This is a genomic window from Alteromonas sp. OM2203, from assembly GCF_048517045.1.
GTDB lineage: Bacteria > Pseudomonadota > Gammaproteobacteria > Enterobacterales > Alteromonadaceae > Alteromonas > Alteromonas gracilis.
The window spans coordinates 3,631,334-3,689,004 of the sequence record NZ_CP183209.1 but is presented as its reverse complement, the minus strand read 5'-3'; the positions used below and the strand labels follow the sequence as shown (position 1 = coordinate 3,689,004).

The 57,671-nt window shown below is 43.6% G+C and carries 39 protein-coding genes, 2 tRNA genes and 3 rRNA genes (2 of these 44 running past the window's edge); 20 read left to right on the top strand and 24 right to left on the bottom strand.

Annotation, left to right across the window (positions count from 1 at the left end; all coding sequences use genetic code 11):
• Positions 1–1,241: the 3' portion of an EAL domain-containing protein gene (locus ACM0P2_RS16235; RefSeq protein WP_419226813.1), read on the top strand. The gene continues 985 nt to the left of window position 1, outside the view; 1,241 of the gene's 2,226 nt are visible here — the last part of the coding sequence; the start codon falls outside the window, past its left edge; the stop codon is at positions 1,239–1,241.
• Here the strand turns inward: ACM0P2_RS16235 and ACM0P2_RS16230 are convergent.
• Complete coding sequence (locus tag ACM0P2_RS16230) at positions 1,238–1,825, bottom strand: uracil-DNA glycosylase family protein (RefSeq protein WP_159120422.1); 588 nt, start codon at positions 1,823–1,825, stop codon at positions 1,238–1,240. The two genes, ACM0P2_RS16235 and ACM0P2_RS16230, sit on opposite strands and share 4 nt — an antisense overlap.
• Positions 1,826–1,939: 114 nt before the next feature.
• On the opposite strand from ACM0P2_RS16230, the gene ACM0P2_RS16225 reads away from it, so the two are divergent.
• Positions 1,940–2,245 (top strand): pyridine nucleotide transhydrogenase, encoded by a 306-nt coding sequence (locus ACM0P2_RS16225; RefSeq protein ID WP_105930319.1) that lies wholly within the window; start codon positions 1,940–1,942, stop codon positions 2,243–2,245.
• 54 nt (positions 2,246–2,299) lie between these two features.
• Here ACM0P2_RS16225 and sthA read toward each other — a convergent pair whose 3' ends face one another.
• Positions 2,300–3,721 (bottom strand): Si-specific NAD(P)(+) transhydrogenase, encoded by a 1,422-nt coding sequence (sthA, locus tag ACM0P2_RS16220; RefSeq protein WP_159120423.1) that lies wholly within the window; start codon positions 3,719–3,721, stop codon positions 2,300–2,302.
• A gap of 230 nt (positions 3,722–3,951) precedes the next feature.
• On the bottom strand, positions 3,952–5,079 hold the full coding sequence (locus tag ACM0P2_RS16215; RefSeq protein WP_419226812.1) for an acyl-CoA desaturase: 1,128 nt from the start codon (positions 5,077–5,079) through the stop codon (positions 3,952–3,954).
• A gap of 339 nt (positions 5,080–5,418) precedes the next feature.
• On the opposite strand from ACM0P2_RS16215, the gene fabR reads away from it, so the two are divergent.
• Entirely contained in the window at positions 5,419–6,012 is a 594-nt protein-coding gene (gene fabR, locus ACM0P2_RS16210; RefSeq protein ID WP_120963578.1) for an HTH-type transcriptional repressor FabR, read from the top strand.
• 63 nt (positions 6,013–6,075) lie between these two features.
• Here the strand turns inward: fabR and trmA are convergent, their stop codons facing one another.
• Entirely contained in the window at positions 6,076–7,173 is a 1,098-nt protein-coding gene (gene trmA, locus ACM0P2_RS16205; protein WP_419226811.1) for a tRNA (uridine(54)-C5)-methyltransferase TrmA, read from the bottom strand.
• 164 nt (positions 7,174–7,337) lie between these two features.
• On the opposite strand from trmA, the gene ACM0P2_RS16200 reads away from it, so the two are divergent.
• A complete protein-coding gene (locus ACM0P2_RS16200) occupies positions 7,338–8,657 on the top strand; it encodes a DUF5610 domain-containing protein (RefSeq protein WP_419226810.1) in 1,320 nt (439 codons plus the stop codon).
• Positions 8,658–8,721: 64 nt separating this feature from the next.
• Here the strand turns inward: ACM0P2_RS16200 and ACM0P2_RS16195 are convergent, their stop codons facing one another.
• A complete protein-coding gene (locus tag ACM0P2_RS16195; protein WP_159120427.1) occupies positions 8,722–9,186 on the bottom strand; it encodes an RNA recognition motif domain-containing protein in 465 nt (154 codons plus the stop codon).
• A gap of 492 nt (positions 9,187–9,678) precedes the next feature.
• Here ACM0P2_RS16195 and ACM0P2_RS16190 point away from each other — a divergent pair.
• The 5 genes from ACM0P2_RS16190 (at position 9,679) to rrf (ending at position 15,161) form a co-directional block, all read left to right on the top strand.
• Positions 9,679–11,211: ribosomal RNA gene (locus tag ACM0P2_RS16190) — 16S ribosomal RNA — on the top strand.
• Positions 11,212–11,290: 79 nt separating this feature from the next.
• Positions 11,291–11,366, top strand: a tRNA-Ala gene (locus tag ACM0P2_RS16185).
• 43 nt (positions 11,367–11,409) lie between these two features.
• Positions 11,410–11,486: transfer RNA gene (locus ACM0P2_RS16180), tRNA-Ile, on the top strand.
• 449 nt (positions 11,487–11,935) lie between these two features.
• Positions 11,936–14,816, top strand: a 23S ribosomal RNA gene (locus ACM0P2_RS16175).
• 229 nt (positions 14,817–15,045) lie between these two features.
• Positions 15,046–15,161 (top strand): 5S ribosomal RNA (gene rrf, locus ACM0P2_RS16170).
• The 16S, 23S and 5S rRNA genes sit together here with 2 tRNA genes alongside, the layout of an rRNA operon.
• A gap of 227 nt (positions 15,162–15,388) precedes the next feature.
• Here rrf and ACM0P2_RS16165 read toward each other — a convergent pair.
• The 4 genes from ACM0P2_RS16165 to ACM0P2_RS16150 all read right to left on the bottom strand — a co-directional run bounded on the left by ACM0P2_RS16165 (position 15,389) and on the right by ACM0P2_RS16150 (position 22,029).
• Complete coding sequence (locus ACM0P2_RS16165; RefSeq protein WP_419226809.1) at positions 15,389–16,591, bottom strand: IS4 family transposase; 1,203 nt, start codon at positions 16,589–16,591, stop codon at positions 15,389–15,391.
• Between the two features lie 138 nt (positions 16,592–16,729).
• Positions 16,730–18,460, bottom strand: a complete 1,731-nt coding sequence (locus ACM0P2_RS16160) for an AMP-binding protein (protein ID WP_419226808.1) — start codon at positions 18,458–18,460, stop codon at positions 16,730–16,732.
• A gap of 351 nt (positions 18,461–18,811) precedes the next feature.
• Entirely contained in the window at positions 18,812–19,390 is a 579-nt protein-coding gene (locus tag ACM0P2_RS16155; protein ID WP_419226807.1) for an EF-hand domain-containing protein, read from the bottom strand.
• Positions 19,391–19,644: 254 nt separating this feature from the next.
• Positions 19,645–22,029 (bottom strand): DNA polymerase II, encoded by a 2,385-nt coding sequence (locus tag ACM0P2_RS16150; protein ID WP_419227712.1) that lies wholly within the window; start codon positions 22,027–22,029, stop codon positions 19,645–19,647.
• 254 nt (positions 22,030–22,283) lie between these two features.
• Here ACM0P2_RS16150 and ACM0P2_RS16145 point away from each other — a divergent pair, with 254 nt between their 5' ends.
• The gene (locus ACM0P2_RS16145) at positions 22,284–23,303 is read left to right on the top strand and encodes an MBL fold metallo-hydrolase (protein WP_159120016.1); all 1,020 of its coding nucleotides are present in this window, start codon (positions 22,284–22,286) and stop codon (positions 23,301–23,303) included.
• A gap of 9 nt (positions 23,304–23,312) precedes the next feature.
• On the opposite strand, the gene ACM0P2_RS16140 is transcribed toward ACM0P2_RS16145, so the two are convergent.
• The 6 genes from ACM0P2_RS16140 to ACM0P2_RS16115 form a co-directional block, all read right to left on the bottom strand.
• Positions 23,313–24,635 (bottom strand): sensor histidine kinase, encoded by a 1,323-nt coding sequence (locus ACM0P2_RS16140; protein ID WP_159120017.1) that lies wholly within the window; start codon positions 24,633–24,635, stop codon positions 23,313–23,315.
• Positions 24,635–25,219: a chemotaxis protein CheX gene (locus ACM0P2_RS16135; RefSeq protein WP_120962149.1), complete on the bottom strand. Its 585-nt coding sequence runs from the start codon at positions 25,217–25,219 to the stop codon at positions 24,635–24,637. Before ACM0P2_RS16135 ends, ACM0P2_RS16140 begins: the two co-directional genes overlap by 1 nt.
• The gene (locus ACM0P2_RS16130; protein ID WP_105932065.1) at positions 25,216–25,581 is read right to left on the bottom strand and encodes a response regulator; all 366 of its coding nucleotides are present in this window, start codon (positions 25,579–25,581) and stop codon (positions 25,216–25,218) included. The genes ACM0P2_RS16135 and ACM0P2_RS16130 overlap by 4 nt, the downstream gene beginning before the upstream one ends.
• 234 nt (positions 25,582–25,815) lie before the next feature.
• The gene (locus tag ACM0P2_RS16125) at positions 25,816–26,994 is read right to left on the bottom strand and encodes a pyridoxal phosphate-dependent aminotransferase (protein WP_419226806.1); all 1,179 of its coding nucleotides are present in this window, start codon (positions 26,992–26,994) and stop codon (positions 25,816–25,818) included.
• 21 nt (positions 26,995–27,015) lie between these two features.
• Positions 27,016–27,837, bottom strand: coding sequence for a sulfite exporter TauE/SafE family protein (locus tag ACM0P2_RS16120; protein ID WP_105932146.1), 822 nt, complete (start codon positions 27,835–27,837; stop codon positions 27,016–27,018).
• A gap of 118 nt (positions 27,838–27,955) precedes the next feature.
• Positions 27,956–30,556, bottom strand: coding sequence for a TonB-dependent receptor plug domain-containing protein (locus tag ACM0P2_RS16115; RefSeq protein ID WP_159120019.1), 2,601 nt, complete (start codon positions 30,554–30,556; stop codon positions 27,956–27,958).
• Between the two features lie 418 nt (positions 30,557–30,974).
• Here ACM0P2_RS16115 and ACM0P2_RS16110 point away from each other — a divergent pair, with 418 nt between their 5' ends.
• Complete coding sequence (locus tag ACM0P2_RS16110; RefSeq protein WP_105932068.1) at positions 30,975–31,955, top strand: LysR family transcriptional regulator; 981 nt, start codon at positions 30,975–30,977, stop codon at positions 31,953–31,955.
• A gap of 39 nt (positions 31,956–31,994) precedes the next feature.
• Here ACM0P2_RS16110 and ACM0P2_RS16105 read toward each other — a convergent pair whose 3' ends face one another.
• On the bottom strand, positions 31,995–32,708 hold the full coding sequence (locus ACM0P2_RS16105) for an endonuclease/exonuclease/phosphatase family protein (RefSeq protein WP_419226805.1): 714 nt from the start codon (positions 32,706–32,708) through the stop codon (positions 31,995–31,997).
• Entirely contained in the window at positions 32,696–34,912 is a 2,217-nt protein-coding gene (locus ACM0P2_RS16100; protein ID WP_419226804.1) for a VTT domain-containing protein, read from the bottom strand. The genes ACM0P2_RS16105 and ACM0P2_RS16100 overlap by 13 nt, the downstream gene beginning before the upstream one ends.
• Positions 34,913–35,164: 252 nt before the next feature.
• Here ACM0P2_RS16100 and ACM0P2_RS16095 point away from each other — a divergent pair, with 252 nt between their 5' ends.
• Entirely contained in the window at positions 35,165–36,907 is a 1,743-nt protein-coding gene (locus ACM0P2_RS16095) for a PAS domain S-box protein (protein ID WP_159120022.1), read from the top strand.
• A gap of 95 nt (positions 36,908–37,002) precedes the next feature.
• Here ACM0P2_RS16095 and ACM0P2_RS16090 read toward each other — a convergent pair whose 3' ends face one another.
• Positions 37,003–37,599 (bottom strand): porin family protein, encoded by a 597-nt coding sequence (locus ACM0P2_RS16090; RefSeq protein ID WP_105932148.1) that lies wholly within the window; start codon positions 37,597–37,599, stop codon positions 37,003–37,005.
• 509 nt (positions 37,600–38,108) lie between these two features.
• Between ACM0P2_RS16090 and katG the strand changes: the two genes are divergently transcribed.
• Complete coding sequence (gene katG, locus ACM0P2_RS16085; RefSeq protein ID WP_419226803.1) at positions 38,109–40,409, top strand: catalase/peroxidase HPI; 2,301 nt, start codon at positions 38,109–38,111, stop codon at positions 40,407–40,409.
• 279 nt (positions 40,410–40,688) lie between these two features.
• Positions 40,689–41,174 carry a hypothetical protein gene (locus tag ACM0P2_RS16080; protein ID WP_120962135.1) on the top strand — a complete coding sequence of 162 codons (486 nt, stop codon included), beginning with the start codon at positions 40,689–40,691 and terminating at the stop codon, positions 41,172–41,174.
• 28 nt (positions 41,175–41,202) lie between these two features.
• On the opposite strand, the gene ACM0P2_RS16075 is transcribed toward ACM0P2_RS16080, so the two are convergent.
• Positions 41,203–42,528: a mechanosensitive ion channel family protein gene (locus ACM0P2_RS16075; RefSeq protein ID WP_419227711.1), complete on the bottom strand. Its 1,326-nt coding sequence runs from the start codon at positions 42,526–42,528 to the stop codon at positions 41,203–41,205.
• Between the two features lie 429 nt (positions 42,529–42,957).
• Between ACM0P2_RS16075 and ACM0P2_RS16070 the strand changes: the two genes are divergently transcribed.
• Both ACM0P2_RS16070 and ACM0P2_RS16065 read left to right on the top strand, forming a co-directional pair.
• On the top strand, positions 42,958–44,280 hold the full coding sequence (locus tag ACM0P2_RS16070) for a hypothetical protein (RefSeq protein ID WP_236547195.1): 1,323 nt from the start codon (positions 42,958–42,960) through the stop codon (positions 44,278–44,280).
• Between the two features lie 134 nt (positions 44,281–44,414).
• Complete coding sequence (locus ACM0P2_RS16065; RefSeq protein ID WP_236547196.1) at positions 44,415–44,699, top strand: hypothetical protein; 285 nt, start codon at positions 44,415–44,417, stop codon at positions 44,697–44,699.
• Between the two features lie 50 nt (positions 44,700–44,749).
• Here the strand turns inward: ACM0P2_RS16065 and ACM0P2_RS16060 are convergent, their stop codons facing one another.
• Positions 44,750–46,873 carry an EAL domain-containing protein gene (locus ACM0P2_RS16060; protein ID WP_419226802.1) on the bottom strand — a complete coding sequence of 708 codons (2,124 nt, stop codon included), beginning with the start codon at positions 46,871–46,873 and terminating at the stop codon, positions 44,750–44,752.
• Positions 46,874–47,390: 517 nt separating this feature from the next.
• Between ACM0P2_RS16060 and ACM0P2_RS16055 the strand changes: the two genes are divergently transcribed.
• Positions 47,391–48,830 (top strand): DEAD/DEAH box helicase, encoded by a 1,440-nt coding sequence (locus tag ACM0P2_RS16055; RefSeq protein WP_173359193.1) that lies wholly within the window; start codon positions 47,391–47,393, stop codon positions 48,828–48,830.
• A gap of 37 nt (positions 48,831–48,867) precedes the next feature.
• Here ACM0P2_RS16055 and ACM0P2_RS16050 read toward each other — a convergent pair whose 3' ends face one another.
• From ACM0P2_RS16050 to ACM0P2_RS16035, 4 genes are all read right to left on the bottom strand, one after another.
• Positions 48,868–49,590, bottom strand: coding sequence for a thioredoxin family protein (locus ACM0P2_RS16050; RefSeq protein WP_236547197.1), 723 nt, complete (start codon positions 49,588–49,590; stop codon positions 48,868–48,870).
• A 269-nt stretch (positions 49,591–49,859) separates the two neighbouring features.
• On the bottom strand, positions 49,860–51,455 hold the full coding sequence (locus tag ACM0P2_RS16045) for an ATP-binding protein (RefSeq protein WP_159120027.1): 1,596 nt from the start codon (positions 51,453–51,455) through the stop codon (positions 49,860–49,862).
• Complete coding sequence (locus ACM0P2_RS16040) at positions 51,455–52,111, bottom strand: response regulator transcription factor (RefSeq protein WP_159120028.1); 657 nt, start codon at positions 52,109–52,111, stop codon at positions 51,455–51,457. The genes ACM0P2_RS16045 and ACM0P2_RS16040 overlap by 1 nt, the downstream gene beginning before the upstream one ends.
• Positions 52,112–52,306: 195 nt before the next feature.
• A complete protein-coding gene (locus ACM0P2_RS16035) occupies positions 52,307–54,829 on the bottom strand; it encodes a S8 family serine peptidase (RefSeq protein WP_173359192.1) in 2,523 nt (840 codons plus the stop codon).
• Between the two features lie 477 nt (positions 54,830–55,306).
• Between ACM0P2_RS16035 and ACM0P2_RS16030 the strand changes: the two genes are divergently transcribed.
• The 3 genes in view from ACM0P2_RS16030 to ACM0P2_RS16020 are tightly spaced (at most 54 nt apart) and all read left to right on the top strand, a layout consistent with a single transcriptional unit that may run on beyond the window.
• Positions 55,307–55,819, top strand: coding sequence for a curlin subunit CsgB (locus ACM0P2_RS16030; RefSeq protein WP_159120030.1), 513 nt, complete (start codon positions 55,307–55,309; stop codon positions 55,817–55,819).
• Positions 55,820–55,849: 30 nt separating this feature from the next.
• A complete protein-coding gene (locus tag ACM0P2_RS16025) occupies positions 55,850–57,295 on the top strand; it encodes a curlin (protein WP_159120031.1) in 1,446 nt (481 codons plus the stop codon).
• 54 nt (positions 57,296–57,349) lie between these two features.
• Positions 57,350–57,671, top strand: partial view of a CsgE family curli-type amyloid fiber assembly protein gene (locus ACM0P2_RS16020; RefSeq protein ID WP_159120032.1) — the 5' portion only. The gene runs 71 nt beyond the window's last position; the window shows 322 of its 393 coding nt (coding positions 1–322); the start codon lies at positions 57,350–57,352; its stop codon lies beyond the right edge, outside the window.

The window sequence follows — 57,671 nt, the reverse complement described above, 5'->3', positions numbered from 1 at the left end:
GGTTGACCCGTCTTCCTAACCGCAACGAATTTATCAATATGTTGGATAAACCGCATTTGTTTGCTGGCGAAAACTGCAGTGTTGCACTTGTTGACGTAAATCACTTCTCCGATATTAATGATGGATTGGGACAGGAAGTAGGTAACGAGTTACTTCGTGCAATTAGCGATCGTTTCCAAACAGCATTTGACGGAATCGTCAAGAAAGGCCGAATAGGCGCCGACGTTTTTGGCCTTATTGGGCCTAGCGAATATGTGTGCCCTGACGCTATTAACGCTATTTTCCAATCTTCGTTTAAAGTTGGCGATCACACTTTGCCTGTTAACGTGACGGTTGGCTTTTGCAAGTTAGATAATAAGCGAAACATTGGGCTTGAAATTTTAAAGCGCACAAATATTGCGCTTAATCGTGCGAAAAAGAATCTGACTGACAACTTTGAATACTACGCCAAAGATATTGAAGACCAGACAACCTGGCGCCTTGATATGATACGAAGATTGCGTAGTGACTTCGCGGCGAAAAAACTGGAGTTATGGTTCCAGCCTCAGGTTGATTTGCTTAATGAAAAAGTAGTGGGCATGGAAGGTCTGCTTCGATGGCCAGATGGTGAGGGGGGATATATCTCTCCCGCAGTTTTCGTTCCTCTTGCTGAATATTCTGGACTTATTGTTGATATTGGCGAATGGGTATTAGAAGAGTCGTGTAATCGTCTGTTAGAACTAAGAGAAAAAGGTTATGGACACCTTCGTGTTGCAGTTAACATTTCAATACCCCAGTTTCGCGATAGGTTTTTCGTAGAAAAAGTTAAACAGGCGCTTTCTAAGCCCAACATTGATCCAAGACTTTTAGAACTAGAGATCACCGAAAGCGTTGTAATGGATGAGCCTCAAATAGTGATTGATGCGCTACGCTCCCTTAAGGAGTTCGGCGTTAAAATTGCTATCGACGATTTTGGAACAGGTTTTTCTTCCATGAGCTATCTTCAACAGCTTCCTCTCGATAGGCTGAAAGTAGACCGGTCATTTGTTAAGGATATTGAGCCTGGTGCCAGTGCGGTACTTGCAGAAACCATTGTTACGTTAGGTAATAAATTGGGTTTATTAACGATAGCGGAAGGTGTGGAAAAAAGAGAGCAGGCTAGCTACATGATCAAGCTTGGGTGTGACGAAGCTCAAGGTTATTTATACGCTAAGCCGATGCCGTTTGATGCGCTATTGGCGTTTTTAGCATCGCACGATTAGCTATGTAATGCTGTAAAAACTTCATTCTGCAGAATAGGCAGGCTCTTAGTTTCAAACCATGTGTTCTTGGCTAACCATCGATTATTTCTGCCTGACGGATGAGGTAGAACAAAGTACTGCTCGGGCGAAGTAAAAGTAGTTTTCACTGCGTCTGTGAGGGTTTTATGGTTTGGTAAATAAAACTGTTGCGCGTAACGGCCCACATAAATCGTAATAGAAGGTTGCAAGTAGTTGATAAACCTATGATGCCACGCAGGGGCGCACTCTTTTCTTGGAGGCGCATCAGCGCCATGCTTATAGCCTGGAAAGCAGAAACCCATAGGCAAAATTGAAATACATTTTGGATTATAAAAAACCGCCTTACTTACTGATAGCCAGCTACGTAATCTGTCACCGCTAGCATCATCAAAAGCGACTCCGCTTTCGTGTGCTTTTAAACCAGGTGCCTGCCCTATGATGAGAATTTTCGTTAAAGGAGCGGTACTAAAAATGGGATTGGGTTTATGAGGTAGCGCGTGAGCACAGAGTGAGCATTTTAGTGCCTCTGCTACCAACTCATCATGCCCTTTCAAAATTTTCTCCAAATATTTCTCACTGTCATACTTCTGTAATATTAGTGTGATCTAAAGTTGACTATCGAATGTATATACAGTATCTTTATTGATAACAGTATTAGACTGTAACACAGGAGAAGAAACATGCGTAAAGTAGTACTAACATTAGCTCTATCAGCAGCCTTTGGTATTGCGCATGCGGAATCTGGTGATAACCAGCTTTTCGATTGCATGGATGCAAAAACATTCGAAATGAATAACCAATGTATGTCAGATCAAATTGGCAATAACATTCGTTTCCGTGATGCACAAGCAAAGCTGATCGACATTGCAAGCGAGAGTCAGGGTGACTACGCCATTGCAACAATGACGTTCGATCAAGAAAATATGCACATCGATATCGTAGCTCACAAAGACTCGCTTAATGCGCTTGCTGCGAACCGTAACTAATTTTTAGTTAACGCATATAAGCCGGCGACAATTTCGCCGGCTTTTTTGTGCCCGTTAGAAAATCCTATTTAATCCGTTTATGGCGGCAACACGATAAGCCTCAGCCATTGTTGGGTAGTTAAAGGTGGTATTAACGAAGTAATCAATTGTATTGCCTTCGCCTTTTTGCTGCATAATAGCTTGCCCGATGTGAACAATTTCAGACGCACGTTCGCCAAAACAGTGAATTCCTAAAATCTCTTTCGTCTCTCGATGAAATAATATCTTCAGGCTACCTGTTTGGGTTGACGCAATTTGGGCTCTGGCCAAATGTTTAAATTGGGCTCTTCCTACCTCGTAAGGGACTTTAGCAGCAGTAAGTTCTTGCTCTGTTTTACCTACCGAGCTAATTTCTGGAATGGTGTAAATACCAGACGGTATATCTTCTACCAGCGCAGAGTGAGTTTTTATACCTAGCATCGCCTCGGCTGCAAAGCGCCCTTGGTTATAAGCTGCGGATGCTAAGCTGGGATAACCAATTACATCACCTACGGCAAAGATATTTTCTACGTCAGTTTGATAATTCTCATTTACTCGCAGCTGGCCTCTGCCATCGGCTTTTAGGCCAATATTTTCGAGTTTAAGCGTATCGGTATTACCCGTGCGACCATTAGCAAATAATAAGCAATCTGCCCGCATACGCTTGCCTGACTCTAGGTTTAAAATCACCGAGTCATCGGTGGCCTCAACTGATGAATAGGTTTCGTTGTGACGAATAAGCACGCCGTTATTCCATAAATGATAGCTTAGCGCGTCAGATATTTCGTCGTCGAGAAATGAAAGCAATCGATCGCGCATGTTAACGAGATCAACTTTTACCCCTAAACCTCTAAATATACTGGCATATTCTGACCCAATTACCCCAGCACCATAGATGATGATGGACTTGGGATCGTGATCTAAAGATAAGATGGTGTCTGAGTTATAAATTCGTGGATGGTTGAAGTCGATATCTTTCGGGCAGTAAGGGCGTGAACCGGTTGCTATAGCAATTTGACCGGCAGTGACGGTATCTTTTGAGCCATCTTTACGGGTGATCTCTAACGTGTGAGCATCCACGAAACTGGCTTCACCGTGAAAAAGGGTAACGCGGTTTCTATCATAAAAAGAAGAACGAAGTCGCGTTTGGCTTTTAACAACACCGCTAGCGTGACGCATAATGTCTGAAAAAGTAAGGCTTTTACTCAAGTGATTGTCGGCAAATAGGGGCGATGAATTGTATTCAATAAGACGACTGACGGAGTGACGAAGGGCTTTTGATGGAATAGTGCCCCAATGGGTACAACCACCTCCTACTGCTTCGTAGCGTTCTACTACAGCAACTTTCTTTCCTGCTTTAGCAAGCTGCATTGCAACACCTTCTCCACCAGGACCTGTGCCAATAACTATTGCGTCATAGTGATACAATGGAGCCTTTGTTTTTTGCTTCGTTGCCATGTTACTTTCCCGTATTGTTACTTCTATGATGTGGCGTTTGAAATCGCAATCACCGCCATGATAATTCAATGATGTAGTTTGAATATTTAACCTTAAAATGAAGTCAAGTCTTACAACAAACTCTAGTATAACGACCTTACTTGATGTGTCATTCCAACTATAGATCAAAAAAAACCACATAAGCATAGACTTATGTGGTTTTTTACAAATAATAAAGATAAAGAAGGTGTTTACGCCATTTGAAGTGACAAGCTCTGCAATTGCGTCCATTTTTCTTTTTGAACCGCAAACGCATGCTTTAACTCTTTGTATTTATACGCAAGTTCTAGCCCTTCTATACTGCGTTTTAACGTGCGCTGTTTAACACGCATCACGCGTTTTTTAGTGGCGTAGTAATCACTCATTCGCTGCATCAATAAGTCGTATTCTTCTTGAATAGTGTTCATCATCTCTTCAGCGTTGGGCAGTAGCGATACTTTTTCACTCGCTCTTTGCAACTGCATCGCAGCAAGTGCTTTTTCAATACGCTCTTCTGGCACCTTGCGAAGGTTCGACGTTAGACCTACAAAAGACAGGCCTCTTATGAGCCATTTAGTCGGGTCAAACTGATACCAACGAATGCCGTTACGGTAATCGTACTCAAATATATGGTGATAGTTGTGATAACCCTCGCCAAAAGTAAAGAATGCTAGAACGCCATTATCACGTGCCGTATTCTTATCGGTATAAGGCTGACTACCCCAAAAATGCGCAAGAGAATTGATGAAAAACGTAACATGATGCACAAGCACGAGACGAAGCACACCTGCTACTAAAATCATGCCAAGAACATCACCATTTAGATAACCTAACAACCCTGTAACACCAAAGTTGGCCGCTAGCACAATAGGCAAGTAGTACTTGTGTTGCCAAATAACCACCTTGTCTTTTTGTAGATCTTTACAGTTGCTGTAATCATCGTAACGCTTAGCTTGATACTCACGTAACATCCAGCCGATATGGGCGAACCAAAGCCCTTTTTTCGCTGAGTAAGGATCTTTATCGTTATCATCAACATGGCGATGGTGCACACGGTGATCTGATGACCAATGCAAAATACTATTTTGCAACGCCATAGCACCACCTATTGCTAGAATGACTCGCACAACAACATTGGCATCATAGGTTTTGTGCGACCACAAGCGGTGATAACCAGCAGTGATAGACATACCTGTGAAGTAAAATAAGAAGATAGCAGTACCGATTTCTGCCCAATCGATACCCTGGTAAGCCACCCATAGCGGCACACCAATAAATGCAATAGCGCCTGATATAATAAATACCAGCACATTAGTTAGGATAAGAGGAGGTTTTTTCATTTTATACTACTTGGCTTACAACTGTTCGCTAATTTATCGTTTTACAGAGCTTCAGGCAAGCAAAACCCAGATAAGTTCTGCTTACATGTGTAAAGTTTAATTATAGTAAAGCTAACGTAGAACGCGCGTATTTATTGATTTTTTTGCTTAATACTTGTTTATAAAAGAGATGATTTTGTTTCTCTTCCCCCACAAGCCTGTGTTGCGATAAACTACACGAGCTAGTCTTTGATGTTTGAAATTTGATTGCGTTGATGGCTATTGAGATGACAACTGCGCTAATTCCAAGTCGCTGAAAATCATCATGCCGTTACAACCTAATCAACAAGTGGTGCGAATGTGAGTCGACAAGAACAGAAATTAAAAACCCGCCAAAACATTATCCATGCTGCGTTTTCACTGCTAGACGAAAACCGTAGTTTATCGGCAATCAGCTTACGTGAAGTTGCCAGGGAAGCGGGTATCGCACCAACTTCATTTTACCGACACTTCAAAGATATGGACGAACTAGGGTTAACGCTAGTAGATGAAGCGGGTTTAGCACTGCGTCAGCTTATGCGTCAGGCAAGACGCCGCATTGCTTCAGGGGGCGGCGTTATTCACACCTCTGTTGAAACCTTCATGGAGTTTATCGCTGCTAATACTAACGTGTTTCGACTTCTTCTTAGGGAACACACGGGGACATCATCTGCTTACCGATTAGCGGTATTCAGAGAAATACAGCATTTCATCGATGAACTAACCGACTATATCATTGAACAGCAGGGCGTGGAGTACGCATGCGCGCAGCTTCAAGCTGATGCTATGGTAAGACTGGTGTTTAGTGCTGGAGCAGAGGCATTAGAAGCTGACGATAAACTTCGCCGAGAAATTGGTGAGAGAGTGAAAGCGCAGCTTCGTTTTGTTCAAGTAGGCGCTACGCAGAAAGGCTAGCCTAGGAATATTATTAAAATTTGTATGAAATTGGCCCCAGCCAGCCTTTGTATCTCACTCAGATCAGCTTTTGCGTGTAAGTAGAACCCCTGCCTCTATGTGATGAGTGAACGGGAACTGATCAAAAAGCGCTGATTCTGCAATTTCATGTGTTTCGCTCAGCAATTCAAGGTTTAGCGCCAAGGTTTCAGGGTTACACGAAATATAAATAATATTGTCGTAGTCCTGAATCATTCTCAATGAATCTTTATCTAAGCCTGCCCTAGGCGGATCCACTAAAACCGTAGTGAAGTTATATGTACTTAAGTCTATACCTTCTAAACGACTAAACGCGCGCTCGCCTTTCATTGCCTGAGTAAATTCTTCGGCGGCTAATCTGACTATCTTCACGTTGCTAAGCTGATTTTGTTCAATATTAAACTGAGCAGCTTGAACAGAAGGTTTGGCAATTTCGGTTCCCACGACATTATCAAAATGAAGCGCAAGCGGCAGTGAGAAGTTACCCGCACCACAATACATTTCAAGCAGGTCTCCAGAAAGCGGCTTTACACAATCCAATGCCCATTCAATCATTTTGCAGTTTACTTCGGCATTGGGCTGAGTGAAGCTATTTTCGATGTGCTTGAAAATAAACTCTTTACCGTTTACGGGTAAACGTTCAATAACAAAATCGTTGTCGATAATAAGCTTTTGTTTTCTAGCACGACCAATGATGTTTACTTTCGGAAAATGGGCTTCGAGCGTCGCTTTTAACTTTCTTGCAGCCTCTTCCCATTTTTCATCTAACTGACGATGATATAGAAGGCTGATAACAACCTCACCAGATAGCGCAGAAAGATAATCTATTTGAAAAAGCTTCTTTCTTAGTGATTCGTTTGGTCTAACTTCCTCAAGCAATAGTGCCATGGCATCGTTTATTGCTTTACACGCAGGGGGGAAGCTATCTACGCGGTACTTCTCTTTCGTTTCTTGATTGAACATGATGTGAAATAAGTCATTTCCCTCATGCCAAACTCTAAACTCGGCGCGCATACGGTAGTGCGTTGGTTGAGACGGGAACACAGAAAGTTCAGGCGCATTAAATGGAGAAAGCAACGCGGTGAGACGATCTACTTTTTCGTCTAATTGAGCTTCATAGCGTTGTTGTTCGGTCGCGGTCATAAAATTCTCCATTCACAGTTAAGGGCGCGAATTGTAGACCCTTATAAAATAACTGCAATACACCCAGCATGAATCTGAGCCCTTAGCTGAAAAAAATCTGTATTAAAATTAAACAATATCGATTCTTTGCCGATAATATGAAAGAGGATAGTGAGGATCAAATTATGAACGTGGGTCAAATCAAGGCTTTCATGAACGAGCAAAAGGTCGATCAGAAAGCTGATCAGAAGGCTTCTGTTAACCCAAATGAAGCGTTAAAGAAGCAATTGCAACAGGATGGTTTGCAACAGGCGGCCGAATTTTCTAAACAGCAAGCGGCGTCGGTATCCATGTCTAGTAGTCAAACTAGCATTGGCATGAGAATCGTCAGTACGAGTTTAAGCCAATCTTTGGAAATAGACGGGCAGAAGCCAAAGGATGTCAAAGAAAAGAATCTAGAAGAGAAGTCGAATAGTTTGTTCGACTTCGAAAAAGTTGCAAAAAATGTACTTAAGTTCGTAGGCGGTGTTATTCGCGGAGCTGCCGATGGTGGTGCAAGTGATGAGAAGTTAAATAGTTTATTTAGCCAAGCAAGAGAAGGCGTAAGCCGAGGCTTTGCCATGGCTGAAAAAGATTTAGCCGGTTTTATGAATGAAGAGATCGAGCAAGGAATGACAAAAAGTCGCGATCTTATCGACACGGGTATAGATGATCTAGAGACCGATATTTTTGGTCGCGAACAAGCAAATGCTGTCACACTTTCGTCGTTAAATGCCGTTGCTGCATCTGATGAGAAAAGTGGTAGTTTGACGATCAGAACTAAAGATGGCGATGAAGTAAGTTTTAGCTTCGAGAGTTTGCGTTCGGTTCAGGCATCTCAGCAGCTAAACTTTGAGACTCAGACATCTGAAAGGCAGCCTAGCGCAGAAAATGGTGAGCAAAGTGAAACTAACTTCTCGGCGTCTTATACTCAGCAAACTTCGTATCAGTACTATGAACGAAGTGGTATTAGCTTCTCATTGAAAGGAGAGCTTGATGAAGATGAATTGGACTCGATAGCTGATTTGGTTGGGCAAGTTCAAGACCTAGCTGACACCTTCTACAGTGGCGATATCGATAAGGCATTTGACGAAGCGTTAAGCTTAGGCTTTGACGATAAGGAATTAGTGGGTTACGCACTACAACTAAACAGAACAACACAAACTGAAGTATTGAAAACATACGAGAACATCCAGCATTATAGCGAAGATAATAACGATAACGCTAAATACGGAAACGTAGTAAGTCCAGTAGCTCAGTATTTAGAAAAGATGATGGATACGTTTGCCAATGCAGAGAATAAGCTAGCAAGTAGCGAAGACTACAATGCGTTAATTGCTGGATTGATAAACGAAATGAAAGATGTGCAGGTACCAGACTTAATTTCTGCTATTAATAGATTTCGATCTTTTAATCAGACCTTACTAGACGGGCTGCCTCAATCTGCTGAAACTAACGAGTCTTAAATCCCCCTAAAATGAAAAAGCCCGGTGCTGATGCTTACCGGGCTTTTTTATGTGGTGATGTAGATTATTCGTGATCGACTTTGTCTTTCGCTGGGCGCACTTTTAACGTGCGTTCTTGAAAGATCGAATCGTTTGTCTTATCGATAACGCTATTAAGATCGTCAGTCACCACCTCGATAAAGCCGTAGCCTTTTCGTTTTCCGGTTTTACGATCCTTCATGAGTCGAACTGACTGTACTTCAATAAAACTGCTGAAGTACTCCTTCACGGCGTTTTCATTTGCACGATAAGGCAAATTGCCTACATACAAGGTTTCTATCGATCCTTCACTAGAATGTGCTCTGGCATCTGAGGAAGATGGACTTTGAATAAGAGACGCTAGCCATGGAGTAACGATACCGCTAATCAACAGAGCTGCTGACACGGTTAGCGGAACATGAACGTTCAAACTAGCAGAAGAAAATAACAAGTAACCTGCAATTGCAAAAATAGCGCTAATAACAGCGCATTGAATAAAGCCTACTTTCATATACCTACCTTTCTATTGTTTATTATGGTGTTGGAGGCTGTATACAGTTTACTCATTTGTAACAATTAGAACAATAAAATGTGAAAAAACTAGTCGAAAGATGCATTGAGCTGATAGGAATGATGCAGAAATGAGCGTTTAACACTAAAAATGGCTTAAAAAGCAAAAAAATCCAATTCAAGTGTTGATCTTTCTCAACAGGTATCTATAATGCGCTCCACGTTCTGAGGGGGCTTCGAGAAAAAGAAAGCCAACTTGGCAACAAGTGCGAAACCAAGTTTTCAAGCAAATAAAAAGTTTAAAAACATGGTTGACATCGAAAACAAACGATGTAAAATGCGCACCTCACTCGAACAGGGTGAGTCACTAAGAGGCAACGGCTTCTAGTGAATAGCAGTGACGCTGCTACGTTCTTTAACAATTTAGACAAGACAATCTGTGTGGGCACTCGTTAAGAGTGTCACATAACGACGATTCATATTTCGATATATTTAATTGAAGAGTTTGATCATGGCTCAGATTGAACGCTGGCGGCAGGCCTAACACATGCAAGTCGAACGGTAACAGGATGTGCTTGCACATCGCTGACGAGTGGCGGACGGGTGAGTAATGCTTGGGAACTTGCCTTTGCGAGGGGGATAACAGTTGGAAACGACTGCTAATACCGCATAATATCTTAGGATCAAACGGGGCTTAGGCTCCGGCGCAAAGAGAGGCCCAAGTGAGATTAGCTAGTTGGTGAGGTAAAAGCTCACCAAGGCAACGATCTCTAGCTGTTCTGAGAGGAAGATCAGCCACACTGGGACTGAGACACGGCCCAGACTCCTACGGGAGGCAGCAGTGGGGAATATTGCACAATGGGGGAAACCCTGATGCAGCCATGCCGCGTGTGTGAAGAAGGCCTTCGGGTTGTAAAGCACTTTCAGTTGTGAGGAAAAGTTAGTAGTTAATACCTGCTAGCCGTGACGTTAACAACAGAAGAAGCACCGGCTAACTCCGTGCCAGCAGCCGCGGTAATACGGAGGGTGCGAGCGTTAATCGGAATTACTGGGCGTAAAGCGCACGCAGGCGGTTTGTTAAGCTAGATGTGAAAGCCCCGGGCTCAACCTGGGATGGTCATTTAGAACTGGCAGACTAGAGTCTTGGAGAGGGGAGTGGAATTCCAGGTGTAGCGGTGAAATGCGTAGATATCTGGAGGAACATCAGTGGCGAAGGCGACTCCCTGGCCAAAGACTGACGCTCATGTGCGAAAGTGTGGGTAGCGAACAGGATTAGATACCCTGGTAGTCCACACCGTAAACGCTGTCTACTAGCTGTGTGTGCCTTTAAGGCGTGCGTAGCGAAGCTAACGCGATAAGTAGACCGCCTGGGGAGTACGGCCGCAAGGTTAAAACTCAAATGAATTGACGGGGGCCCGCACAAGCGGTGGAGCATGTGGTTTAATTCGATGCAACGCGAAGAACCTTACCTACACTTGACATGCTGAGAAGTTACTAGAGATAGTTTCGTGCCTTCGGGAACTCAGACACAGGTGCTGCATGGCTGTCGTCAGCTCGTGTCGTGAGATGTTGGGTTAAGTCCCGCAACGAGCGCAACCCTTGTCCTTAGTTGCCAGCATTAAGTTGGGCACTCTAAGGAGACTGCCGGTGACAAACCGGAGGAAGGTGGGGACGACGTCAAGTCATCATGGCCCTTACGTGTAGGGCTACACACGTGCTACAATGGCATTTACAGAGGGAAGCGAGACAGTGATGTGGAGCGGACCCCTTAAAGAATGTCGTAGTCCGGATTGGAGTCTGCAACTCGACTCCATGAAGTCGGAATCGCTAGTAATCGCAGGTCAGAATACTGCGGTGAATACGTTCCCGGGCCTTGTACACACCGCCCGTCACACCATGGGAGTGGGATGCAAAAGAAGTAGTTAGTCTAACCTTCGGGAGGACGATTACCACTTTGTGTTTCATGACTGGGGTGAAGTCGTAACAAGGTAACCCTAGGGGAACCTGGGGTTGGATCACCTCCTTACCATTACGTCGAAAGACGCACTTGATGCAGTGCCTACACAGATAGTCTTGTTTAAAAATGAAGAACGACACAAGTTTATGGGGCTATAGCTCAGCTGGGAGAGCGCCTGATTTGCATTCAGGAGGTCAGCAGTTCGATCCTGCTTAGCTCCACCATCTACTTGACACTGAGTTTGTTGTTAACAAGCTTAGAAACTGAAGGCTTGTAGCTCAGCTGGTTAGAGCGCACCCCTGATAAGGGTGAGGTCGGCAGTTCAAGTCTGCCCAAGCCTACCATTCACCTGCACTTGCTTCGCAAGTGGTCGTGAAAAAGCCGCTTAACCGGAAGGGAATCGGGTGACCGACCCAGCATCCTGACGGTTTTTCTACTCGCTAAAGTTGGCGGTAGTTAAAGGCTAAGGTAGAAACTGATTTTATGTGTCACGTTGGACCCGAAATCCTAATGAATATTTACTGTTTCAGTAAGCATTGATTAGGGTTTTTTACTCTAAAGATGAAAGTACTGCTTTTGCAGGAAACATCAAATGTTCTTTAACAATTTGGAAAGCTGATATTAATAGTAATCAATCAAAATTGAGTAACTGAGAAATCGAAAGATGACTTTTTACTCTACTTGACTGAATTGCTTGTTATCAATTTATTGATAACAAGGCAATTCTTCCGATTAGCTTGTCATTCATGCGACATAACTTAGACAGAAGTCAAAAGGCTGTTTGGGGTTGTATGGTTAAGTGACGAAGCGTATACGGTGGATGCCTTGGCAGTTAGAGGCGATGAAGGACGTGTAAGTCTGCGAAAAGCTGTGGTGAGCCGACAAAATGCATTTGAGCCACAGATGTCCGAATGGGGAAACCCACCTGTTTACAGGTATCGTTACGTGAATACATAGCGTAACGAGGCGAACGAGGGGAACTGAAACATCTAAGTACCCTTAGGAAAAGAAATCAATTGAGATTCCCCTAGTAGCGGCGAGCGAACGGGGAACAGCCCTTAAGCTGTATTGAATGTAGTGGAATCCTTTGGGAAGAGGAGCGATACAAGGTGATAGCCCTGTACACGACGCAATCTTTACAGTGAAATCGAGTAGGTCGGGACACGTGTTATCTTGACTGAATATGGGGGGACCATCCTCCAAGGCTAAATACTCCTAACTGACCGATAGTGAACCAGTACCGTGAGGGAAAGGCGAAAAGAACCCCTGTGAGGGGAGTGAAATAGAACCTGAAACCGTATACGTACAAGCAGTGGGAGCACCTTCGTGGTGTGACTGCGTACCTTTTGTATAATGGGTCAGCGACTTATATTTAGTAGCGAGGTTAAGTGAATAACGGAGCCGTAGCGAAAGCGAGTGTTAACTGCGCGTTTAGTTGCTAGGTATAGACCCGAAACCCGGTGATCTAGCCATGGGCAGGTTGAAGGTTGAGTAACATCAACTGGAGGACCGAACCCACTAACGTTGAAAAGTTAGGGGATGACCTGTGGCTGGGGGTGAAAGGCCAATCAAACCGGGAGATAGCTGGTTCTCCCCGAAATCTATTTAGGTAGAGCCTCGGACGAATTCCATTGGGGGTAGAGCACTGTTAAGGCTAGGGGGTCATCCCGACTTACCAACCCTTTGCAAACTCCGAATACCAATGAGAACTATCCGGGAGACACACGGCGGGTGCTAACGTCCGTCGTGGAGAGGGAAACAACCCAGACCGCCAGCTAAGGTCCCAAAATATTGCTAAGTGGGAAACGATGTGGGAAGGCACAGACAGCTAGGAGGTTGGCTTAGAAGCAGCCACCCTTTAAAGAAAGCGTAATAGCTCACTAGTCGAGTCGGCCTGCGCGGAAGATGTAACGGGGCTAAGCAATATACCGAAGCTGCGGCAGCACAGTTTACTGTGCTGGGTAGGGGAGCGTTGTGTAAGTGGATGAAGGTGAGTTGTAAAGCTTGCTGGACATATCACAAGTGCGAATGCTGACATGAGTAACGATAATGGGAGTGAAAAACTCCCACGCCGGAAGACCAAGGTTTCCTGTCCCATGCTAATCAGGGCAGGGTAAGTCGGCCCCTAAGGCGAGGCAGAAATGCGTAGTCGATGGGAAACGGATTAATATTTCCGTACTTATATAATCAGTGATGGAGGGACGGAGAAGGCTAGGCAAGCTTGGCGTTGGTTGTCCAAGTGAAAGCGAGTAGGCCGAAAACTTAGGTAAATCCGGGTTTTTAAAGCTGAGACGCGAGACGAGCTCCCAAGGGAGTGAAGTTGTTGATGCCCTGCTTCCAGGAAAAGCTTCTAAACTTATGATTATATGAACCGTACCCCAAACCGACACAGGTGGTCAGGTAGAGAATACTAAGGCGCTTGAGAGAACTCGGGTGAAGGAACTCGGCAAAATTGTACCGTAACTTCGGGAGAAGGTACGCCCCTGTTTGTGAACACTTCGCGTGGTAAGCAAATGGGGGCCGCAGTGACCAGGTGGCTGGGACTGTTTATTAAAAACACAGCACTCTGCAAACTCGTAAGAGGACGTATAGGGTGTGACACCTGCCCGGTGCCGGAAGGTTAATTGATGGGGTTAGTTTTCGGACGAAGCTCTTGATCGAAGCCCCGGTAAACGGCGGCCGTAACTATAACGGTCCTAAGGTAGCGAAATTCCTTGTCGGGTAAGTTCCGACCTGCACGAATGGTGTAACCATGGCCACGCTGTCTCCACCCGAGACTCAGTGAAATTGAAATCGCAGTGAAGATGCTGTGTACCCGCACCTAGACGGAAAGACCCCGTGAACCTTTACTACAGCTTGGCACTGAACATTGAACCTACATGTGTAGGATAGGTGGGAGGCTTTGAAGCACAGTCGCTAGATTGTGTGGAGCCGTCCTTGAAATACCACCCTTGTATGTTTGATGTTCTAACATTGGCCCCTTATCGGGGTTGTGGACAGTGTCTGGTGGGTAGTTTGACTGGGGCGGTCTCCTCCCAAATAGTAACGGAGGAGCACGAAGGTTAGCTAATCACGGTCGGACATCGTGAGGTTAGTGCAATGGCATAAGCTAGCTTAACTGCGAGACAGACACGTCGAGCAGGTACGAAAGTAGGTCATAGTGATCCGGTGGTTCTGTATGGAAGGGCCATCGCTCAACGGATAAAAGGTACTCCGGGGATAACAGGCTGATACCGCCCAAGAGTTCATATCGACGGCGGTGTTTGGCACCTCGATGTCGGCTCATCACATCCTGGGGCTGAAGTCGGTCCCAAGGGTATGGCTGTTCGCCATTTAAAGTGGTACGCGAGCTGGGTTTAGAACGTCGTGAGACAGTTCGGTCCCTATCTGGTGTGGGCGTTGGATGATTGATGGGAGCTGCTCCTAGTACGAGAGGACCGGAGTGGACGAACCGCTGGTGTTCGGGTTGTCATGCCAATGGCATTGCCCGGTAGCTACGTTCGGAACGGATAACCGCTGAAAGCATCTAAGCGGGAAGCCGGCCCAAAGATGAGTCATCCCTGACCTTTAAGGTCTGGAAGGGTTGTTATAGACGATGACGTTGATAGGCAGGGTGTGGAAGCGTTGTAAGGCGTTAAGCTAACCTGTACTAATTGCCCGAGAGGCTTAACCATACAACGCCCAAGAAGCTTTGGACTTCTGAGTGTTGTAGACAAGCTAAGCTCTGATAAAGAGCAGCAAGTAAGAGTAAAAAGCAGTTACTCACTGATTGAATTAATATTATCTTTCCCAAATTGTTAGTTATTAAGCAACGATGATTAAATAGGCTCTAAAGAGTACTGTTAGTCCTCCTTGCGCAGAAGTCATGATAAAAAGCATCATGATTCTGCACTAAAAGTTTTTCCTGGCAGCCATAGCGATACGGTACCACCTGACTCCATTCCGAACTCAGAAGTGAAACGTATTAGCGCCGATGGTAGTGTGGGGTCTCCCCATGTGAGAGTAGGACACTGCCAGGTCCCATTAAAAGAAACCCGCCTAACGGCGGGTTTTTTGCGTTTGGAAGAAACAAAAAATGGGGTCAGAGTACATTAATCTCCACTCCCCCCAAGCAAAACCTCAAATTGGGGTCAGAGTACTTTATTTCATTAGCTGCCACTGCAATTGTCCTAATTAGAAGCCAACTACCACTGCGACTTATTGGCAATGTAGAAATGTACTCTGACCCTGAGGGATCCCCACGAATTTAATTCCATGTGCCTGCGGCCCAGGCCCGGTCGACTATGGAGCTGTACCATTTGAGTGCAGCTTTCCACTGTCGCATAGTGAATCGTATTCGGCAAGCAACAGCTCTCAGGCCGAGATAGTGGAATGACAGCACGCTTCTGGTGTCGGTATTTGCTTGGAAGCGCCGATGTTTATTCGAAGAGACGACCACCATACCCAGTAGTATTGCCACCAGTGACGCTAACGTAGTCAGCAATACCAGTATTGTTAGACGCTGCTTTTTCACGCTTTTATTCTGTTCATAGCCAAGCCCGAACTTCGTGCTTTTCATGTCTCTGAAGCCCTCTTCAATCTGCATACGTTGGCGATAAATAGCAACGACCTGTTTTGATAAGCTTCGGTGAGACGCCAGTGATGTCGCTAATAGCCACGGGTCTTTTGCGCCTTGTGCATGCACTTTTGAGCGCTTTGAGGCTTTGCGTGTACCATCTGGATTTGAAGCATGACGTCCTTTAGATTTCTGTTTAAACAGAACTAGCGTGCAGGTAAAGGGGTTGCTCCTTACTATTTGGCTGTTATCAAAGCGCTTCGGTCGATTGGTCGCTTGGGCATAAAGGTGACGAATACACTGCCACGTATTTCCTCTATCAAGCGAGTAAAAGTGTGGCTTACGAATACGCCCGACAATATCCCAGCCTAACGCTGATACTTCCCTGAACCAGGGGGATTTATATCCTGCGTCGGTGACGATAATGGGCCGACAGTTGGAAGGTAATATGGCGTGCAACGTTTTTAAGAATGCCTTGTGCGTGGCTGGCTTCTCTTTGGTCTTGTTGCAGTGTACTTCTTGGTAAAGTGTGACGGGTCTACCTTTTAAAGATATTGCCGCGCGTAAAAGAAAATGTGCTTTACGGTCGTCTAAATCAGACCAATCGATTGAGATAACAGGGCGTGACATGCTGCCACAAAATAGTTGGCATATAGATGCATAGATAAACGGTGTTTCACTGAATAAATGCGGGTTTGAAAGCAAGCGGTCAGCTCGTTTAATCCGATGTTTTTCATAAGCTTTAGTGTTAATCCCACGACCTATGCTGGTTACGGTTGCTGCGCTTCCATGAAGAAGGCTTTTTACGCACGCCGTTAGCACATCCCGACGCGCTTTATGCATTTTATAGCTGACAAGCGATACGACATTGTCCACAATAGATAGGGCATTCATGGCAGTTTGGTCTCAGTGATTTTTGGCGATTGATCTGATCACCAAACGTCATGAATGTTCCTATCTTTTTTATCTCACTGATATCGTTATATTATTTGTGGGGATACCTCAGACTCTGACCCCAATATTTGTTGTGGATTACGCTTCGGATTGTAGGGCTTGCTTCTTCAGTGCTTCTATCATGTATTGGCGCATTTTAAATTTTTGAAGCTTACCTGTTACTGTCATGGGATATTCTTTTACAACACTGATGTATTTGGGCACTTTAAAGTAAGCAAGCTTAGACTTAAGGTAGTGGCGTATTTGCTCTTCATCTATGTGTTGGTTTTCCTTTGCTTTAATCCATAGGCAAACCTGCTCTCCATACTTATCATCAGGAATGCCGAATACAGCGGCGTCAGACACATCCGCGTGTTGGTATAAGACTTCTTCTATCTCTCGTGGATAAATGTTTTCACCACCGCGAATAATCATATCTTTTATTCTACCGACAATAGTCACATAGCCTTCATCGTCCATTTCTCCTAAGTCGCCAGAGTGAAGCCAGCCTTCATGGTCTATCGTTGCTTTTGTTTTAGTCTCGTCCCCCCAATAACCCTTCATCACACAGTAACCTCTGGCACATATTTCACCTGGCTCTCCAATTGCCACGGTATTACCTTGCGTATCAATAATCTTCACTTCTGTATGAGGCATAGCGCGGCCTACGGTTTTAACTTGTTTTTCAAAAGGCGAGTCTATGTCGGTAATATGATTAATAGGGCTACACTCTGTTTGACCATAACCTATCACTACTTCTGTCATATGAAATTCGCTGTGCACTTTACGCATAAGTTCTTCTGGGCAAGTGCTTCCCGCCATCACACCAGTTCTTAAAGAAGATAAGTCAAAGCTCTTGAACGTCGGAAGTTCAAGCTCCGCGATAAACATGGTTGGAACACCGTGCAATGCCGTGCACTTTTCTTCTTCCACAGTGCGGAGAGTTGTCTCGGGGTCGAAAGACTCGCCTGGAAATACAGCACAGGCACCAGATGCGACACAAACCAAGCTACCTAAAACCATTCCAAAACAATGATAAAGAGGGACAGGAATACAAAGTTTGTCTTTGTGTGTGAAGCGCATAGCTTGTGCTACAAGTAAGCCGTTGTTAAGAATATTTCGGTGCGTTAAGGTCGCGCCTTTAGGATTGCCTGTAGTACCTGAGGTAAATTGAATATTAATATCATCGTTGGCGCTTAACGTGTTTTCGATTTCAGTTAACTGCCTTTTTAATGTATCTGTAGGCGTGATTTGCAACGTGGAAAAAGGTTTTAATCCGACTACTGGCTCGTTGCCTATTGTATAAACTTGTTTAAGTGAAGGTAGCTTTGAACATACGAAAGCGTTGCCTTCTTCCATATTTCTTAGTTCTGGAGCAAGCTCTTGTAACATCGAGACATAATTGGATTGTTTAAATGATTGCGCCATGATGAGGAACTTAACTTCCACATTGTTCACTGCAAAAGCTAATTCGTCAGGCCGATAGGCAGGGTTTAAGCACACCATAATTGCGCCAATGCGAGCGGTGGCCATTTGAACGAGTGACCACTCTATATTGTTAGGCGACCAAATACCGACGCGATCACCGGGTTTTACGCCATCACTGAGTAACCCACAAGCGACGCTTTCTACTTGTTCCCAATATTCTCGATATGACCATCTAACATTTTGGTGTCTCACAACGATAGCTAAATTATTTGAATAATTGTCGACAATACGTTTTAAGTATTGCCCAATGGTCAACGATGTTAGTTCTGTGTTGGTAGGGCCATTGTACTCACTTTTTATTAGAGGAAATGAAGTTTCTAGCAGGGTTGTTGAATCCGTCATAACTTGTCTCCATATGCTTTCGCATCTACTTTTTAGTTGCATAGCTATCGTTAGTTCACGCGATTTATGTTCAAGGCGTTGGCCACAAATAGATGTTTACCTTGCGTGAAAAATAGTGGCGTAAACAACTACTTCGAACTTTATTAACAATAGGTTTGCAAAATGGTTTTGTCGACAAGATGTTAGTCGTATATGGTGTTATGTACCGATGAATTTCGATGATTCGTCTCAGTCAGTAAAAGATACTGAGGAAATGGGAAGCATATTTGACAGGATTTTGATACTTATACCAAAAGGCTTCGCAATGTAGCGAAGCCTTGAATAAAACCAGAGTATTGGACTTATATTGACCTATTCCGCATCAAGGTTTTTATAATAAGTTCTATACTCGATACGTGTAATGTACTTATCATCGTTTTCGTCAATAGACTCGAAGTCACCCTCTAGCTTGGCGGCTTCTAGTTCGGTTTTACTAATTTTACCGTCACTGTCCATGTCTATTTTTGTGAATTTGTCGTCTGCGCTTGCTGACATTTCAGTGCGCAATTCCTTATTCTTCTCGGAGATCATTTCGCCGTCATCTTTCGAGAATAGTTCAGGGTTCCCTTTTTCTCTTAACATTGCATCATTAGTGCCTTCGGTCTGGACCTGTGTAATTATTTCGTCACTAAACATTGAAGGCTTTTCGTCAACAAATGCATTAAACTCAGCGCGACTCACCATACTGTCGCCATCGGTATCCATTTTAGACACTAATTGACTATTCATAACACCAGACGACTCCGAGCCGACGATGTAACCATTACTATCCTTGTCTAGGGCATCAAAGCCCATTGAAATTTTTTCTTCGTGATGTCCTGCGAAAGCTGAGGCAGAAAGTGTGGCAGTAATAACTGCACTGGTAATCAAACTAAATTTTGTGATCTTCATAATCAAATTCCTTCTGTTTTTTCATTGCGAACGCGGGCTCTCAATTGCCCTAACCACTAAATGGAACGCATGTTGATGAAGTTGTGACTTCACTCAAACCGATTTAGTTACTCATAGTGTTTTATTCACTTGTTGTGCCAAAGGATTAAGTTTATGAAAAGTAAGGATAAGAAGATTTTATTAACTTCAGAGAGCAACGTGTTTTTGTTAATTTGTCACATCATCTGAAAGATGTTCATACAAAATATTTACGCCTAAAACAAGGTTAGCTGGTCGTTAGCGATGTGTTCAAAGCTTGCACCGATGAGCGGTAAGATACTATCTGCTATAGGTTGAATTTGTTTTTCGATGTAGTGATCATAGTGTAATGGTGCAGACACCGTCTCTATCGTTTGCGGGCCTTGAACCGTAACAACATATGCTATTGTGGTATTCGATTGATAGCGTAAGGGCAAGCCCTGCTCCCTGAAAAGTTCATCGGCACGTCTCGCTGCTTTCACATGAGGTGGAAGGGACTTGGTGTAGGATGATAGGGGCTTTCGCAAACGCTTTTTGTAAACCAATTCATCGTCCATTTGCCCTGATTTGACCGCATTTAGCGTGTCGCTAATGTACTTTTCTATTGGCTGGCCTGAAAATACTTTCTTATACAACTGATATTGAAAAGACTTTGCTAAGGTAGTCCAGTCAGAGCGCACATTTTCTAAGCCTTTAAAAATGAGTTCGTCACCCCTCATTCCCGCGTAGCGTTTTTTACTCCCTTCCGTTGAGCCTCTGATTGTAGGCATAAAAAACGTAGAAAAATGCGATTCAAACTCAATTTCCAAATGACAATCTATCTCGAAACGCTCCCTTAGCAATGCCGTCCATTTCTTATTGATAATTTCAGCAAGCTTTATTCCTGTCTTTCCTGGTGAACCTAAAGTGTCATTTCCTTCCACGTGGACAAAGGTTGAGTCGGTATCGCCGTAAATAACTTGATAACCTAACTCTTCAATCCATCCGGCAGTAGTCTGCATGATCTCATGACCACGAAGGGTAATTGAACTGGCGAGTCGTGGGTCGTAAAAAGGGCAGCCGCCGCTGCCTAATACACCATAAAATGAGTTCATTAATATCTTAATGGCTTGTGAGCGCGGGGAATCCTTTTGTTTTTTTGCTTCGTCACGTTGAAGCCAGAGATTTTCGATAATTGCTGGAAGAAAGTGGGTGGTTCGACTAAATACTGCACCTTTGAAGCCCTCAATCGCGTTCTCCGGTGACTTCAATCCTTCTGCCAATCCCACAGGATCTATTTTAAATGTTCGTATGATAGACGGGTACAAGCTCTTAAAATCGAGAACTAAGACATCTTTATAAAGGCCTGGCTGGGAACGCATAACGTATCCCCCTGGGCTTGCCAGCCCTCCATTTTCTGGTCTAACACCAGCGACATAGGCACGGCGATGGAGCTTGGGTAGGTAAACATTGAGAAACGCCGCCACTGATCCGCCCGGCCTGCTCATATCGAGGCCGGTTAACGTGCTTCGTAAAGCGAGGAAGTCGATAAACTGCGTTTTTTCCTGAATACGGTTTACCAGTTCTGTGTCTTTGAAGTTATAGTTCGCTAATGCAATAGGATCTTCATAATATAGGCGCTTTATAGCAGCAAGTTTGTCGCTTTCTTGAATAAGCTTGTTTTCACCCAGTAATGCTTCTGAAACGTGATCAAGTGAATAAGACTCAAACTGGTAAGTCATGGTTTTCAATGCTTCAATACCATCGATAACGCAGCGACCGGGTACATCGACCAGAGTCTGGTCCTCCCATTGCCGCACTGAAGCCTCCCGCGAGCGGCGTCCAATATTGAAATTTAAGTTATTCGCTTTCGTTCTACGAGCAAGCACAGCCATATCAAACTGCTTAACATTCCACCCTAAGATAATGTCAGGGTCGAATGTTGTTATATGCGTGAAAAATGCATTAAGAAGCTCTCGTTCAGATTCGACAACGATAAGTTGATAGGGATTTTCCTTCGCCGCGGTGAACTGGTGTTTAGAAAAACCAGGAGGACAAACCAGTATTACAATATTCAATCCGTCACCGGACAAAGCAATGCTGAACAGTTCTTCGTTTTCGCTACATTCAATATCTATGCTGAGGGATGAAAATGTCGTTCTATACTCGCAAGATCTTATTTGTACATTTTCGATGGTATCAATAAGCGGTTCATTATTTTTACTCTCAGAATTAAGCGCAGGAGCAACGAATTCAACGGCGCCATAAACAAACCGCTCCATCAGATAACGGTCGGCCACCCTAATATCAGCCTCATATAAAATAATGTCTTTTTCCCGCGCCAATTGACGCAACTGATGCATTTGAGTTTCCGTTTTGGTCTTGACGGTCGCTACTTTGGTTTGTTCTAGGGTGTAAAAACCATCGTCGGAAACGAAGAGTTTAAGCGAGATATGATCTGCTAGCTCTCTTAGTAACGGCTCCTGCTCTTCTGCTACAAAACAAGTGGGATTTTGGGGGGACGAGATGAGCTTCACAATTTGCTTTGCAGTTTTTACCCACAGTTCTACATACACTTTGCCCCGCACTGTGAACGTGCTTTTATTGAGTATGAAACCTTGATGTATTGAAGTGCTTGGCATGATTCCGTTTAGAGAAAGCGACATTTTATAAGATGAGATACTGATGACTCTTGTATTCGTCAACAAGCCACCACTCTTGAGTATACCGTTTGTTATCACCAACTCCTATAGTTCTCTATTCGACAGATATGTTTGTCTTTACGTAGGGAGCGAGGTAGAAACGTAGTACTTTGAGCGGTTTTCTTTGGTGATGACATTTAAGGTTACTTAGATGAATAACCGAAACATTGGCTAAAAACTTCAGCGAGGGCGGTATGGAATATCTATATGACAAGCAGGTAGAACCTGGCGAGTTTATAGAAATTGCGGAAGGAGTATTATGGCTAACTATGCCTTTACCTTTCGACCTAGACCATATTAACCTTTATTTGTTAAAAGGCGAGGGCGGCTGGGTGGTGCTTGACACTGGCATAGGAACCTCCACAACGAAATCACTATGGCTGCGTATTTTTGAACAGTTAAACGCACCCATTGTCGGTGTGATTGTGACGCATCTACATCCTGACCATGTTGGGTTAGCGGGGTGGATTGCTGACACGTACAACGTCCCGTTTTATATGACGCAAACCGAGTATTTTACGGCCAGAGCTTTTTCTGCCGGTAGAAATGGGGCAACAAATGAAAGAGATATACTTTATTATCAACGTGCCGGTCTTGATGATGCCTTAATTGAAAAACTGACTGCAGGAGATGGGAATGGCTACAGTAGCGTTGTGTCTCCCTTGCCAATCAGCTACACACGACTTAAAGATGGTATGACGTTGTCTCTAGGAAAGGATGAATGGAAAGTAATTATCGGCCGTGGTCACTCTCCAGAGCACGCATGTCTTTTTAACGAAAGGAAGAATATTTTAATTTCAGGCGATCACATCCTACCTATTATTACCCCTAACATTGGTGCCTATTCCACAGAGCCCGATGCAAATACCTTAGATGATTATTTGAGTACCTTGCCTCAATTTAAATTGCTGCCAAAAGACGTCACTGTACTACCAGCTCACAAGTTACCATTTGTCGGTCTACATGAAAGGGTCGATACGCTTATAGAGCATCACCACGAACATTTAAAGGCATTGCTTGAAGCTTGTGAACGCCCTCAAACGGTGGTAGCACTGCTGCCCGTTATGTTTAAACGAAAGTTATCAAGCCGAAATATGGTCTTTGCAGTAGCAGAATGCCTGTCTCATTTAAATTATTTATATAGTAAGGGAATGCTTTCTCGCGATGTTAACGATAAAGGTCACTACGAGTTTACCGCTATAGAAACAAATTAATCAGGCTGTTCATACTTCTTCCTGCACAATGTCAGATGGCTCAGTGACGCTTTCTGAGCTATTGACCTTCGAGTGAGAAGGTTGTTTAGGAATAGAGATTTCGACCACCGTCCCTTTTGCTTCCTTGCTGCTTATTGATATTTTACCTTGATGTTGTTCTATCGCTGTATAAGCGACAGATAAGCCCAAGCCTTGCCCTTGTCCCTCGGGCTTTGTGGTGAAAAAAGGTTCGAAAACACGCTTCAAATGTTGGGCTGGAATACCACACCCTGAATCAAGTATTTTAATGATAACGCGATCGCCTGACTCTTGAACGCTGAGTTTTATAACGCCTTTGGTGTCTATGGCCTGCGCGGCATTGATCATCACATTCATTAACGCTTGCTTTAACGGGCCGGGGTTACCCATAACTTCAACTTTTTCTAACTCACAGTCGAATTTATATTGAGGTGTGCTGTATTGAGCCGAAATTAGAGTAATAAGCTGATTACATACGGTACAAATATCAACGGTTTGAACACCTTCTGAATTTTCTAATGAAAAGTTCTTTAGGTTCTCTACTATGTCTTTAACTCGCGTTAGCCCGTCCGTAGATTCTTCGATTAATTCGGTAATATCCTCTTTCAATAGCTCGTAGTGGTTCGATTGATAGAGCGCTTCTATTTGCTCATTTAGCTCGTCGTTGAAGTTTTCAATATGTGAGTAGACACCATCGCATATAGAAATGAGATGAGAGGCGTATTGCCCAAGTGTGTTGAGGTTGGCATTCACAAATCCGATAGGGTTATTGATTTCGTGAGCGATACCCGCAGCAAGCTGGCCAGTAGACGCCATTTTCTCTGCTTGAATAAGCTGACTTTGTGCGGTGTCGAGTTTTCTGATCAGCTTTCTTTGCGCTTCATGTTCTTTTTTTAGAGCTTCTGATAGTTTTTGTTGTGCTCTGAAATAACTTGCTTGTGCTGTCACATCTTGAAGAAAAATACATGCGTATCTCTGGCCCGTCGCTTTATCTTTGACGGGCAGAATTTCCATATTTTGATACATTTGAGTTTCTTCACCCGTTATTGGGCGAGAACTTTTAAATGGAAATATGTGAGGACGCTGTTCCCAATAGCTAAAACTTGGATGCTGCAATACAAAGACCGACTTAAGTCTGCGTTTTAAAAACTTGCCTTGGCCGTGGAATAAGTCAGTAACCGGCGTCTCTTTATAATTTTTGCGCAATTCATGGGGCAGTCTGTCTAAAAAAAAATCATTCAAATAAACAACATTGAAGCTCTCGTCAACAATACCTATCCCGACCGGTAATTTACCTACCAGCTGTTCAAACATTATGCGAGCAACTCATCCAATGTAGCTTTCATTCGCGCAAGAGACTCGTCGTCTAAACAGAAAACTACGCGCATGCTGAACGATGAAATTGCAATGACAAATTGCACTTCCATAACTAGGCTGTGCTGCCATTTAAGGTCATCGAAATTGCTTTTATCTGGCTGAAACAAGGTTGGCATGTTTAGGTTAGTCGTCAGTTCCAGCTGATCGGAGAGGCCTGCCAGACAGGCGCCTGCCAAAATATTACAAAGTTCTAGAATAATCTCTTGAATGTCTTCTTTACTCAACGGGTCGTCGTAGTCCATCAACGTAGCCACTTCCGTCAAGCCAGCCCTAGAGAGCACAGACATTACTTCGCCATGTACATCTCCTAAAAAAGACTGTCGAGTATAGAAGGAATCTTCTGTTTCAAATAAAAGGCTATAGAGCTGAGTAGGGGTAACTGCTGAAATCTTTGGAATAGAAATATCAATTTTGGTTTCTATCAACTGTGCGAGAGAATTGGCGGCTTGCCCCATAGAAATATTTAACAATTCCTGAAGCGCATCTCTTTGCTCTTCATCTAGCGGTAGTACGATACTCATAGATACCCCAGCTCAAATAATGCCATTGCTAACTCTTCTTTATCTAGCGGCTTGCGAAGAAAACGCTTAGCTCCTAGAGACATTACAATTTTCTGCTTTTCCGGCTGAAAATCAGCACTTATTACAATAACGTTTGGTGCATCGGGCCTCTCATGCAAGAATTCCAACACGCCCACCCCATCCACTTCCGGCATGGTAAGGTCTAATAGAACAAGTGCAAAACTCCTCTCTGATAGCTCATTAATAGCTTCTTGGCCGTTCGTTGCTTCGGTAATATCGTATTCAAGGTCCTGGGGGAGTGCTCGAATAACACTGCGCCTCGATAACTTTGAATCATCAGCAACTAATACAGAAAGTGACATTTACAGCCTCCTAGAGCGGCATTTAGAGGAATATCTTTTAATAAAGTATGAGCAGTTTTAGCATTACCGCAATAAACTCGTTAAAAAAATTGCTCGAGTGTTATCGCAATAACGATTTTTATAAAGTATATGGCAGAAGTGACTTTTATGCGTATTAGACTTTTAGTTGAAATGAGAGGATGTTAGCTGATGATGAGTAGGCGTGTACGAGTGTTCAGTACACACCGTTCTGAGCTAGCTATTTTGTAAAGCGTACATCTTTTCTAGCGCCTTAGGCATCGAATCAACGTAACGTTTTACATCTGCAATTCTTCCCATGCTTACGCGAGACCAATTAGTGTAGGTACGATAAATTCCTCGTATCAGCACGTCCTCTTCGGCCATGGCTTGACGGAAATATTCAGCGTTGCCGTCACCCAAATTAACAAAGACAAAGTTAGTACTCGACGGCAGAGCTGTCAAACCGTTTGCTTTGACAGCATCTATAACCATTGCTTTACCCTCGTATATTTTCTCTTTCGAGAACGTCAGAAAAGCCTCATCATTGTAGCTTGCAATGGCGGCAGCAAGGCCAGCTTGATTCAAGGTATAGCCACCCATACCATAGCGGTTAATCCAATCCGTATTTTCCTCTGATGCTATAAGGTAGCCAACTCGCATGCCAGCTAAGCCATAAATTTTAGAAAAAGTACGAGCAACAACCACGTTGTGTCCTGCTTTAACAAGGGGGATCATCGTGTGTTTTGGTGGTTCATCAATCAGTTCATTGTAAGCTTCATCAACCAATACAAGTGTTTTTTTAGAGGCCTTAATGCAAAAGTCTCGTAACTTGTCTGGGTCGAGTATTTTACCTGTTGGGTTATTTGGGTTACAGATATGAACCATGCCAGTGGAATCATCAATTGCTGCGTACATGGCGTCAAGGTCAATGTCGAGTTCTGCTGTATTAGGAATTCTTACTATTTCGGGCGCGCCTTGTTTTTCCGGGGCTTTTGATGTGGTATCCCAAAAGAGATCTGGCCCAAGAATTTTTCCTTTTTTACTGGCTGCGAGCGCAGTATAAGAGAGAATAGGGCTAGAGCCTGCGCTTAAAGAAAGGTTCTTACGTGAAATACCGTGGCGTTCTGCAATCATATCTAAAAGTGTCATTGCGGCTGGGTAGGCATAATATGCGCCACCTTCAGCGGAGGCCTTAGTAATTGCTTCCAATGCTTTAGCGCTTGGGCCAAATGGGTTTTCATTAGCATTGAGTTTTGCTACATCCGGTGAGGGGCCATATGTCACAGCGGGAATGGGGCTGGTAATGGCTCCTGCTGTTTGTGCAGCAGTAAATGTACTAAATCCGCTTACTCCGAGTGCTGACGCAGCTACCGAACCTCCGATAAATAAGCGTCTTGAACGACTATGGCTCATGATTCTCTCCTTTTATACGTGTTATATGGCTTTATAGAACATGGCGCTTGATACAATGACGAGATAAATACCGAAAAGGCGTTTTAGTTTCTTTTCACTGAAGTTATGTGCCATTTTTGCTCCAATAGGTGCAGTGAATATGGCGCCTATACTAATTGCGATAAGCGCAGGTATATTGATGTAGCCAATAGTGCCAACGGGTAGAGAGGCAGTATCAGGGTGTTTCATAAACAAAAATCCGATAGCACCAGGAAGCCCTATTAAAAAGCCTACGCCAGCTGCGGTTGCCACAGCCTGTTGGATAGTGCGCTGACACATTACCATTGTGATAACCGTTGGCGTGCCGCCGCCTATACCAAGAAGTGCTGAGAATCCACCGAGAACAAATGCCAACACTGCTTTACCAATACCTTTTGGCATGTCGAAAACCAGGCCAGGTCTTACGACAAATTCGGGAAATAAAAAATACACCGAATAGAGTAAAACACCTGCCGCGAAAACCACGGTAAGCCCGTTGGCGCTTGTGTTGTTAGCGATAAGCAGGCCACCGCCAACTCCTAGAACGAGCCAGATACTCCAAGACCGCAGAATATCGAAATCTACGGCGCCTTTGGCTCGATGAGCCATGACAGAGCGAGCGCTGGAAACCACAATGGAGGCTAATGATGTTCCTATAGCAACTTTTACGAGCGCTTCTGACGGAGGAGTAAAAAAAGGAAAGACGGCGAGCAGGGCTGGAACAACAACAAACCCTCCACCATTGCCAAAAAGGCCTGCGGTGATACCAGCTATGGCACCGGTTATACACAAGGTAACTACAAACCACAGTAGTTCTAGTTCCATTTGCATTCTACTCCACACAATACTGCTATAAACATTGAAGAACCTTTCTTTAGGATTTACTTATATACGGTTATATAAAACGCAAACACCGGCGTGAGCCGGTGTTTTTTGTACCCCATTAAAAGCGGGCAGCTAGGCGGGTGTAGTAGTACCCTCCTTGCCAGTCAACTATTGAGCCTGAGTCGTATAGTTCGCCACAACAAGCGTCGCCATTTGTACTCAAATCTGGATAGTTGTCGAACAGGTTTCTGATACCTACCGATAACGTGAAGTTCTCATTGACAAGATAAGAGCCTTCAATATCAAACATAAATTCGTCACCAAAAGTTTGAATGCTTTCAGCATTGACACTAACACCGTTATCACTTCCTGCGTTTTCGTACTCGCCGAAGTAGCTTAGGCGAGCAACTGCAGACCATACGTCATAACTGTGAGTGACAGAGAACACCCCGCGCATTTCAGGCGTACCATTCTCAAAGTCGAATTGATCTTCAGGGTCGAGATACTCACTAGGGTCCGAATCAAACTCGGTTTTGTTGTAGTTTATTGAGCCAGTTAAAATGGTTGCGCCGTATTTAGATTCCATCTTGTATGTAGCAACAACGTCTAAACCTTCGGTTACTGTATCGAATGCGTTTTGGAAGAAGAAAACGCCACCGATAGACTCTGCGCCAGATACATTTGCTCCAGCAAGCGCCAAGTAGTTTTGGTAAGCATCGTAACCGCCTGCATCTGGGTCGGTAACGACCGTTGTGGATACATCACGTGTAGATACGGAGTAGAGGCGGTCCTCTAACTTGATATTGTAATAATCTACAGTGAGCGTTAAATCGCCGTAGTTAGCCGTCATACCAAGAGTGAAGTTAGTAGACTTCTCCGGCGAGAGCTCTTCTGCACCTAAAGCCTGTGCTACCTCACCACCAGCTGGGAACAAACCAGTCGCAACTGGGAAACCATTAGGCAAGCGAGTGGATACGTTCGTCGTACCTTGCTGACCTGGTGTTGGCGCTCTAAAGCCTGTACCAAATGAAGACCTAAAGCCTACGTCATCATTTAGCTGGTAAAATGCCGCAACTTTGTATACGAGTTCAGAGCCAAAATCTGAATAGTCTTCATAGCGCAATGCGGCTTGTGCGAACAACTCATCAGTAATGTCGCCTGAAATGTCGGTATAAAGCGCATACGAATCACGTTCGTATGAGCCTGAATAGTCAGGTGAATAACCTGGGAAACCGTTAGAGCCAACGCCAACCACGGTATAAACCGCGTCATCAGGGTCTGCACAGTTTAATGATGAACCGTTTGCGATAACGGCTAAACCTTCGCTGGTGGCTGATGTCCCGTCGCAAAAACCATAGGGGTCGGACGTGGCGTAAGGTCCGGCAAAATATGAGCTTACTTCTCCTTCAGAAATTTCATAAGACTCATCTAGATAACTTGCTCCAAAAGCTAGTATGTACTCACTCATGTCGTAAGTGAAGTCTGCTTGAATTTGGGCTTCTTCGTTAGTGAGATCGCCTGGTTGAAATGACGTGGGTGATTCGTTACCCAGAGAAGGGTTAATAGTATTTGCTAACGTGTAAGAGATTTCGTTATTGCCGTAGCGGCCGCTGATATCGTAGGTAAGGTCGCCAGACATACCTTTTATCCCGCCTACGAAAGAGTAGTCGGTAACGTCACCAAAAAATCGAGGGGTGAAGCCGCCAGGGAAAAATTCGGTCGGATTCCAAATAGAGCCGTCTTCCAAGCGAATGTCTTCAATAGTGCCGTTACCCGGATAACGATAATAGAAAGAACCATCCCCTTCACTTTCAGAGTAGTTACCAAAAGCGTATAGCTCTGCTTCTGCCGATAAGGTATAGCCAGAATTGAAAAATATGCGTTTACCGCTGGTATTGGGTTGCCCCCAAGGCTGCACTACGTCTGAATCATGGACGCTATTTGCCATGGCAGTGGCATCAGCAATATATTGATCAGATTGCTCATCAACACAGAACCAAGGTTCACAATATTGTTCGCCCCTAAATGTTGCTTCACTGTCTGAGTATTCGGCTGAGATACTGAAAAAGCCGTCGTCGCCTAAAGCGAAGCCCTTGTTACCTGTAACGGTAACCTGATCCCCGTCACCTTCATAATAGGTTCCGTAGTCAATGGTAAAAGACCCGCCTTCCGTGTTGTCTTTTAACTGAAAATTGATAACGCCTGCGATGGCGTCTGAGCCGTATTGTGCAGCTGCGCCGTCACGAAGAACTTCTACTGTTTTAATCGCTGCGGTTGGAATGGTAGCGATATCTGGCCCTTGAGTGCCTGAGCCTCCAATTGAAACGAGTGCTGCTCTGTGGCGGCGCTTAGAATTTACTAATACCAACGTTTTATCAGTAGGCATGCCGCGAAGTGTCGCAGGCCGAATAAATGTACCGCCATCGGAAATTGGTTGGCGGCCCACTGAGTAAGAGGGGACCAATGTCATTAAAACATTATTCATGTCAGTAAACGCAACCGCCTCTACATCTTCAGCGGTTAAAACATCAACAGGCACTGGCGAACTTGTTACTGAGCGAGGCGCTCCTCGCGCCCCTACAACGGCAATGCGCTCTAAATCTTTTGCTTCAGTTGTTTCTTCTGCCGCGTCTTGTGCTTGAACAAGCATAGACGTAGTAAAAAAAGTTATTCCAGTAAGTGCGTAACGAACTGCGGTGTGGAGTTTCTTCTGTTTCATCAGCGTTCCCAATCGTGCTTATTGCTACTTAATTTATGAATGTGGATTGTCTTAATCTGCACTCTTTTTAGGCACGCACGAGCACTACATTGATGCAGGTTGCATCTTGTTATTTTTATTCTGTAACTCGTGTACAGGTACTAGGCTAAGAACTCTTCAGCACTGGTGGAAGAAAGAAGAATATTCAAGGGTATAAGAAAAGTATTGAGCATGGACGCAACCCCCATTATGCGTGGCTTAATACTTAAGTATTACGTTATATGATTTTTTGTTGGGTTCTATTTTCCCTCATAAATTTACAATTTTGCTGCATATAACCTAATGGAATGGCATATAGCTTGCCTTTTATACGTTGTATCTGTTGATTTACATCGATATTTCATCGGTCATCCGTAGGTTAGTTTTTTAGGGGAAGTCAGTGCATTCTAAACAGCTGCGTTATTTTATAACTACAGTGCAAAAGGGAAGTATTGCTGGTGCCGCAAGAGCTCTCGATATCGCTCAACCGGCGATAAGTCAACAACTCGCGAGCTTAGAACGGGAGGTAAAAACAACGTTACTTGAAAGGAGCTTTGCTGGGGTTAATTTAACGCCTGCCGGTGAGGTTTTTTATTCACATGCAGAGAAGATATTAAGCGAAATTGAAAATGTGAAAGCAGTAATGGAAGGTTTTACCGTGGGGCAAGGTAAAAAAATTAAAATAGGCATGCTTCCGTCTATTGGTAATGTGCTTTCACTACCGCTGTTGACCGAAATAACGAAACATCATAAAGATCTTAAGGTTGAAATTAGTACAGGCCCGTCTTACACAATTAACGATTGGCTATCGTCAAAACAAATCGACGTTGCGCTTACTTATCAGCAGGCCATCGACCTGAAGTTCATGAGCGTTACCCCCTTAATCCAAGAAGAGCTACATCTTGTGTTTACAGCATCAGATGCACATTCTGAATACGCTCACTTGAGGGAAAAATCGATGATTAAATTCTGGGAAATCAGTGAACTACCGCTCTTATCTCCCGGCAACAAAGATGCACTAGGGCAACTTATAACTGATTATGAAAAGGCGACCGGCGTTAGCCTTAAACACGATTTAGCCTACTCAGGACAATTAATGACGGGACTTAGGCAAGTCATGCAAGGGGAAGGTGTAATGATTTTGCCTACTTCAGCTATCTTTCACTTAAAAGAGTCAGGGCTTGTGTCCACACTCAAAATTGTCCAACCAGAAATGCACCGTACTGTGCTCGCGGCTACAAATAAGAGAGCAAAATCAGGGAAAGATCTTTTACGGGTTGTAGACATCATCAGGAAAGTCGTTGCAATAGAAAATGCGTTAAACCATTGGAGTGGAACCTTGGAATTTGCAACGTCATCGTTTATTTCACAGTCAGCTTGAGGAGAACCTTTAGTTGCTAGGTTCTCCTCGAACGCTGCATTAATCCGCGCATTCAGGAAGCTCTATATCAACAAGTACTGGCAAGTGATCGGAAAATACACGGGTCTTTGCGTTTTTTAATTTTCGACAGGCTTTTACCCTAATATCATCAGAAACCCATACACGGTCGAGAGAAAATACGGGGAAGTGACTGGGAAAAGTAGCCCCTATTTTTTGTTGATTGAGAAGACCGTTTAAAGCATGAAATGCTCTTGAAAAGAACTGCCACTCATTAAAGTCTCCTGCCAAAAAGAGAGGCGTTTTATGTTGCTTTAACCTCGACGATAAATGCTCATGAAGCTGTGAAAACTGTGAGCGACGCTCCAGTTTTTTGAGCCCCTTATGGGTATTGACGACAGTCAGCGGCGTTTTCTCAGTTTGTAGCTCAATAATCTGAACATTTCTAGGTTGTCTTCCCCTTTGACTCACATCGACAGTATCGTGAGAAATAACATCAAAACGGGTAAGTATGGCATTGCCATACCAACCGTCAGCTTCTCTTATTGCCGGTGAGGGAATGAGTTTGAACGTGTTTTCAGCACATATATCCTTCACATCTTGCGCTGTGTCTCGATGTGGCGGGCGGGTATCCATTTCTTGTAGCAGCACAACATCCGCCCCACTATTTGCTAGAAATTGCCCTATGCGCTTGTAATCATGCTTTTTATCTCTGCCAACGCCGCTATGAATGTTGTAAGTCACTATGCGGCACATTTATCTGCCTCACTTTTACTACGGCTATCATCATTTACTTCGTCAGTACCAGATTCTCTACGAGCTTGATAATAACGGGCGAATTTTTGTGAACCCCAAATCATAAGACCCCACAGTACGATGCCGCCCACTAAATAGCTGATGGTCTTAGGAGAGGGGTTTTGCCATATCTGAGCAATAGAATCTCCCACGAGACCTTTCGCAATCATAGGAGGAAACATGCCCAAAAACGTACCGACCAAGAATTGAAAAATACCTATCGATGAAATTCCGGCCACAAGGTTGACTAAACTGAAAGGTGCGATAGGCAGCATACGGATAGCGGCCACACCTACGATGCCACTGCGTTTAAGCTTTTCATCGACCGCCGCTACTTTGGGGCCGCCTAGCTTTTTAAGCCCAGCATTTCCCGAAAGTTTGCCTATACCAAACATGATGGCTGAACTCATGAGCGCGCCCATCATACCGTAGATAGGCCCCCAAATAGGGCCAAAAATTGCGGCTACTGCAAGGGATAAAACCGTGACGGGAAAAAATAAAATACCGCCCACAACATACACCAAAAGAACGGTTGGTAGCGCAAAGTAGGTGCCTCTACTTTTCTCCAAGAAAGCATTAATACTGTCTGAACTTAACCATGGAATTGATTGGCTTGCCCAAAACATTAAACCGCCTAAAACAGCAACGATCACCAAACCCATTAAGATCATAATGCTCCGACGTTTTGGGTTGCGAGCAGGCAAAGCCGCGCCGTCGAAAGTAGGGACGGAAATTAGTGGCTCTTCAGGATCTGATAGCGCGCGGAACATATTTGTTCCAGAAAGCTCAGTAAAAATCTCATCGCGTACTTCTGTAAGAACATATCCATGGGCTATTTGGCCATGCAATAATGCTTCAACAGGCAAGTCTTCATTAAATATTGCCGGCATTGCTTCAATGTTTCTGCCCGTGTGCTCAGCGAGCAAGTCGTTTCTTACTTGCTCTATACAGGCTTGATTTTCCTTGTTGTTGCCAAACAGTACTGTGTCAATTTCAGTATCTAACGTCATTGAGCGGTTACTGATGTTTGAAGAGCCGATAACAAGGTATTTATTATCGATCGTCATAACCTTTGAATGAATGCGTTTGTAAGCGCGACGCCCCTGCATATCTTCGATAGAAGAGTAGGTAAGCTTCACGCGCTTAGGATCGATTCCCTTTTCTAAAATTGCTTTAAATTCAATTCGGCTCGCCCAGAAAGCTTCACATTCAAACTTACCTTTAGGCTCATAAGAACTTACTATAATCACCGAAAGGTTAGGCTTTAATTTCAGCTGTCGATTTAACGCTTCAGCAATTTCTTGCCTGGTTGTGAATTGATTTTCTATGTAAATGACAGATTCAGCTTCACCTATCAGGTCAAGCAGCATATGCCGAACTTCTTGGGCAGGCTCCACCTCATCCATGAAGGGAATAGTTCTCGCTAGCGCACACTCAACGTTTTCAAAGAGCGGCGGATAATCGTCGGGCCACGTTTCAGGCATAGGCGCGTCTTCATCAATAAGTGCATCTTCCCTAATGTTGATAGGCGTATTTTCTGCAACGCGCTGCCATCTCCATCTTACCAGTTTTGCGAAGTCAGCTACGACTGGGCCGCTTGATACCATTTGAACATCGTGTAGTGGACCGTACTCTCCGTCAGGCCCGTTACGTTCCTCTGACACTACCGGGTGGTCACGAGTGTCCCAGCGATTGGTGGAAACGTCCATTCCACCGGAAAATACTAGCTCATCGTCGACAACAACAATCTTTTGGTGCTGACTACCTCCCATCGGGATCGTGTCGTCTAACTCTGTTTGTACGTTTTCCGGTGTTTTTTCTTCCCACACCTCTTTTGCCCACATCTCGCGCTGGGCGAAGAAGGCAAGTGAGGAATCCCATCGCAGTAGGTAAATATTAATTTCAGGGTTTTGCTCAGCTTTCCATTTCAAAAGGTCGCTTATTACGCTTGGGGCTTCACTGTTGGCTTCATCATCGCCTCTGAGCAACCGAATTCGACTGTCAATGTCCCATCCCACAATAAATATACTGTGCTTGGCTTTTACAATGGAGCTATGTAACGCTTTGTAGTAATTACCGCAATCAATGAGTGGCGTCGAGAAGCGGGCTTTACTTTTTACCCAACAGTTTTGGCCTGGTTGAAATACACTCTTACCTGATTGCATGTTTCTATACCTGTTTTTCACTTTTTAATTAGTGAATGAAATTGCAGAATTCGTACCTGATATAAACTTCTCACTGAACTTCGTAAGTTACTGATATTTAATATTAAGATTTTTCTCCTATCTGCTTACGCAAAAAATGAGGGTGGGGTTTGTGTAATATTTTCACGTTTTATTCGTTTTAGTCTCTATAAGTGGAAAAAACATAAGAACTCATCTATATACTTTGCAGTTGTGTGAACTAAAGGCAAAGCAATGAATTTTTTTTCGCGCGAAAATGCGGCAGAACAGGCACTTTCCCAGTCTATCCTCGCGGTTGTGACGATAGATGAAAAAAACAATATCACGTTTTATAACAATGCTGCCCAGCGCTTATGGGGGTATGCGCCAAGTGAGGTGCTTGGTAAAAATATCAGAATGCTCGTCCCTCAAGAGCATCAAGCTAACCACGACAGCTATGTAAATACTCATAGAGCGACCAACGTAAACAAAATAGTTGGAAGCGCCCGAGAAGTAGAGCTAGAAACCAAGAGCGGAGAGCGAATTTGGGTTCAGCTTGCGCTGTCTCAGGTTATTGTCAGTGGTAAAAAACATTACACCGCGTTTGTTCGCGACGTTACTGAGGAAAGAGAGGCTCGGGAGATTGTTGAGCAAACGCTTGAACAGGCGTTAGATGCGGTAGTTTGCATTGATGAAAACAACAATGTGACCCTGTTTAATGCTTCTGCGGAAAAGCTTTGGGGGTACCGGAGAGAGGAAGTGATCGGGTGCAACGTTAAGATGTTGGTACCTCAAGAAATACAATCAAATCACGACAATTATGTTAATGCCAACCGAGAAACAGGTCAGGATAAAATTGTAGGGACAAGTCGCGAAGTAAAAGTCGAGCGAAAAGACGGTAAAAGCTTGTGGGGAAGGCTTTCGCTATCGAAAGTACGGCTGGCAGACAGAACACTTTATACGGCGTTTATAAGGGATGTTACTCAAGAAGTGGAGCAACGAGAGCTACAGCGCATGCTGTCTCTTGTCGCTAACGAGACCGACAATGCGGTTATTATTTCTGATGCAGATGGGCTTATTGAATATGTGAACAATGGATTTTATCGACTGACTGGTTGGCAACTCGAAGAAGTAAAAGGTAAAAAACCAGGGTCTTTCCTACAAGGTGAAGAAACAGACCAGCGAACAGTAAGCGTTATTCGCCAGAAATTAAAAAATAGAGAAGCTTTTTACGATGAGATACTCAACTATAGAAAAGAGGGGACGCCTTATTGGACGTCACTTTCCATTAACCCTGTTTTTAAAGATGGCACACTGGTCAATTTTATCGCAGTCCAAGCAGATATTACTCGCGTAAAACAAATGGCGCTAGACTTTACCAATAAACTCAAGGCAATTGGGAGTGCACTGGTTCTCCTTGAAATGGAACCAAATGGTGAAGTTATAGAAGCGAACAAGCTACTTCGCGACAATTTAAACGGCGTAATTGGTACTAAAGAGTTTGCTAGTGAAGTGATGGGCAAGCTATCGCCTGAGGACAAATCGGCGTTAGAGGCCTCCGGCTTTGTTTCTAAGATTATAGAACTTGAGAAAGACGGAAACTATTTGGCATTTGACGCACGAATTAGTGCGCTTAAAAACTTTAATGGGCAAATCACCCGGTTTGTCTTATTTGCGATCAATATCACGACTCGAAAACAAGCAGTTAACGATACTCAGGATTCGATGAAGGATCTTCTTGTTACCAGTCAAACAATTAGCAATATTGTCGGCACAATTAACTCCATTTCAGAACAAACGAATCTGTTAGCGTTAAACGCGGCAATTGAGGCCGCAAGAGCCGGTGAAATGGGAAGGGGCTTCGCAGTCGTAGCTGATGAAGTAAGGACGCTAGCAGGTAATTCTCAGTCATCTTCAAATGAAATTGACAACCTTGTTAAGGCAACGGTTTCAAAAATTGAGGAGTTGGCACAACTTATTCAGCGCATTGACGGTTAGTTGCTTAGATGTACTAGCTTAGAAAAGGCCTTCGCCACCAGGCGAAGGCCTTCTATTCAAATCTGACTATGTTTTAATGTAGCTTCAGCTAGCAATTAGAAGCGATACTCAACACCAATGCTGGCTTGTTTTAGATCGGTTTCAAAATCGGTATCGTCGATATCGTCAAATGCTTCGTCTGCGTCCAATTCTGTATCATATACAGTATATTCAGCATTAATTAGGAAGTTACTTGTAATCGCATAGCTTAGACCTGCGCCAACGAAAAGGCTCTCATCGTCGTTATCTCGCGATATACCTGCAAAATTATATTCAGTTTCAGACCAAAGCTGACCCGCCTTAGCATAAAGTGAGAAGCGTTCGGTTAACGGTAAAATACCTTTAATTGCCGCGGTATAGCCATCAGTTTCAGCGCCAGCAATATCATTACCATAATCGCCAAAGTCAATGTAGCCACCTTCAATCGCTACCCACTCATTGAATTTGTAACCCACTAGGCCTTGCCATACGTCTTTGTCATCATCAAAGTCATCTTCACCTTCAACGCGAAGGTAGCCGTAATTACCACCTACGTAAAAACCGCTGTCTTTCGCTTCAATTTGATTAGATTGAGCGTTTGCGCCAAACGAAGCCATTGCACTAATTGATGCAACCGCAGCTAGGCCAGTAAGTGTTTTAAGTGTGTTTTTCATAAGTTCGTCCTCATTACTTTTATAACATTCCATCGACTTCTTATTGAAGTTAATGTGTGATTGATTCCTACAACATCCCTTCAACAGTTGTGCCATGGTAGAAATTTCAAACTGTTGTTCAAAGCAAAGAAATTTTTTCAAAGATGACTCTTTTTTAGTACGTTTATTAAACACTTACCTATTTTAAGAGGCGTCACACAAAATAGAGCGAGCAAAATTTTCCTACTCTCGTGAAATAGATTCTCAAACCATGAGTAATCTTTTAAATATTCCATTTAGTTATTTGCAAGAGGTGCAGTAGTTAAAAGTGAGGGCGCTTTAAGGTATTGAATTTTATAGATAATTCATTTGATTGGTTTTTCTAATCGTGTAAATCCATTTTATCGACTGTAAAAAGTTGGCAACACTGTCTATCTTCTATCAGGCAAACAAGTAAATAAGATGTTAATGGTAATCGGCGTTCTACGCATCGATACCAATAGCAAAATTTAATCGAGACGGGAAAAACCATGACTATCAATAGGTTTAAAAGAACCACACTGTCAGCATTAGTTGCACTTTCACTTAGCGCGACATGTGCAGTTGCTAATGATCAAATCAGCAAGCCTGCCGGTGCAAAAGGCACAGGCATGGCAAAAGCTTTCCAAGCTAAAACCAATCAATTTTGGTGGCCAGATCAACTAGATTTAGCGCCACTTAGAGATCATGACAACCGTTCTAATCCTTTGGGTAACGACTTTAGTTATGCTAAGGCATTTTCCAAGCTTGACCTTGACCAAGTTAAAAGTGATATCAATGAATTGCTAACGACATCGCAAGATTGGTGGCCAGCAGATTTCGGTAACTATGGTCCTTTCTTTATTCGTCTCTCTTGGCACAGTGCAGGGACGTACCGCACGCTGGACGGCCGTGGAGGCGGTGATGGTGGTCAAATGCGTTTTGATCCACTTAATAGTTGGCCAGATAACGGAAACCTAGATAAAGCGCGACGTCTGTTGTGGCCGATTAAGCAAAAGTACGGTGAGAGCCTTTCATGGGGCGACTTAATGATTCTTGCAGGCACCGTAGGTATGGAAAACATGGGCTTTGATACCTATGGCTTCGCGGGCGGTCGTACCGACGACTGGGAGCCTGATATGGTGTATTGGGGTCCAGAGGTTGAAATGCTAGCGAGCGACCGTGAAGAGCGCGATGGCAAGCTTCAACGCCCACTTGGCGCTACGCATATGGGCCTTATTTATGTAAACCCAGAGGGACCAAAAGGTGTGCCTGATCCGATGGGCTCAGCAAAAAATATTCGTACAGCCTTTGGCCGTATGGCAATGAACGATGAAGAGACGGTAGCGCTAATTGCTGGTGGTCACACTTTTGGTAAAATGCATGGCGCACACAAACCTGCGGATTGCTTAGAAGCAGAGCCAGGTGGTGCTGGTCTTGAAGAGCAGGGTTTAGGATGGAAAAATAATTGCGGTAAAGGTAATGCAGAAGACACAGTAACCAGTGGTCTTGAAGGGGCTTGGACACAACTACCTACTAAATGGACAAGCTTGTACCTGCAGAACTTGCTAGGTTTTGAGTGGAAGCAAACCCGCAGTCCAGCTGGTGCTATTCAGTGGATCCCTACCGATGAGTCACTTCATACGTCAGTACCAGATGCACACGTTGAAGGTAAGAAAAACCCACCGGTCATGACGACGGCTGACCTTGCGCTTAAATACGATCCTGAATATCGCAAAATTGCTGAACGCTTTTTGGCTGATCCAAAAGAGTATCAAACAGCGTTCGCAAAAGCGTGGTTTAAGCTTACACACCGTGACATGGGACCTAAGTCTCGCTATCTAGGTAACGATATCCCAGAAGAAAACTTCATCTGGCAAGATCCGGTACCAAAGGCAGACTATAAAACCATTTCTGATAAAGACGTTAAGAAGTTAAAAGCGGATATTGTGGAGAGCGGTCTAACCGTTCAGCAGTTAGTAAAAACTGCATGGGCTGCGGCTTCTAGTTTCCGAGCTTCTGACTTGCGTGGTGGTGCAAATGGCGCACGAATAGCGTTAGAGCCTCAAATGAGTTGGGAAGCAAACGAGCCTGAAACAGTTAAAGCAGTAGTAGCGAAACTTAAGGAACTACAGGAAGAGTACAACTCTCGTATGTTCTCTAAGAAAAAGGTATCGCTAGCTGACTTGATAGTCATTGGTGGCGCTGCGGCTATCGAAAAAGCGGCTAAAGATGCTGGTTTTGATATCACGGTTCCGGTCGTTCCAGGGCGTACAGATGCGACACAAGAGCAAACAGACGTTAACTCTTTTGCGCTTCTTGAGCCGACGGCTGATGCATTTAGAAATTATTATAACGCCGAAGCAAGCTACCGCTCGCCAACAGATATGCTGGTAGATAAAGCTGATCAGCTAAATCTGACAGTGCCTGAAATGACCGTGCTATTAGGTGGTCTACGTTCATTGGGCGCAAATGTAGGCGGCTCTACACACGGTGTATTTACCGACAATGTGGGCACGCTCAACAATGATTTCTTCGTGACGCTGCTTGATATGGGCGTTAAATGGAGAAAAACTGACGATCCATCTGTTTACGAAGGGTTTAACAGAAAAACTGGCGAAGTAATGTATACAGGAACGCCAGTAGACTTGGTATTTGGTTCAAACAGTGAGTTACGCGCTGTCGCTGAAGTGTACGCTTACGACAATGCAAAAACTCGTTTTGTTGAAGACTTTGTCGATGCGTGGACAAAGGTTATGACGCTGGACCGTTTTGACTTACGTCACGACTTAAATGCAAAGTTGGAAAAATAAGCGAGAACTCGCGATTCGTTAAAGTACCACAAAAAAATACCACAAATAATAAGGGCGCTTCGGCGCCCTTTTTTGTTAAAAGTTGATATTTTATAAGTACTTATCTATGCGGGCTGGAGTTATCCAAAGGGGGGAATGAAATCGACTAGTAGCAGGATAAACTAATGATTTGTAGATTAAGTATGTGTTATCTCGCTTTGAATCCGATAGTTTGCTTCGCAAACTTGGCTCGATTTCGATACACTAAATGTTATTTTCGCTTCTACGAACACCACCGAAATGGCAAGCATCCAACGTTCTTTAGTTAATTTAGAAATGCTAAGTGACGATATTACTTCGCTCTCTTTTGAGGCACTCAATACAGCGGCTCACATTCGTCTTTTAAACGAAGTATTGAAAGAACTGAAAGATCTGAATGCGTTAGTGCCTAATGAGACAGAATCAAGTTTTCATAACGCAATGACAGGCTCAATTTTTGAGAATATTTTCGAGCGAAAACGGATGGTGGCAGTTTATATTAAGCTCATAGGGTACGTATTGACCGCTTGGGAGGCGACCAGTAAAGCCAATGCAATTCTTTTGGATAACTTCGACGCTAGTGCAGATAAGCGACTTGAGCTGCTTCAGGTGAAAGCAATAAAGGCTAAATCTCAGCTTAAAACAGTCGCAACTGCGATGGGGCAAAGCGATTACGAAAAGTTTACCCGTACACTTGGGCTTGAAACGCAAGAGTGGCAATGGGATACCCTTCGCGCACGGTTTTAGCCCAAGCGCGAAGGTGAAGTAAGGCTGCTTAGGGGGTTGTGTTTCTAATTCCAATGCCTTGTTCGTTGATCACGCGAACTTCGCGCTGAGGGAATGGAATTTCAATATCATGTTCGCGTAACGTTTCAAAAACAGTGAGTAAAAGATCTCCGCCGACACGATTTTTTCCGTCGTCTATTCCTTCCATCCAAAACTCTACAAACATGTTTACCCCTGAATCGCCAAAGCTATCAATCTCGCAGTCAGGCAATTCTTCAAAAGGAATATCGTCACCGCTTATTACTTGTGGATGCTCTGAGACCGCTTCCTTGATAATTTCTACCATAGCGCGGATGTCGGTCTTATAGGCAACAGAAAAATCGATGCGATAGCGCTGCTTTTGATTCTTATGAGTCCAATTAATGAGTAGAGAGCTGATGAATTTTTCGTTAGGTACGAGTACATCTTTGCCATCATAAGTTTCTAGCACGGCATAGCGCATTTTAAACTCTCTAACGATGCCTTTTTGGCCATCTTCAAGCTCAACATAGTCACCTACGGTGAGGGACTTATCGAGTAAGATAATAATACCTGAGATAAAGTTTGAAGCGATAGACTGAAGTCCTAAACCAAGACCTACGCCCAAAGCGCCGCCGAAAACAGCAAGTGCAGTTAAATTGATGCCCATAACATTAAGCAACAGTAAAAAAACTACACAGAAAAGCGCTACCTCGAAGAGCTTTGCAAAAACTTCCTTCGTTGATACATCGAGAGACTTGTGGTTTCTAATAATATCTTGGCCAATTGCATTTGAGCTGCGACCCAACCAAAACAATAGGCCGCCAAACAGCAACACTCGAGTCACGCCATAAGCTGAAATTTGGACATTGCCAACAGAGATAGCCATAGACTCTAAAGCTGACGTAATAAGCGGAAGTACACCTACTAGGTGTAAGAACAAAATGGGTAAACCGACCCAACGCATGCAAGCTGCGATCATTTTGTTTTCGACAAAACCTGTTATTAGCGAATTAACAAACAGCATTAGCGCAACAACAACGGCGATTTCCAACAACCAAGCATCGAACTGAAATTGTGCGCCGAGCACAGTGGTCAGCTTTAACATGCTTATCGTAATAAGCGGAAAAAGCGCTTCACCGAGATTGTATAAAAAACCGTGCATTGTATGTGCACCTTTCTCTGGCTTCTCCCGCGTGAACCTAAAGGGCTTTTTCACTTGTCTGGCGAGTAAGAAGGCAACACAATAAATGACGGCGATGGTAACTAGCTGTATCAAAAAGCTATCAGACGTAACTGATGTTTTTATTAGCGCCATTTTTTCTTCAAATTGCTGGGTTAAGCTTTCAACATTCATACTTTTTTTCACTTGTTCACCTCATCATTCAATTTAGATGTGGTTAGTGCGTGGATTAATTGCGCGTTTTTTAACTGTTATATCAAATCTGGTAAAGCTTTTTTTATCGTTGTTTCAGTAAATCATCGCTTCTGATATCTCAACTATGCCCCAAAAAAGGCTATTAGTCTTTATATCTACTACCTCTGCATGTCTATGACTTAGCAAATAGATGATGCAAAACTTGTGACACGGCACATCTGGTTTGTGATCATTTATCTGGGCCTTTTAAGTTAACTTGCAATAAATAACACGTTTGCTGGTGGAGCCTCTGAGTTCTGAAGCCGCAGTGGGTTGCAGGTAAACAATGAAATCTGATTGCAGAAGCGCGCTCGAAAATATCGTGTTCAATGACGGCGCAATAAGAAACGCTTAAAGAAGCCGGCAAATATGACGGTTTTTCTGACTAAAGTAGGTATTGGTGATTTTGCGGACGCAAACTATCATATAGAAGATGTGAACTGTTATCCCGTTGAGGTTGAGCTTTCACCAATTCGCAACCTAAAAGTTGATGCAATGACCAATTTTAAATTACTGATAGCCTTAATGGCCGCAGCGGCTATGGTTTTTTCCTCCCAAGCCGCTGGGGAGACAGACAAGCTTGAGCTTTCGGGCTTCGCAAGAGTAGTTGGTGGCTTTGTCGATACAGATAAAGCAACGTATGAAGGCTACGATGATAACGTTAGCTTTTCTGAAAAATCTCTGATTGCTGTTCAAGCGGATTATAACTTTTCTTCGACGCTATCTGCTTCCGCCCAGCTTTTGCTTCACACCGATGAAGATCGTGAGTCGGGCGTAGAATGGTTATATCTTACTTATACCCCTACTGAAGAAATTCAATTTAACGTGGGCCGTTTGCGTACGCCATTTCTTAAATATTCTGACGTTATCGATGTCGGCTTTGCCTATCCTTGGGTAAATGCCCCGCAACAGCTTTACAGCAGCTATATGTTTTCTCAGTACGAAGGTGCAAATGCACGCTACAGAGCAAACCTTGGTGATTTTATTGTCGATTTTGAGGCTTATTATGGCCGGTATGAAGACAGCCTTGTTTCAAGTGGTATTGACATTGAGGTTGAGCTAGACCAGCTTTTCGGCGGAGTAATTGAAGTGAATTACGGCGGCCTTCAGCTAAGAACCGCTACTATTAATGGCCCCAAAGTTGAGACGACAATCGACGAAATTGCGCCTTTTTTGCAAGGTTTAAGGGCTGCCGGGTTTGAGGAACTTGCAGAAAAGTTCGAAATTAACGACAGCGCCAGAGCGTTTTTGCTTGGGGCAAGTTACGACACGTTAAATTGGTATATGAGCGGCGAATGGATGAAGGTATCGTCCGATATCGACGTGCTGGCAAACCTGGAGAGCTTTTATATCTCTTACGGTTATTACTACGACAGTGTGCTTTTTCATCTAACTTATGCTTCTTCAAATCAGTCGCTGAATACTATTGAAAACACAATTCCCCCAGGCATTTCTCCAGAACTTGATGAACTTCGTTTTGGTGTTGATATACTTAACAGCTTCTTCCCAACAGATGACCTAGACACGTGGACACTTGGTGCTAGGTGGGACGTGAAGACAAACGTTGCGCTGAAAGCTGAGGTTTCACTTTTAGATGGAAAGCAAGGCAAAACGTCTTTCTTTGATATCCAAGACGAGACTTTTGATAGAAACGCGATGCTTTACCAATTAGCGTTAGAGTGGGTATTTTGATGCTGAAGTACACGCTAATATTGTTGTCTTTGCTAAGTTTTTCTCCTGCGTATGGGCAAGATAATATTTGGGTAGTGGCCAATGTTTCTGATAGTAACATAGCGCTTTCAAAAGCCGAGGTTAGGACGTTGTTTATGAACAACAGTACCTCGAGTTCGTCGGTGCTTACGCCAGTATCTATGATGCCCGGTCACAGGGCGCGGTCTATTTTCAACGCAAAAGTCATTGCGCTGCCTGAGTCAAGAATTCAGTCCTATTGGGCGCAAATGCGTTTCAGTGGTCGAATGACAGCGCCAAAAGAAATGGATTCACTGCAGGCCATGTTGCAATATTTAGATGAAAATGAAGGCGCTGTAGGCTATGTGCCAGCAGGAACGGAACTACCTTCTCATTTAACCGTGGTCTACGCGAGCCTATAATTAATGCAGATATGAGGCCTTCGTTAGGCCTCGTACTCTCTAAACACAGTTTATCGCGTCAAACTGCTAGCTATGATGTTTTTAAGTGGAGCGGGCCTACTGTACAAAAAGCCTTGAAGAGCATGACAGCCGTTCTGCTTTAAAAAACGTGCTTGTTCATGGGTTTCCACACCTTCAGCACAGACTGAAAAGTTTAAGCTTTTTGCCATTTCAATTATTGTCTTAGTGATTAATTCTGATTGTTGTGAACTTCCAATATCATTTACAAAGCTGCGGTCGATTTTCAACGTATCAATATCAAATTTTGTTAAGTAGCCTAACGAAGAATAACCCGTTCCGAAATCATCTAACGCCAACCGACAGCCGTGCTTTTTGATAGCGGTAAAAAAGCTATTAGCGACGTTGAAATTGTTCATGTATGCGGTTTCAGTGATTTCAAATTCAAGGTTTTTTGATGGTAGCCTGTCAGTATCCATTTCGCTTATTATAAATTGAGTGAGCTTGTTGCTATTTAAATCCATCGGGCTAAGGTTTATTGAAATGACAATATGTTGACCGAATGACTCAATTAACTGAGGGGCTTCGATACCAACACGTTTTATAACCCACATGCTGATCAGCGACACCTTTTCCGTTTGTTCTGCTACGGTAATAAATTCCGCTGGCGATACTTCTCCTAATTCATCATCATGCCAGCGAAGCAAGGCTTCAAAGCCGATTACGTTTTCGTCCATATCAACTTTTGCTTGATAACTAAGGTAAAAGGCGTCGCCTTCTAGCGCTTGCGAGAGCCTCGTTGATATAAGAACCTTACGCTGAGTATTAGCAAGCATCGCTTCGCTAAACCATGTATACCTAGCCTTACCATCGTCTTTTGCTTTATACATGGCTACATCGGCATTAGTGACAAGGTTGGACAACTCGTATCCACATTCACTTGCAAGAGCAAGCCCCACACTCGCGCTAGAATCAAAACGAAATGAGCTAAAAATATGTGTGCGATCCACTGCGTTTACAAGCTTATTGGCAATATCCTCTAGTGCCTGTTTACTTGGCAAATTGGGTACTATCACAATAAATTCATCTCCACCTAGACGCCCTAAAGTATGGTCTTTACTTAGAATGTTCGTCATAGCCGCACTAATATGGATCAAAAATTTATCGCCGATATCGTGCCCAAAAGAGTCGTTAATTGATTTAAAACCGTCAATATCAACAAAAAGCAAACCAAGTTCGCTATGATTCATGCGAGATTTGGCAAGCTCTCTTGTGAGAAGGTGCATTAAAAACTGTCTGTTGGGCAAACCAGTTAATGCATCAAAATTAGCAAGCTTTTCCATTTGCGATTGCTGTTTTTGTAATAACGAATTTTTTTCCGCATTTGCTTCAGATTGCGCTTTAATATTGGACATCATGTTATTAAAGGCGCGAGACAGAGAAAGGGTCTCCTCTCTATCGATTTCCTCTACTTTTACGTCGTAGTTTTTGTCGTCAACTACGCTATCCATCGTTTTTATTAGCGTATTAAGAGGCTGAAATACCTTTCGTTGTGCTCTTACTGAAATTAGAAGTGCAAGTACTATAAGAAAGGCGACTGATGGTGTTACAAGCGTAATATATCGCTTGCGACTATCTCTTAATGCGTCTTGAAGGTTAAAGACTAAAATGAACTTACCAAGTGGAAATGTTGACTCACCGATGGTTTTTACCACCACAACTTTATTTTTGATTTGATGAAGGCCAAGTGCAAGTGAAGCAATTGATTTGTCGACATGTGAAAAAGAAGAAAGGTTTTCAGACAAAACGCCGTTAAAGACTTTGCCATCCCGTTCTTCTTTAGAAGGGCCTAGTGGGGTTTTCTCTTCATTTATTCCAGCAGGGCCAATATACATATTTAACACGTTTCCATCGTTATCCAATATGTAGGCGGTTTCTGCATAGTCATATTCACCGAGTCTGAGTAATACTTCGGTTTGGTAAAAGCTACCGGCTGGGTCGTCAATAAAATCTATCAAATCAACCGCGATATTCTCACCTATCGCGTTCACTTCTGCTGAAACAAACTCAACATAGAGTTTTTCATAAACATAAATGGATAAACCAATGATAAGCGAACTTATCACTGCGATTGAGGTAACGGTATTAAACGAGATTTGTGAACGTAGACTTTTCAAGGCAACACTCTAATTATTTTTAACAGTGAAATGAGTGAACATAGAGAGTGGAAACACCTAGTAAAATTGCGATAGCTTCAACGCTATTTGAGTATAGACGTTTTATCTTTTTTTGAATTGAATTACATCAGCAATTAGTAGTAGGCAAACCTAAATACGTAAGGTTTTATATATCGAATTTAAATAACGCCCTAAAGAACATTATGAATAGCTGGATTGACAATCACTAAACAAAATTCGTAAGGCAGCATTCAGTCAAGATATGAGTGCGAGCCTTGTTGGACAAAAAATGCGCTGGTGACCGCGTTCGATTAATGGTAAACTCCGCCCGCACTTTGTAAGAGTAAATACATCCGTTCTTTTCTTGATTTCAAACACCAATAAGCCAAGTCGGCAATGGCGTATCTCTTTAGGTTTTCCCAGTAATCTATAACCCCCATGGTTAGCAATTAAGCACTAGCGCTTATACCTTTGCGGTATGCACCTTTTTTAAAATACCTATGACAGGAGTTTATTAATGTCATTTACCCATTTAGGGCTCGCTGAACCTTTATTGAAAGCTATCGAAAAACGTGGGTTTAGCACACCATCACCTATTCAAGAGAAAGCCATTCCTGAAATATTACAAGGCAGAGATGTGTTGGCCGCTGCACAAACGGGAACCGGAAAAACGGCGGGCTTTGGTCTTCCTATCTTACAAAGGCTAATGTCGGGACAGCCGGTATCGGGCAACAATATTAGAGCGCTTATTTTGACGCCTACCCGCGAGTTGGCCGCCCAGGTCGAAGAAAGTATTCAGGCATTTAGCGAATTTTTACCGCTTAAAACGGCCGTCGTTTTCGGCGGCGTCGGTATCAATCCTCAAATGATGAAGCTTCGTAAAGGGGTCGACGTATTAATTGCAACACCTGGCAGGCTACTCGATCTTTACCAGCAAAACGCAGTGAAATTTTCTGAGCTAGAGGTTTTGGTTCTTGACGAAGCCGACAGAATGCTAGACATGGGCTTTATTCACGATATTAAAAGAGTGCTTAAACTATTACCTAAAGATCGTCAAAGTTTACTTTTCTCTGCAACCTTCTCAGAAGAGATAACGGCACTAGCGAGAACAATTACTCGTGATCCGGTAAGCATTTCTACTGCACCTGCAAATACGACAGTGGATGCAGTAGAACAGCATTTGGTTACTATCGATAAGTCTAAAAAAACCACCGCACTTATTTGCTTAATAAAACAGCAGAAGTGGGAGCAAGTATTGGTGTTTAGTCGCACTAAGCATGGCGCAAACCGAATCGCCGAAAAGCTCACTCGTTCAAAAATTCCAAGCGCTGCAATTCACGGAAACAAGAGCCAAGGCGCCAGAACGAAAGCGCTCGCTGACTTCAAAAGTGGTGAAATTAAGGTTTTGGTTGCTACTGATATTGCCGCCCGTGGTATAGACATCAGTGAGTTACCGATAGTGGTAAACTTAGACTTACCGAATACAGCCGCTGACTATGTGCATAGAATTGGACGTACAGGACGTGCAGGAGCAAGCGGTCAGGCGTGGTCGTTTGTGTGTGTCGATGAACTGCAGAACCTTAAAGATATTGAAACGCTGATTCAAAAGCTGCTTCCTAGAGAAACCTTAGAAGGTTTTGAGCCTCAGCAAGCCGTTCCACCAACCACGTTGTCTAAACCAAAGAAGCCTAAGAAACCAAAGGCTGCTAAGACGTTGATGGACGATGAGAATAGCCAAGGTGAAAAAAAAGCTCGAAGCAGAAGAAGTGGGCAAAACCAAAACAACAAGGCAGGAAACAGTGGTAATCGCTCGGGTAATTCGAGCGGTAGGTCGAGTGCGGGTGGTAAACCTGCGAGACGCAGAAGCGCTGGAGCTGAAGGTAGTGGCGCGCATCGCTCGGCAAATCGTCGAAATAATTATTCTTCAAGCCAGAGCAGTGCTTCAAGCACTAACTAGCCAACAGCTCGTTTATCTATTTGAAGAGCAGTAAAAATCAGTTCTGCTCCCAAGAAAAAGGGTTATAGTGTCTAAGCGCCGGTTTCGTGTTGACGCCATTATCACCCTTTTCACCCAACGTTAGCTCTGCGCGTTTAACCAAGGTTCTTTGAAGCTCTGTTCGATAGGTTTTAGCCTCTTTCCAAAGTGCATTTAAACCTTCTGGTGTATTTCCATTGAGATCCTCAACAAGCAATGGACCTAACTTATCGTAGGCACGTTGAAGCCTTGCCGCTTGCTCTTTGTTGTAAGAGACTTCCTCATTTGTTGGTTTCCAACTAATTAACTGCGCCTTTTGCATTTCTGTCATTGCTGGATAGCGAGAGAAGTAAGCAAGGTAATCGTCTAAATGAATGCTATCAGCATTCCCCCATATATCCATAGATGTTCTGTTCAATAACGCGCCTGAACTAGGTTCAACAACCATGACCGTTGGCGTAGCGTAATAGTTGGGATAGGCAAATCGCTCTGTAATTTTTCTTCTGTCTTCAAGGGTTCCAACGTCAACAAATACGGTTTCATAGTGAGCCCGTAAAATAAGATCCATTTCCGGAGTTGAAAAACGCTCTGCGAGGCCAGTGCTGTCATGACACCATTGTGCACCGAGCACAACGAGCAACAGTTTTCCTTGTACTACGGCCCTTTCCTGAGCACGCACAACGTCTTGAAAAGGGTTAGGGGAGGGAGTGTAAGCGTAAGGGCTAGGTTCTTGGGTACTCACACAACCCCCAAGTAACGCAATTAAGGCGATAGTCCACATCATTAATAATCGAGGCTTAACAAAGCGAACAAGGCGGGTGTAAGACGAAGCGTTAATCTGAAAAATATACATACGGTTGTCAAAAAGTCTGTGAAATCAATGACAATGTAGCACAAGTAACCAAGAAAAAATCGGTTATTAAGCGTGACAAATTACCGCTCTATCCAAGACCCGTTCAAAGAGCGATGGGAATTAGCTTCATGTGGTGGTACTGCTCAATTCAATCCAACTCATTGTCTTGGGATGGATAGGCAGATATTGGTCCCTGAAGATGAACTGCTTTCGATATTAATGCTACCGTTAATTAGCTTGGCTCGCTCCTTTATTGATAATAAGCCGAGGGAAGGAGCATTGTCCGGGCGGTCGGTTGGGAAGGCAAAGTGTGAAGAAGATGCGGCTGTTATGTGAGCGGGAATACCTTTCCCGTTATCGCTCACGCAAAACGTTGTGTTCGCTTCTGTATAGCTAATATTAATACCAAGACGTGATGCATTAGCGTATTTAACACTGTTCGATACCGCTTCTTGTATAATTCTGTAAATATGAATTTTTTGTTCTGCGGTAAAAGTAAAAGGTGAGCCTTTCACTTCAAATGTATAGTCAATATTTGATCTTTTTAGCGTGGACACAATAGCAGAGCCTTGAATGACCGCCTCAATAGGAAGTGTGTCGATGCCCGAGGGACGCAGGCTTCCCAAACTTTTTTTCATAGCTTGGTACAATGCATCTATCTTGTTGAACAGTGTCTCTTTGTCGGCAAGCGCTTTATTGAGTGTTAGCTGTAATTTAAGGTCGACAATGCGATGACCAAAATCGTCATGGAGATCTCGAGATAGCCGTTTTCTCTCATCTTCTTGTAGGCTTACTAATTTCGACGAAAGGGTTTGGGCGCTATTCACAGCCCTTTCCAGTGCCTCATTTTTATGACTCAGTACCCTGTTCATTTCTAAAGATTGACTAATTGATGCGCCTAGAATCAAGCAGCTAACGCATAGAGCAATAATATAAAACTGATGCTCCAGTGGAGGAAGATTGCTTTGGCTCGCTACTACAAAAGCCGTTAGGCCTATCAATAGACAAGACAGTGCGCTGCCAAGTACAGCATAGCGATAGGATAAAAATAGTGCGGGGAACACCGCGAGGTATTTAACCTGATAGCTAATATTGGTACCACTGCTATACGCATAAACACTTAACAGCAGAAAGAGAAGCCATGTACCGACAATGGCGAACAGCATGTTTCTCTCCCTGTATTTGGTCTCTTTTGATAGCAATGCAAATAATATAGGGCAGAGCACAATGATACCGACAAAATCGCCCAACAAAAAATCAAACAGAATGGGTAAAAAAACTGAAATGTCGGTTTGGAGTTCGAGTGCCCTTCTACCGAGAAAGGTGGCACCGAGTAGTGCACTAACTAGTATGCCAAAAGCCAGTGTGGCAAGAGTGCTATTCACACTATCGATATATGGCGCTCTTATCTTCCGTCTAAATAGGTAAACGCTTATACATAGTAACGCGGGTGAAATGACTAAATGAACTAAATACCATCCAAAGCTGCCGCTTAAAAATGCGGTATTGTCGAGAATTCCGCCAGGGTGAAACAAAGCTAAGTGGGTGAGTTTTTCTGCCAAAACCAGCATAGGCCAGCTTTGTAAAGGAAACATTAAAAAAGCAGCTAACCGAACGCCAGCTGGCAAATACCAGCTAACCGTACCGGAAATAATTTCAAACTGCGTACTGAAAAGCCAGACACTATGAAATAGAGTGGTATACGCCAATCCGATAGCTAAAAATTTAACGCTGATAAAGTCCTTTAATTTCATTAGTTTTCTTTGATAAGCACATCATCATTAATCACATCAGAGACGTCAAGATAGCCTGTTTCAAGTGCAATTCTTAGCAGGCCAAACTGAGAAGTTACGTTGAGTTTTTTATAGATATTGGTTCTATGAACCATCACAGTTTTAGTCGCAGTATCAATATGATAGGCAATTTGTTTAGGTTGAAAGCCCTTCGCGAGAAGTAAGAAAACTTCTTTTTCTCGTTCCGTAAGAATTGAGGTTAAACACTTGTCGCCGAATGCTAACTTTTTACTTAAATCAGAACTTAGGTAGTTTTCGTCTTTCTCTAGTGATTCCAATGCATCGATTAACTCTTTGGTTGCCGCATTCTTTGTAACGTACCCGTCAGCGCCAAGTTCAAGTGCTTTACTGATATAGCCTACGTGTTCATACATACTCAACATCAGGCATTTTACATAGGGAGCCTGCTGTTTAATTTTTACCAGAGTATCAAAGCCGCTTCCATTTACTAAGGATATATCCAAGATGGCAACGTCAATTTCTTCAAACGTAGCGTAAGAAGGTAGCTCTTCTAAAGAGCTAACTGCATAAGATACATGCCACCCGTACTCTTGCTCAATGAGTGTTTTAATTCCGTCTCTAACAATTTCATGGTCGTCAATGATAAGCAGGTGCATAACAATATGGTGTTGTACTGAATACCTTGAGTGTACGTCGAATTTGGCTTACTGGGAATAAGCTAATGGATTAGAGGGGGCTTTGGATAACGGCCATAAAAAAGCCGGCCTATCCTTGGCCGGCAATTGCTTAACTTTTAAGATTAACTCTGTACAGAGTTAAACTCTGATAAAACGTTAATTTTATAGGATCTGCTACAGGTTAACTGATACAGGCGCTGAGCAAGCTGATGTCTCATCACATACCATATAGGTATATTCACCAGGTTGAACACCACGGCTTCTGTCGCGGTAACGTCCAGTGTTGCTCACTTCTTCAAGCAGTTCACCGTTGCGATAAATCATAACAGTATCGGCCATTGAGCCGCTGTACGAAAGATCAACGCGAAGCGAACCGAAGCGAGAAAGCATGGCGCGGTCAATTTCTGCAACAATATTGCTATCTGAAACGGATACTGTTTCTGTTGAAACGCCAGTCTGGCCTTCCGAGTCCGTTACGGTAAGGGTCACATCATAAGCTCCAGTGCTTGCGTAAATATGAGTTGGGTTTACTTCCGTTGATGTCGAACCATCGCCAAAGTCCCAGCTATAGCTGACAATGTCGTCATTCACATCGTTACTATTGTTGGTGAAGCTAACTGATAAACCAGAAGCGTCATAGGTAAACGCAGAGTTAGGCGGTGTTGGGCCTACTTCGCCAATACCTGTGACTACGATACTCCAAGTGTTCACAGTACCGTTATCACCGTTAAAGGTGTCAAGTACGTTCAAAGTCCAATCGCCAGTTGCTACTTCACCGTTAAAGGCATCTGTATTATAGCTTTCAACAATATCATCTGTGCTGCCGCCTTGATTCTGGCGCAGAACGGTAGTGGTACCCTGAGGAGAGGTGAGTGATAACACAAGGTCACCGCTGTAGGTATGCGTGATGTCTACCGACGCTTGCATGCCAAAGACCGTCAAATCATCTGGCACGTTGATTACAAGATCTACACCTACGTCATCTGGATCTTCTTCGTTAGGCAGTGTTGGAACTGCATCGCCGATATATGCGTATGGGAAATCGTTCAAGCCCTGCGGGTAGACATAAAGGTTTGCCGACTTGGATTTTTCAATCTCACCACTTACCCCATTAACGGTAAAGCTATAAGCACCCCATGGCGTTTCTTCAGATGTCTCTACCGTCAATGTTACTGTATCTCCGGGCATTGCCGAGCTTGCACTTAAAGAAGCTAAATCACTTGGCTCAGCAAGTGACAACTGAACTTCCTCTTCATAGCCAGCAATTGAGCCAACTTCAATAGTGAAGGTATAGGTCTCACCAGCTTCAATTTCAGCTGAACCTGGTGAAATACCTAGCTTGAAGCCAGGTGTTGGGTCGGCCTCTTCAAGTGCATTTAACACATTTAATCGATTGCCAGATACTGTGCGGCCGTCAGCCCAAAGACTGGTTTCACCAGTAGACATCAACAGCTCTTTCATTTCAGATGGCGTAAGCTCAGGGTTTAGCGACCATACTAGTGCTGCAGCTCCTGCAACATGCGGTGTTGCCATTGATGTACCAGAATACGCCGCATAGCTGTTGCCCGGTATTGTAGATAAAATTGCGGTGCCTGGCGCGGCAATATCCACCGTTTCTATACCGTAAGAGTAGCCGCTGTCTCCGTCAGTTCGTGTATGACTGGCTACGGCCATAACGCTATTAGTGGTGGTAACGTAGTTAGATGGATAGTTGTCTACATTGTCGTTATTAGAGCCAGAGTTCCCCGCTGCTGCAACAAACAAGATACCTGCTTGGCCTGCAACTTCGATAGCCGTTTCTAAGGCTTCACTGTAGCCGCCGCCACCCCAACTATTATTGGTTGCTTTAATATTAATGCCGCGGTTTTCTTTAAGATCGGTAAAGTAGTCAATACATTCGATAGCGCCTGCAGTTGAACCTGTACCGTCCGCACCCAAGAATTTACACGCAGCGATAGATACATCGTGATTTACACCAACTACACCAATACCGTTGCCACCTACAGCGCCAATCGTGCCCGCTACGTGGGTACCGTGAGAGTCGTCGTCCATTGGATCGGTATCGCCATTCGCGGTATCAATACCGTAAACGTCATCGATATAACCGTTGCCATCATCATCAACACCGTTACCGGCAATTTCGCCTGGGTTAACCCATGCGTTATCTGCAAGGTCTTCATGATTGTAATCAACACCGGTATCGATGACACCGATCACTACATCACTATCACCGGTTGTGATATCCCAAGCTTCTGGCGCATCAATGTCGACGTCAGCAACACCGCCAGCTTGGCCAGTATTGTTCAAGCCCCATAGGTCACCGTAAGATGGGTCGTTTACTACCAATGCTTTACGATATAAAAAGTTTGGCTCTGCAATCTTGATTGACGGATTCTTTTTCAAAATCTCAATGGCATCTTTGACAGACTTACCGCGAAGTTGAAGTTTGGCTATGCGACCATCTAAAAGATTGGCAAAACGGTCATCCACTTCATCGCGGTTTGCATCGCTTATGCGTGCGCCCACTGACGAACGTGCACGCATTTTTTCTGTTTTACTTACGTTTTCTTTGTACACAACGATAACGCTGTCGTCGAAAATTTCGGCTTTTGCTGCGTGTGCGTGGCTAGATGCCATTAGCGGTAATAGGGCTAATGACAATGCTGAAAGGCCTGTTTTAAAAGGCTTTGTTTTCATAATTAGATTCCATAATTAGCAATTGTGCTTCAATCACGAAATCTTCTCATTCGGTCTGATATAACTAACGGTTAAAACTTATAACGTAAATTTCAAAACCTGCCACTCCAAAAATGCAAATAGCTCTAAAAATACTACTTAACCACTAGAGAAAAACGGTTAATGCTTGTCAAACTAGTACTTAATTATTAGGCCCTGCTTACTTGTCAACGGCTTCTTATGTCGACGTTCGTGTAATTTGAATACTTAAGATATTTATTCTGTTGAGACGTGGTCTTACCATCTCCCACTTTGATGTTTATTTTCTGAGAAAACTAGTACTAAGGTATTACCCTAAAACGTTGGATTGCGAGCTAAAGCGGTGATGCCGATATTTAATCTGTAATAAATACAACTTAAAGGTGATGGATTCTCGAAGCTTAAAGGCGTTTTATAGAGAGGTCACCTTTGTTGTTATTCAAGGAAGCCGTCGTTCTCATGGACAAGAAGTTAAAGGTTAAAAAGCACCAACTTGTTAGAAACCTAAAAGCTATAAAAACGGCTAGGTTGTTAGCTAAAACGGTATGCACTCTTCTAACCGTAAATACTCCTGTCTTTGCGCAACAGTCCGACTTATCAACAAGCTCCGACATGGTGGAATCTTCTCTTTCAATGAGTCTGAATGCCCAAGCGATTACGATAGACGATGAAACGGTCTTCATTGCTGTCAGTCAGTTTGGGCTTAACAACATAACTAACATTATCCAAAGCGGCAACGGCGCCAATCTATCTAATGTTGTTCAAAACGGCAGCAATAACGAAGCAATCATCACGCAATTAGGTGAAGGCAACGTTATAAATTTGCTGCAGCAAAACAACAACAATTATTTCGAAATTATCCAAGATGGGTTCGACAATGTTGCTAATGTCAATCAATTAGGTGAACAGTCTTTTACTGTTTATCAGATAGGGAACGAAATGGTGATTAACATCACACAATATCAAGAATGATGTGATTGCCATAGGGAGACAAATGTGAAAATGAAAAGAACAAAAATAGCGAGTGCATTACTTTTAGTCGCAGCGACAGGATGGGCATCCGCTCAAGAAATTCCAGCGAGTAAATCAGTAGATTTCAACGCTTCTGCAGATTTTGTTGCTGCAGCAGAGGGGAATGAAATTACGCTAACCCAAACGGCACCAGAGGGAAATGAAGTAGGCAATGAATCTGTTTTAAGTCAAGAAGGTGATTTGAACGCAATAGTCGTAGAGGTAACGGGTGATGCTAACGAAGTACTAGCATCACAAATGCAGTCGGGCAATACGTTCTTCGCAAGTGTTACGGGCGACGGCAACTTTTTAGAGTCTGAACAAGACAGCATAAACAGCGTTGCAGACGTTGTTGTTGAGGGTGACGATAATATGGTTTCGCTTGTTCAGCTAGGTGACGGCGGTCCGATCGGGTTTATCTTCAATCGTTCGATAAACAGTGTTTCGGGCAGCGGCAATACGCTGTCAGTGTATCAAGGCGACGGTGGAAACTGGGCTAACAATGCTATTTCTGGAAACGATAACTCGATTTTTGTTGATCAAAGCGGCGAATGGCATGAGTCGTATGTTCGCGAACTAAGTGGCGATGCTAATGTTTTAGATATTATACAGGACGGCTACTACAACGTTTCTGATTTAACGGTTATCGGGTCTGACAATGAAGTTGAAATTGACCAAGATGGCGATAATAACGCGATCGGTTGGACGATGACTGGCGATGGCAACGTGCTTGAATTTGAACAAGACGGTGACGGCAATGAAGTCGCCACAGGTGTGTTCGAAGGCTCGGGTAACGAAGTGAATATAGACCAAATTGGAGACGTTAACTTAGCTACGGTTGAAACAATTGGCGGACAGGCGAACACGTTTGAAATCAACCAAGTTGGCGAAGGAAACACCGCTTATGCTGGCGTTATTGGCATATTCAACGAGTTCGATTTAACTCAGGTGGGGGATGCCAACGAAATCAGTGCTGTAAACTTTGATGGCCTGTTCAACACAATTGAAATTGAGCAAGACGGTGACGCGAACTTAGCATTAGCCCAAGCCGGTATTGGAGAGGCAACTTATTTTGCAGATGCAAACGTGATCGAAATGTCTCAAGAAGGTAATGAAAATATAGCCTCAGTAGAATTAGCACGTGACATTGCATCAAGTGGTAATGAAATCATGGTTGCTCAAACAGGCGACCTTAACTTGCTAGATTTGCTTGTTAATGGCAACGATAACGTCATCAGCGTTATGCAAGAAGGCGTTGGAAACTGGGTAACAGACGAAACCGGTGGCCAGTTTGTTATTTCAGGTGACATGAACACTTTTGAAGTCACGCAAATGGGTAACGACAACTTAGTTACAGGCAGTATAACCGGCAATGGCGGCACAGTGAGTGTTACGCAAGTTGGTGACTACAACGTAGCTACTGTTGTTCAGATGTAAACATATAGATGTAAAAGTGAATAGCCGGGCGTTTGCCCGGCTGTATTCCGCACAATGAAGTATTCATATTGTTTCTTTCTTACCGCACTGCTTTTCAGTGTGTTTATTTCTCCGATTCACGCAGAAGAAATTCGGTTAGGGGGGCTATTGCTAGATAACAGTATAAGCCGCCAAGGCCATGAATTTGCCTCGCGAATTAGTCAGTACTGGCGGGAGGTTCCCGACAGTTCGGGTAAAAACCTGGTAGTTAAAGAAATCATAGTGCCTCAAGCAGGTACGCTACTTTCTGTAATTTATGACAATAAAGTGGTTTACCAAACATACATGGGACGTAGGCAAGTTCCGATTGATGAGAAAGTACAGCAAGCTATCATGT

Excerpts from the sequence above, each read along its gene's own strand:
- ACM0P2_RS16145 (WP_159120016.1), top strand. The coding sequence starts at position 22,284 with ATGGAATATCTATATGACAAGCAGGTAGAACCTGGCGAGTTTATAGAA.
- ACM0P2_RS16115 (WP_159120019.1), bottom strand. The coding sequence starts at position 30,556 with ATGAAACAGAAGAAACTCCACACCGCAGTTCGTTACGCACTTACTGGA.
- trmA (WP_419226811.1), bottom strand. The coding sequence starts at position 7,173 with ATGACCGCGACCGAACAACAACGCTATGAAGCTCAATTAGACGAAAAA.
- ACM0P2_RS16035 (WP_173359192.1), bottom strand. The coding sequence starts at position 54,829 with ATGAAAACAAAGCCTTTTAAAACAGGCCTTTCAGCATTGTCATTAGCC.
- ACM0P2_RS16225 (WP_105930319.1), top strand. The coding sequence starts at position 1,940 with ATGCGTAAAGTAGTACTAACATTAGCTCTATCAGCAGCCTTTGGTATT.
- ACM0P2_RS16125 (WP_419226806.1), bottom strand. The coding sequence starts at position 26,994 with ATGAGCCATAGTCGTTCAAGACGCTTATTTATCGGAGGTTCGGTAGCT.
- ACM0P2_RS16135 (WP_120962149.1), bottom strand. The coding sequence starts at position 25,219 with ATGAGTATCGTACTACCGCTAGATGAAGAGCAAAGAGATGCGCTTCAG.
- ACM0P2_RS16150 (WP_419227712.1), bottom strand. The coding sequence starts at position 22,029 with ATGCCAAGCACTTCAATACATCAAGGTTTCATACTCAATAAAAGCACG.
- ACM0P2_RS16095 (WP_159120022.1), top strand. The coding sequence starts at position 35,165 with ATGAATTTTTTTTCGCGCGAAAATGCGGCAGAACAGGCACTTTCCCAG.
- katG (WP_419226803.1), top strand. The coding sequence starts at position 38,109 with ATGACTATCAATAGGTTTAAAAGAACCACACTGTCAGCATTAGTTGCA.
- ACM0P2_RS16080 (WP_120962135.1), top strand. The coding sequence starts at position 40,689 with ATGGCAAGCATCCAACGTTCTTTAGTTAATTTAGAAATGCTAAGTGAC.
- ACM0P2_RS16055 (WP_173359193.1), top strand. The coding sequence starts at position 47,391 with ATGTCATTTACCCATTTAGGGCTCGCTGAACCTTTATTGAAAGCTATC.
- ACM0P2_RS16040 (WP_159120028.1), bottom strand. The coding sequence starts at position 52,111 with ATGCACCTGCTTATCATTGACGACCATGAAATTGTTAGAGACGGAATT.
- ACM0P2_RS16090 (WP_105932148.1), bottom strand. The coding sequence starts at position 37,599 with ATGAAAAACACACTTAAAACACTTACTGGCCTAGCTGCGGTTGCATCA.
- ACM0P2_RS16155 (WP_419226807.1), bottom strand. The coding sequence starts at position 19,390 with ATGAAGATCACAAAATTTAGTTTGATTACCAGTGCAGTTATTACTGCC.
- ACM0P2_RS16140 (WP_159120017.1), bottom strand. The coding sequence starts at position 24,635 with ATGTTTGAACAGCTGGTAGGTAAATTACCGGTCGGGATAGGTATTGTT.
- ACM0P2_RS16120 (WP_105932146.1), bottom strand. The coding sequence starts at position 27,837 with ATGGAACTAGAACTACTGTGGTTTGTAGTTACCTTGTGTATAACCGGT.
- sthA (WP_159120423.1), bottom strand. The coding sequence starts at position 3,721 with ATGGCAACGAAGCAAAAAACAAAGGCTCCATTGTATCACTATGACGCA.
- ACM0P2_RS16160 (WP_419226808.1), bottom strand. The coding sequence starts at position 18,460 with ATGACGGATTCAACAACCCTGCTAGAAACTTCATTTCCTCTAATAAAA.
- ACM0P2_RS16105 (WP_419226805.1), bottom strand. The coding sequence starts at position 32,708 with ATGTGCCGCATAGTGACTTACAACATTCATAGCGGCGTTGGCAGAGAT.
- ACM0P2_RS16195 (WP_159120427.1), bottom strand. The coding sequence starts at position 9,186 with ATGAAAGTAGGCTTTATTCAATGCGCTGTTATTAGCGCTATTTTTGCA.
- ACM0P2_RS16075 (WP_419227711.1), bottom strand. The coding sequence starts at position 42,528 with ATGAATGTTGAAAGCTTAACCCAGCAATTTGAAGAAAAAATGGCGCTA.
- ACM0P2_RS16030 (WP_159120030.1), top strand. The coding sequence starts at position 55,307 with ATGGACAAGAAGTTAAAGGTTAAAAAGCACCAACTTGTTAGAAACCTA.
- ACM0P2_RS16065 (WP_236547196.1), top strand. The coding sequence starts at position 44,415 with ATGAACAACAGTACCTCGAGTTCGTCGGTGCTTACGCCAGTATCTATG.
- ACM0P2_RS16100 (WP_419226804.1), bottom strand. The coding sequence starts at position 34,912 with ATGCAATCAGGTAAGAGTGTATTTCAACCAGGCCAAAACTGTTGGGTA.
- ACM0P2_RS16165 (WP_419226809.1), bottom strand. The coding sequence starts at position 16,591 with ATGAATGCCCTATCTATTGTGGACAATGTCGTATCGCTTGTCAGCTAT.
- ACM0P2_RS16130 (WP_105932065.1), bottom strand. The coding sequence starts at position 25,581 with ATGTCACTTTCTGTATTAGTTGCTGATGATTCAAAGTTATCGAGGCGC.
- ACM0P2_RS16070 (WP_236547195.1), top strand. The coding sequence starts at position 42,958 with ATGACGGTTTTTCTGACTAAAGTAGGTATTGGTGATTTTGCGGACGCA.
- ACM0P2_RS16045 (WP_159120027.1), bottom strand. The coding sequence starts at position 51,455 with ATGAAATTAAAGGACTTTATCAGCGTTAAATTTTTAGCTATCGGATTG.
- ACM0P2_RS16025 (WP_159120031.1), top strand. The coding sequence starts at position 55,850 with ATGAAAAGAACAAAAATAGCGAGTGCATTACTTTTAGTCGCAGCGACA.
- ACM0P2_RS16200 (WP_419226810.1), top strand. The coding sequence starts at position 7,338 with ATGAACGTGGGTCAAATCAAGGCTTTCATGAACGAGCAAAAGGTCGAT.
- ACM0P2_RS16215 (WP_419226812.1), bottom strand. The coding sequence starts at position 5,079 with ATGAAAAAACCTCCTCTTATCCTAACTAATGTGCTGGTATTTATTATA.